Raw genomic sequence first — 42,354 nt, 5'->3', positions numbered from 1 at the left:
TACAGGTATGCCGCGCGCAGCGCCCGCCGCAGGCTCAGCGGCGCGCGGGCGGGCGGCATACCTGTAGTCGGTCGGGCCGCGGGCTGGTTCCCGGCGGCAGGTGAACACCGAGGTTCTGGCGCATCCGCGGAGTGTCGGTGGACAAGGACGACGTGAGGGTTCAGCCGGCGGCGCGGGCTGGTTGCCGGTCTCGCACAGCGGGGACATCGTGGGGACGGACTGGCATCGGTGCGCCCGAACGGGTTGCGAGCCAACTCTCCACAACCCAGCGCACCCAGTCCGGATGAAACATCACATCGACCCAGACGAAACGCACCAGGCTCCAGTTGTAGATCGCGAGTTCGCTATAGCGGCGGGCATCACGCACCAGCCCGCCCCGGGTCCCGTGGTGCTCAAAGCCTTCGGCTTCGATGGCCAAGCGAAGGATCGGATCCGCCAGGTCAACGATGGCGAATAGCCCAGGCTCCGCGATCACATGCTGCAGACGCAGGTCGAGCCCCGGAATGGTCAACAGGATGGCGCGCAGCACTGACTCGAAAGGGTTGGCAGCGCGAGCGTCGGCGTGAGCGGCCACCCACCGCAGCGTGCCCGCCCCTTGTCCACGAGCGCCGAGCGCAGCAGCACGCAGCTGCGCTCGGGTGATCGCGCGGGCTCGAAGCGCCGAGTCGGCAACGGCCAGCGCTTCGTCGCGCGGCAGCACCCGGCAGCAGTCGATCACCGTTCGCAGCGGAGCGGTGACGCCGGCCGCGCGCTCGGCGGGCGAGGTCCCCGCCCAGCTGACGTGGGCGAATGTCTCCCGATTCGGCAGGGACCGGCCGGGTGAGACGACGATCCAGGCTCGCTCGGGCACATTCTTCACGGCCCACCCGTGCTCCAAAGCCGCGCTGACGTGGGAGAGGACGGCGCATGCGGAATACGCCTGCTGCCGGTGCGCGGCGACCTCTGCGACAACATAGCGACCGCGTGCCGGGTGCAGGATCTCCCCGCTCAGCACGGCGCCGCGGATCGCCCGCTTGGAGTGCCGCCGCCGCAACTGCCCGGCCGTAGCGCACCCACCGAGGTGACCCAGGGTGGCGGCAACGGACATGCCTCCAGCGTGCCGCGGCCGGCCCGATCGCGCTGGTCGCCCGTGGCAGACCTGTGGATAACCCGCTGTCCCATCCCGCGCTGGTGCGCGTGCTGCCCCTCACTCCGGCCCGCCGAGCTACAGGTATGCCGCCCGCCCGCGCGCCGCACGCTCACGAGTCGGCGGGCGGGCGGCATACCTGTAGCCCGCGGGGCCGGGCCGACGCCGCCGCCGCCGCGGGCGTGCGGCAGAAACCAGCGGCCAGCCCGGGAGGCGGGCGCCTAGACTGACGCGGTGACTGTGGAGGGGCGGCGACTCGACCTCCCGGACCTGAACTTCCCCGCCAATCTGCCGGTCGTCGAGCGCGTCGACGAGATCGCCGAGGCGATGCGGGAGCACCAGGTCGTCGTCATCGCCGGCGAGACGGGCTCGGGCAAGACGACCCAGATCCCGAAGATCGCCCTGCAGATCGGCCGCGGCACGGGTGGGCGGATTGCACTGACTCAGCCCCGCCGGATCGCCGCCCGCTCGGTGGCCGAGCGGATCAGCCACGAACTCGGGCTCGAACTTGGCGGCCTAATCGGCTACCAGGTGCGATTCACCGACACTTCATCGCCCGAGACGGTCGTCAAGGTGATGACCGACGGCATCCTGCTCAACGAATTGCAGCGCGATCGCGACCTGCGCGCCTACGACACGATCATCATCGACGAGGCCCACGAACGCAGCCTGAATATCGACTTCATCCTCGGCTACCTCAAACGGCTCCTCCCGCGCCGGCCGGACCTCAAAGTCGTCATCACCTCCGCCACCATCGACCCCCAGCGCTTCGCCGAGCACTTCGCCGCGCCGGGCCGGCCGGTCCCGGTCATCGAGGTGTCCGGGCGCACCTATCCCGTCGAGATCCGCTACCGCCCGCTCCTCGACGCCGACGGTGCCGCGGTCGATCAACTGACCGGAATCTGCGAGGCCGTCGAGGAACTGTGGACCGAGGCGACCGGCCACGAAGATGGCGACCACGACATCCTCATCTTCCTCTCGGGCGAGCGCGAAATCCGTGATGCCGCAGACGCATTGGCTGGTATGAAGTTGCCCGCCACTGAGATCGTCCCCCTCTTCTCGCGGCTCTCCGCCGCCGAGCAGCACCGGGTCTTCGCCCGGCATACGGGGCGGCGGATCGTCCTCGCGACGAATATCGCCGAGACCTCGCTGACGGTCCCGGGCATCCGGTATGTCGTGGACACCGGCACCGCGCGCATCTCGCGGTATTCGCAGCGGCTGAAGGTCCAGCGGCTGCCGATCGAGCCGATCAGCCAGGCCAGCGCCAAGCAGCGCGCGGGCCGGTGTGGCCGGCTCGCCGACGGCATCTGCATCCGCCTGTATGCCGAGGAAGACCACGACGCCCGCCCCGAGTTCACCGAGCCGGAGATCCTGCGTACCTCGCTCGCCGCCGTCATCTTGCAGATGACCAGCCTGCGGCTCGGCGAGGTGGCGCGCTTTCCCTTCATCGACCCGCCGGATCACCGCAATATCGCCGACGGCGTGCGCCTGCTCAAAGAACTCCACGCCCTGCAAGACGAGGAGCCGCGGGGGAGCGGACGCGGCCGGATGTCGAGAAGCGGCGAGCGCCTCACGCGCATCGGCCGCACCCTCGCCCGGCTGCCCGTCGACCCGCGGATGGGACGGATGCTCATCGCCGCCGACGAGCTCGGCTGCACCCGCGAAGTGCTCGTCATCATCGCTGCCCTGTCCATCCAAGACCCACGCGAACGGCCCACGGAGCAGCAGGCGCAGGCCGATCAAGCGCATGCCCGATTCAAAGTCCCAGGCAGCGATTTCGGCAGCTACCTCACCCTGTGGAACTACCTCAAGACGCAGCAAAAAGACTTGTCCAGCAGCGCTTTTCGCCGGATGTGCCAGCGCGAGTTCCTGCACTACTTGCGCGTGCGCGAATGGCAGGACCTGCACCAGCAACTGCGCTCGGCCGCCAAGAGTCAAGGCATCGACCCCGACCGGGCCACGGCCGCTCGCGACGCCGAACCCGCCTGGGATGTCATTCATCAGGCCCTGCTCACCGGACTGCTCTCACACCTCGGCCTGCGCGATGAGTCCACCCGCGACTATCTCGGCGCCCGCGGCGCACGCTTCGCGATCAGCCCGGGGTCGGCGCTCTTCCGCAAGCAACCGGCATATGTCATGGCCGCGGAGCTGGTCGAAACCTCGCGCCTCTGGGCGCGCGTCAATGCCGGCATCGACCCGCTCTGGGCCGAGCAGGCCGGGGCGCATCTGGTCAAGCGCGACTATTCCGAGCCGCGCTGGTCGCGCAAGCAAGGCAGTGTTGTCGCCACCGAGCGGGTCACGTTGTATGGCGTCCCCCTTGTCGTCGACCGAAGCGTCCAGTTCGGCCGCATAGACCCTGAACTGTCCCGTGATCTGTTCATCCGGCACGCCCTCGTCGAGGACGATTGGGAGAGCCAGCACGCCTTCGTCAAGGCGAATCGTGCTCTGCGGCAGCGGATTGAGGCGCTGGAGGACAAGGCTCGCCGGCGCGATATCGTGGCCGACGACCGGCAACTCGCGGCCTTCTTCGACGAGCGCATCCCGCCCGGCATCGTCTCGGCGCAGCACTTCGACCGCTGGTGGAAGGGCGAGCAACGGCATCGACCCAAACTCCTGACGTTCACCGAGGCCGACCTCACCCGCGAGGACGGTTCGGGCGTCGCCGGCGCGGACTACCCCGGCACCTGGACCGTCGATGGCCTCGACTTGCGCCTGAGCTACCAGTTCGATCCCGGCAGCCCACAGGACGGGGTGAGTGTCCGCATACCCCTGACCGTCCTGAACCGGGTGCCGGACGAGGGCTTTGACTGGCTGGTCCCCGGGATGCGTGAGGACCTAGTGACCGCCCTGATCCGGTCGCTGCCCAAGGGCGTGCGGACCAACTTCGTGCCGGCCCCGAACCACGCGGGGTATGTCGTGCGCGAGATCCGGCAGGACGGTGGCGCGATCACGGAGGAGATCGCGCGCGTCCTGCGCGAGCACACGCGAATCGCCATCGCGCCCACCGACTGGGACTGGTCCAAGGTCGCCCCACACCTGCGGATGACCTTCGTCGTCATCGGCGACCGCGGCGAGGAGCTCGGCACCGGCAAGGACCTAAATGCCCTGCGGGACAAGCTTTCTGGGCAGGTGAAGCGTCGAGTCGCGAAGGCCGGCGCGGCCATCGAGCGCGCAGGCCTGACGACTTTTCCGGAGACGCCGGTGCCTGACACTTATGTCCGACGCATCGGTGCGCATGACGTCATCGGCTATCCCGCGCTCGTTGATGAGGGCAGTTCCGTGGCGCTGCGCGTGCTCGCCAGTCAGCCCGCCGCGGCCGCCGCGAACCGCCTCGGGGTCCGGCGGCTGCTGCTGCTCGCCACCAATCCGCCATGGAAGCGCGTCCTCGCGGGGCTCAGCACCGGGGACAAACTTCAACTGCAACTCGCCCCCCACGGCTCGGTCCCGGCACTGCTCGACGACGCCCTCGCGGCGGCCGTCGATCACCTCGTCGCCGACGGACCGACGCAGCAGATCCGGACGCGCGAGCAATTCGAGATCGCGCTCGCGGCGGTGCGCACGCACGCGGCCAGCCGGGTCCTGTCCATGGTGCACATCGTCGGGCCGCTCGTGGAGCAGGCGCACGCCTTGCGCGGCCGGCTCGCCGCGATGACCCGGCCGGATCTCGCAGCGACGGTGGCCGACATCGGAGCGCAACTCGACGGTCTCGTCGGGCCAGGCTTCGTCGCGCGCGTCGGCGCCGCGCACCTGCCCGACCTGCCCCGCTACCTGCGCGCCATCGACCAGCGCCTCACCAAGGCGGCCGCCGACCCAGCCCGCGACCGCCGGCTCCTCGACCAGCTCGATCCCGTCGAGGCGGCGTATGCCGATCTGCTCGCGTCCCTGCCGCCCGTTGAGCGCGGTAGTGATCCCGTCACGCAGATCAATTGGATGATCGAGGAACTGCGGGTCGGGCTGTTCGCGCAGGGTCTCGGCACGGCATACCCCGTGAGCGCGAAGCGCGTGCAGAAGGCGATCGCCGACGTGCGCTCGACGGCGGGACAGGGTGGAATCAACTCGGCCCGCTAGGCGTTCAGACCCCAGAACCATGAACTCTTGACCCGGAAGGCCGCCGTGCAGGACCCCACCCAGCTCTTCTCCTTCGAGCCCGGCGTCGACCCCGGCGCGCTGCCGCCCGGTGTGCTGATCGTCGGCCTCGGTGGCTTCATCGACGCCGGCAATGTTCAGTCACTGCTGGTTCGGCACCTGCTGGAGGCGTCCACGGCGCAAGTCGTCGCGAGCTTCGATCTCGACCAATTGCTCGACCTGCGCGGCCGGCGCCCGCTGATGATCTTTGAGAAGACCAAGTACATCGGGTATGACGACCCGGCCCTGCTGCTGCACCAGCTCAAGGACCGCGACGGGACGACCTATTACCTGCTGGCCGGCCCCGAGCCGGACTATCAGTGGGAGCGGATGATCGAGGCGATCCGCGTCATCCTGGCGCACCTGCGCAATCCGCTCGTGGTGACGGCGCACGGCATCCCCATGGCGGTGCCGCACACCCGGCCGGTCGGGCTGACCGCGCATGCGACCGACGAATCCCTGATCGGCGAACGCAATCCGATCTTCGGGCAGGTCACGATCCCCTCGAGCTTGGCCGCCCTCCTGGAACTGCGGCTGGGGGAGACCGGCGACTCCGCGCTCGGCTTCGCTGTTCACGTGCCGCACTACCTCGCGCAGGCCGACTTCCACGACGGCGCGCTCACCGCGCTCAACGCCATCGTCGATGCGACCGGGCTCAACTTGCCCAATGACGCGCTGGTGCAGGCGGCGGCGGAGGGTCGGGCTCAGATCGAAGCGGAGATTGCTCAGAACCCGGAGATCGCCGCAGCGGTTGAGGGCTTGGAGCGGCAGTACGACAACTTCCTCGAGGCCAGTGAGAAGCCGAATCTGCTGACGCCGCAAGCGAATCCGATCCCTTCGGCCGATGAGTTGGCGGCCGATGTCGAGCAATTCCTGCGATCGGTTTCCGACGAGCCAGACGCCGGCTGAAGAGGCTACTTTGCCTCTGACCAGCGCTCGATGATCGAGCTGTCGGTCACGAACCGCACCGGCGCACCGCCGCTCCACCGCCGGGCCGCATCGGTCAGGGCGGTTTCGACCCGCGAGGCGCACTCCTGCGCCGCGGCCTCCGGCACGTGGACGAGGAGTTCGTCGTGCAGGCATAAGACGACCTGCGCGCCGAGATCGGCCGTCGTCACGCGCACCGTCGCGGCCCACGCCTTGAAGAGTTCCGCCGCGGCGCCCTGGATCAGGGCGTTGCGGGCATACCTGCCCCGCGAACCCGGGTCGTAGGGGCCCGCCGTGCGGATCAGCCGGCCGCCGTGGGTGCGCAGGTCGGAGCCGGCGACGCCCGCGGCATACGCCTGATCCAGGAAGCCCATGGCGACCGGATAGGCCCGCTGCAGGCCGGCGAGCGCTTCGCCGGCTGTGCCGGAGCGCTGGCCATACATCGCGGCGAGCACGGCCACCTTGGCGCGCGAGCGCTCTACGCCGAGGCGTGCAGCGACCGGTGCATAGAGGTCGTCCGAGGCAGTGGCGGCGGCGAAGGCGTCGTCGCGGGCAACGCACGCAAGCACCCGCGGCTCGATCTGGCCGAGGTCGGCGCGGACGAATCGGTGGTCCGCTTCGGCACGCACCCCGGGCCGTAGGACGACCGGCAAATTGTGCAGCCCGTTCTCCGCCGTCATCCGGCCGGCCGCGCCATCGCAGACCGTCCAGTGCCCCCGCAGGCGGTCGTCGGGGCCGACGTGGGTGTCCAGCCAGTGGTAGCCATAGGTCGTCGCGATCCGTTCCTGCGCCCTCCACTCCAGGAGTGGGCTGATAAGTGGATGCGCGTCGCGAAAGGGCTCCAGCAACCACTTGCGCGTCGATGGCACATCGATTCCGATGGCCGCGAGGAGCGCCTTGACCGAGGCAGGATTGCGCAGGTCGACCCCGTCGTGCCCCGGCGCGTGCTGGAGCACCCGCGCGTCCCGCTCGACCCGAATCTGTATGCCGTGCAAGGCATCTCGCGGTCGCTCGCCCGCTGCATCCGCGATCAGGGCGGACATGCCGGCCCGGTCGATCGGGAGTCCATCGCGCTCCAGTTCGAGGCAGAGCAGCGCCGCGCTCGACTCGCTGATGGCCGTCGCCACCGCCCCCGGGCCGCGCGCCGCGAAGCCCTGCAGCAGGGTGCGCGCGCAGCCATATGCCGCCCGCGCCCACTGCCCGAGCCGCTCCGGCGTCCGCTGCCACGTGCCGGCGACGGCATCGGCGCGCAGATAGCCCGCCGGGGTCAGCAGGGCATCGTCGGGCAGGGGAGCGGCCAGGGCGGCGAAGAGATCGTCCGGGGCCTGCTCGGGTATGCCGTCCACCGCCAGCCCGTGCACCCCCGCCCAGATCCGCCCCGGGTCGGCGCGCCAACCGCCGTGTTCAAGTCGGTGGCATTCGGCGAGATCGAGCACGCGCGGCGGCAACTGGTCAGCCGCCGCCAGCCCTGCCAGGTCGGCCGCTTGCCAGACGACGACGCGCATCCCCGACGGGCCCAGGTCGGGCAGGTCCGGTGCGGTCCAGGTCCGCACCCGCTGCCCGTCGTAGCTCGCCCAGCCGGCCGGTCCGCATACCAGGGCGAGCAGCGGGGTGGGGGAGGACACCGATCGACCATACGTCCGGGGGCCGACAGCCCCATCCGTGCTGCACGACATACGACGACCGGCGGCGTCCAGACCGCCAATCGTCGTACCTAAGGCCGGGTGGGCTGCCGCAAGCGTGAAAGGATCGGCGCCACACTTCCGCTCCTCCACCGGCAAGGAAAGACGTCATGGGCCTGCTCGATCTGATCAAGAAGGACAACTCCGCGCTGCGCCGCGATGTCGAGACCACGGGCTCCGCGCTGCAGCGCGCCCGCGAGGGCGACGAGGGCGGCCTGACCGGCGCGGCGACGCGGCTGATGGAACGCCTCCTCGACACCGGCATCGACGGCCGCGGCCCGCTGGATTCCGCCGACAAGATCGCTCGCGAGGCACTGCGCAAGAGGGGATCGACCGACGAGGCCATCGACGAGATCGTCAAGGACCACACCATGCTCGCCGCCACCGGCGGCTTCCTGACCAGCCTCGGCGGCTTCATCACCATGCCGATCGCGCTGCCGGCCAACCTCGTGGAGTTCTATCTGCTTGCCACCCGCATGGTGGCCTCGATCGCCAAGACGCGCGGCTACGACATCAACAAGCCCGAGATCCGCTCGGCCATCTTGCTCACGCTCGTGGGCGCGGACGCCGACGATCTGCTGAAGAAGGCGGGCGTCGTCGCCACCGGGCGCCTGTCGAATCTCGCCGCACAGCGCCTCCCCGGCCCGATCCTCATGGTCGTCAACAAGGCCGTCGCCTTCCGGCTGCTCTCCACCGCCGGCCGCGGCGTGCTGACCCGTTTCGGCCGCGGCCTCCCGGTCGCGGGCGGATTCGTCGGAGCCGGCCTGGACACCTACCTCATTCGCCGCATCGCCGATGCCGCCCGGCACGAGTTCCCTGAGGTGAAGCCGGCATAGCGCCTCGGCGGCGCAAACCCGGTCTGATCGTGGACTAGGGTCGGGCGATGACTGCGGCCAGTAACGACGAACACCAAGAATCGTCAACTGGAACCGCAACTGGTTCACGAGACCTTATGGATGAAGGGCGAGCAAGGCTGGTCGACGCCCGAGGCCGCCAAGGCGGCCGCCGAGATCGGGTTCGCCACCGTCGCGGGCCGGATGGAATCGGCAGCCTATGACCTCCAGGTATCTGCAACGCCCTTCACGGCGGGCCGTCTGTATGCCGACTGTGAGGTCTTCACGGTGATGCGCTGCGAGTGCTTCGTGGAGGCCTATCGGACTCTCATGCTCGGCCCCATCCCGGTCGGGGCGGTCGTCCGCTCGCCGGCCTATCGAGTGGAGGATTTGCTGCCCACGGTCGGACAACGGTGGTACACCGCATGGAGCTGGATCGGCGCGTGGAATGAGCACACGGTGACAGTCGGTGACTGGGGATTTCGCTAGCGCTTTGTGTGACCGACAGCCCCATGGGCTGCGGCACCCGCAATACCCCACCCCAAGACAAGCGCCCGGCGCGGGGCGGGAATCGGGGCCGCTGCAAAGGCGTTGGACATCTCGACCCGGTCGCGCCCGATGCGACCGCTTCGAGAAGGACTTACCGTGGCTCGCTCCCGCCTGCTGCTCGCCCGCTCCCTGATGACCGCCGTCCGATCGGCGACCCGTCCCGGGGCTCCATCCCTGGCCGTGCGCGCGAGCGCCTTGCCCCGCCTGGTGCGCGCCGTGAGCCGCGGCGATTACCGGGGTATGACGATGGCTCGCCTCGGCATGCTCGGTCTCGCCGCGGCATACATCCTCTCCCCGGTCGACCTGATGCCCGAGGGCATCCTCGCGGTCTTCGGGCTCGCCGACGACGCCCTCGTGCTCTCCTGGCTCGCCGCCGCTCTCGTGACCGAGACGGAAAGCTTCCTGGACTGGGAGGCGGGGGCTGGCTCGGCGAGTGCGGGTGCTCCGGCGCCCGCCACCGTCGCTGGACAGGTGCTCCGCTGACCTGCTGAAAGATCCCTTTCGGCCCCGGACTATCCACAGGTCTGGGGGCCGAAAGTGCGTTATCCACGGCTTTTTCGGGGGTCTTCCGCCCGGATGGGTGGTGCGGGCAGCGTTGAGCCATGACCATCACCATCAGTTCACCAGAAGACCTCCTCGCCGCCCTGCCCTATCAGGTCGGCTTCCATCCCCGCGAGTCCCTCGTCGTCGTCGTGCTCCGCGAGCACACGATCTGCTTCTCGGCCCGCCTCGACATCCCGCGCGAGCCAGCCGACGCCCTTGATCTGATCGACGCGACGTGCGAACGCATCGCTTGGGCGACCAGCCAAGCAGGCGGCGATGGGGCCCTGCTTGTGTTGTATGACGACACACCCCTCGGCTGGGGCACCCTCCTCGCCGTCGGGGACCGGCTCTCCTCATGGGGGCTGCGTATGCCGCTCAGCGCCCTCGTCGCTGGCGGCTCCTGGCGGCAGTTGGGCAGCGACGAGCCGCTGCGCTGGGGCACCTGGCACCCCATGCCGCGGGCGGATGAGTCCGGTGCGGTGGCGGAGTTCGTCGGGCTTGGTCGCAGCGCCGCGCCGGATCGGGAGACCTCCTTGGATCTGCTGCGCCCCACGCCGGGCCCGGACGGCACGATCACCCGGGTCACCGGTCGGGAGGCCCGCATCCCCGTGCTGGCGACTGGGGCCTGGCGACGCTTCTTCACCCTCGGCGCCGTGGACGAGCCCGATTTCTGGTGGCCAGATGCCGCGACCGCGGTGGCCATGGGCCGCAGTTTGCTGGATCGGGAGTTTCGCGATGCCGTGATCGCCCTGCTGGTGCCGGAGTCGGTGCCTTTCGACGCCTTGGCGCCGGGCGCCTTGGCTCGCGCTCGCGACCTCCTTGGCCGGGCCTTGGAGCCGCCTCGATCTCGCCGCAGTGAGCCGTCCTGGCACCGGCACGCGTGGACCCATGCTGCGGTGGAACGCATCTTCTTCCGGTTCGCGACGCTGTCACGGACCTGCCCACCGCCCATCAGCGCGGGTGCCTATTGCGTGACGGCGCTCCTGGCCGGCCGGCTGGGACGCGGCCATCTCTGTTCGGCGGCCATCGACGAGGCACTGGCCGCAGATCCGCAGCACGTGCTCGCCGGCTTGCTGCACCGAGCGCTCGGTCGGGGGATGCTGCCCGGTCATGCCGTCGCGGGTCAGGCGCCGGGGGCCGGCGTGGCCTGAGGCGGCGACCCACCCAGCGCGCTAGCCGACGCCACGCCCAATCGCGATAGGGCCCGTCGCCAGACGAAGCGCACTTCTCAGGTAACTTGGAGCCACTGGGTACCACCCATTGCTCAAGGAGGAGAAACAGGTGGCGATCGTCGTCGGATATGTCCCCACGAAAGAGGGGCGCGCTGCGCTCACGCACGCGGTGCAGGAGGCGAAGCTTCGGACGACGTCCTTGGTCGTTATCAACTCCGCCCGGGGCGGACGGGATATGGCTGAGGCCGACCAGCAGACCGAGCTGGAGAATCTGGTCAGCCAGATGCGCGCCGATGGCGTCGACGTCGACCTACGCTCCCTGGTGCGTGGCCTCGAGCCAGCCGAGGACCTGATCGCGATCGCCGAAGACATCAACGCCGATCTGATCGTGATCGGCCTGCGACGCCGCACGCCCGTCGGGAAGCTCATCCTCGGCTCCAACGCCCAGCGCATCCTGCTCGACGCGCCGTGCCCCGTCCTCGCGGTCAAAGCGGACTGAATCTCGCGACGAACCGGGCGGAATACCACCCTCCGATCTCGGGTTTTATAATGGCGATGTCGATGTCGATCTGATCGCGTCCACCGGCAACTTCAACCTGAGACCGCCCGGCCCACGCATCGGACGAAACGGCACATCCCCGCGTACTCCACCGTCAACGGTCTGGTCCACCCTGCCCGCGCCGGTGACCACCGCCATACCGCCGCGAAAGGTGCCGTCAGTCCGTGCCGCGTTCGTCCCAGGCCGTCCCCGCCCTACCCCGTGAGTTCGGCCACCCAGCGCTGCAGGAGCTGGTTCGCAAGGGCGCCACAACCGGTCGCATCACCGGCGTGCAATTGGTTGAGGCGATGGTCGCCGCGACGGTCACCGAGACCCGTCGCAAGGCCGTCGTGCGGGCCATCGAAGAGCAAGGAATTGAGGTAGTCGTCGAGATGCCGATCAAAAAGGCTGCGCCCGCGAGCGCGGCCAAGACCACCACCGCCAAGTCAGCCACGGCCAAGCGCGCCACGAAGGCGCCGGCCAAGGCGGCCGACCCCGCACCCGCGGAGGCCACCACGCAGCCGGCCGCCAAGAAGGCCGCGGCCAAGGCTCCCGCCAAGACGACGGCCACGGCCACCGCAAAGGCGCCAACGAAGGCTGCTGCCAAGGCGCCCGCCAAGACGGCGGCCACGGCTGCTGCGAAGGCACCGGCCAAGAGCGCCGCCAAGGCGGCCACCCCAGCCAAGAAGTCGGCCGCCAAGAAGGCCGCGAGCGCCACCGATGGCACGCAGGACGAGACGACCGAGGACGAGGTCGACGAGGCCCCCGAGGACATCGAGGAGGAGGCGGTCGCCATTGAGCCGGAGGCCGCGGACACCCCCGATGACGCCAGCGAGACCGAGGACTCTGAGGACGGCGAGGACGAGGAGGGCAACGCCAAGCCCAAGGCGGAGGAGGAATCCGACGACAGTGCCGGCTTCGTCATCCGCGATGACGACGAGGACGATGCGCCGGCCCAGCAGGTCGTCACGGCAGGCGCCACGGCCGACCCGGTTAAGGACTACCTCAAGCAGATCGGCAAGGTCGCGCTGCTGAACGCCGAGCAGGAGGTCGAACTCGCCAAGCGCATCGAGGCCGGCCTGTTCGCGGAGGAAAAGCTCTCCGCGATGTCCAGCTCCGATAAGTTCACCAAGCTCGGCCGCGAATTGCATTGGATCGCCCAGGACGGCAAGAAGGCCAAGAACCACCTGCTCGAGGCCAACTTGCGCCTGGTGGTCAGCCTGGCCAAGCGCTACACCGGCCGCGGCATGCTCTTCCTCGACCTGATCCAGGAAGGCAACCTCGGTCTGATCCGCGCGGTCGAGAAGTTCGACTACACCAAGGGCTACAAGTTCTCGACCTATGCGACCTGGTGGATCCGTCAGGCCATCACCCGCGCCATGGCCGACCAGGCCCGCACCATCCGCATCCCCGTGCACATGGTGGAGGTCATCAACAAGCTGGCCCGCGTCCAGCGCCAGATGTTGCAGGACCTAGGCCGCGAACCCACCCCGGAAGAGCTGGCCCGCGAACTCGACATGACCCCCGAAAAGGTCGTCGAGGTGCAGAAGTATGGCCGTGAGCCCATCTCGCTGCATACCCCGCTCGGCGAGGACGGCGACTCCGAATTCGGTGACCTCATCGAGGACTCCGAGGCGGTCGTGCCCGCCGACGCGGTCAGCTTCACGCTGCTGCAGGAGCAATTGCACAGCGTCTTGGACACCCTCTCCGAGCGCGAGGCCGGCGTCGTCGCCATGCGATTCGGCCTGACCGACGGCCAGCCCAAGACGCTCGATGAGATCGGCAAGGTCTATGGCGTCACGCGCGAGCGGATCCGCCAGATCGAGTCCAAGACGATGAGCAAGCTGCGGCACCCCAGCCGCTCCCAGGTCTTGCGCGACTACCTCGACTGAGGTTGTCTTTGGCCCGTTGGCATTGATGCAGGTCAACCGCCTGTTTCAGCGCTGACGGGCCACACCATACCCGAGCACAGCGCTCCTAGTCCAGATATCGGTTACCCTCGGTGTCGTGCCCAAGTCACCACCCGCCCCCGATATCGCGGTGCTCCTGCCCTCCTGGGTGCTCTCCCTGCGGGCAGATCGCAAGTCCCCGCAGACGATCAAGTCCTACAGCGACGCGGCCCGGCTCTACATCTCCTGGTGCGAGGCCGAGGGCGCGACGCCGCTCGACCGGACCAGCCTTCGCCGGTGGACGACCAGCCTGCTCGACGGTGGGGCGGCGCCCGCGACCGTCCGCGCGCGCCAGCTCGGAATGCGCCGGTATGCCGCGTGGCTGCTCGATGAGGGAGAGATCACAGAAGACCCGTTCGTCGGAATCAAGCCGCCGCGCCTCGACTCGACGGTTACCGAGCCGCTGACCGAGGAAGAACTGCGAGCCCTACTGAAGGCGTGCGAGCCCGGACGGGACGCCGACCCCAACGACCTGTTCCGCGGGCGACGGGACGAGGCGATCCTGCGTCTGATGCTGGAGACGGGCGCGCGAGCCGGGGAGATTGTGGCGATCGAGTTGGCAGACCTCGACCTTGCCGGCGGCAACGTCATCATCCGCCGCGGCAAGGGCGGTAAGGGGCGCTCGGTCCCATTCGGCCCCCACACCGCCAAGGCAATCGACCGATATGCCCGCGTCAGGAACCGCCACCGGCTCGCCAGCAGCCCGGCGCTATGGCTGGGGGACCGCGGCAAGGGCTTCACCTACGACGCGCTGCACAAGACCCTCGGTGCCCGCGCCAGTGCTGCCGGCATCGCCCGGTTCCACCCGCACATCATGCGCCACACGGCCGCGCACAGGTGGCTCGCCGCTGGGGGGTCGGAAGGTGGTCTTATGGCCGTCGCCGGTTGGACCCGGCCCGACATGCTGATGCGCTACACCCGCGCCCGTGCCAGCGCTCGCGCCGCCGAGGAAGCGGCCCGGCTGAACCTGGGGGACCTGTGAACCTCGACGAACGCCGGGAATGGGAATCCCGCCAGGGTCAGGAGCGCCGACGCATATGGAAAGTCATGGGCGCATCCCCCGCGGTCCAACGCGCCGTGGTCGCTCGCGCCACCTTCGATCTGGCCTGCCCCTACGGACACCGACTGTTCACGGCCGTGCTGGACGACGGGATGGAGGGAGACGAGTTCTGGGTGCTCCCCTTTGATGACGGGGGTCGAAAGTCCCGAGTCACCGAGGACGGCACTTTCTTCAATCTCGGGGGAGTGTGCGGTCAGGATGGTTGCCCCCGGCGCACCGCAAGGGGTGTCGCCTACTGCGACGAGCATTCCCACGGCCGAGAGTCCATCGTCGTAGACCACTTGAAGACGCGGTTCATCTGCCCGCTGGCGTCGTGTGGCTGGAGCGACTCGGTACTGACCACCCACTTGCTGCAAGTGGTCACCGCCGCGCTGACGGCGGGCGTGGCCGATGGGATCTCGGTGACCGGGCGACGCGCTGACGGGAAGCACAAGAGCCGCAAGCGCTGACCTGATGTACGCTAGGCACACCGCCTACGGGCGGCGGCCCCGAGCGGATAGGCCGCATTTCACCGCTCGTATTGCGCTGAGCGCGGAGTCTTAGTCGGACTTCTTCCCTGGGAGAAGTCTGCCTTGAGTCCAAACGAACGATCCCTTATCGCGTCCATCGCGTCCCATGAGAGTTGGGCACGGACCGAAGACCGCGCCGCCCGAACCGCCCCCGCACGCCAGGCGCTGGAGCAGCGCTTTCTCAATGAGGCCGGAGGCGATCCCGTCAGGGCCGAGCACCTGCGGAAGGCCTATTACCAGCGTCTCGCCCTGAAGTCCGCCGCGGCGCGACGCCGCGCGAAATCGGCTATTGAGTCCGCCCGCGCCGCCGAGGCCGAACTGACCAGCCTGGGCGGCACCGCGTGAGTCCACAGCCAACACGAGAAAGCCGCCCGGCGGGCAACCAGGCGGCAATCACGAAGGTGAACACGGGCGGGCGTTCTGAGGCCGAGTCTATCGACCTCGGCTGTCGGTGTCGACGCTGCGGCGCGCACCTGGTGGCCGAGCGATCGGTAGCCCACGAGATCGGCCCGATCTGCCGCCGGCAGGAGATGCAGGAGCGCGCGGCCGGGGGTGCAGCATGACGGCCACGCCGACCCGAGCCGAGGACGTGCTCGACCTGGCGGCCCTCACTCCCGAGGCGTGGGACGTGTTTTGCACGGGATACGCCACTGGCCTGGCCCACGGCCGGGAGGCCGCCGAGCGCGCCCACGCCGAGGCTGAGGCCGCCGTGTGGGCCGAGGCGTGCCAGGCCGTGCGCAATGCCTTTACGTTGCCGCTGCGCGACCCGTCGCTCCTGACCGCGACCAGCGCCGAGCTGCGCCAGCGAGCCGAGGCGCGGGAACGGGCCGGCATCGAGCGGTTCCGTGCTGCCGTCGGGCGGGAGGTCGCCTGATGCAGCGCCGCTCGTCATACGTCTACGCGCCGCCGGGAGCCCGTCACGCCCTGGTGCGTGGCCCTCTCGGTATGCGCCTGCGAGACATGGGTTTTCGGTCCTTGTGGTGCAACGTGCAACGCGGCTGGCTGGTCCGCTCCGAGCGCGTCTCCGACCTGCTGACCGCGGCCGAGGTCGCTGGCGAGCCGGTGGAGTTGTCCGAGCGGCCGGCGCCGCCGCCCCGTCCCCGGACGGGGGTGGGCGCGTGATCAAGCACAGCACTGACTCCGCCGCCTACGACCTCCTCGGGCGCCCCGTCTCGACCGGAGGCGAGCAGCACTCCGGGCAGGTCCGCATGGCCTACCGGCTGGCCGCCGCCTACATCGACCGGCTGTTGCACGTCGCCGGGATCGGCTGGCACTACTACGACGGCACCCGCTGGTGTGAGGATGACCGCGGATACGCCCGCCGCGCGGTCCTCGACGTGCTCGCGCAGGCACTGGCCGAAAGTGTGGGCGATAAGCAACTGCGGGCCGACGTAGCCCGGTGCGAGTCCGACGCGGGGATCTCCGGGGTGCTCGGGGTGTCCGCCGCCCTGGTGGAGTTCGCCGCCACCGTGGACGACCTCGACGCCGACCCGCACCTGCTGAACACCGCGACCGGCACGCTCGATCTGCGGACGATGCGACTGCGGGAGCACGACCCGGCTGATCGGCTGAGCAAGGTTACGACGGCCGCCTATCGGCCCGACGCCGACCAGGCCGAGTGGCGGGCGTTCCTCGACGCCGTGCTGCCCGACGCCGACGAGCGCGACTATTTGCAGCGCGTGGTCGGGCAGTCCCTCTACGGGCGCGTGACCGAGCATCTGTTGCCCGTCCTCATCGGCACCGGCGCCAACGGCAAATCCACGTTCGCCGGCGCCGTCTCCGGCGCAATGGGCGACTACGCCGCGGTGATCGACCCGTCGCTGCTCATGGCCCACGACCGCGGCCGAGGCAGCGGAGGGCCGGAAATGATGCAACTGCTCGGCGCCCGCCTGGTGATCGGCTCGGAAACCGAAGAAGGCCGCAAACTCGATGAGCCGACCATGAAGCGGTTGACCGGGGGTGACGCGCTGACCGCGCGCCGCCTCTACCGGGAGCCCGTGACCTGGATGCCGTCTCACCAGCTGCTCTACCTCACCAACGCGCTGCCCGTCGTGCGCGGCAATGATCCGGCCGTGTGGCGCCGCGTGCGCGTGCTGCCCTTCGACGTGGTGGTCCCGCCCGCGCAGCGGGACCCCGGCCTGCCTGAGCGGCTGCTGCTGCACGCTGACGCGGTGCTGGCCTGGGCCGTGGCCGGATACGCCGATTACAAGGCCAACGGGATGCGGGAGCCGGCGACCGTGCTGGCCGCGACGGACGACTATCGCGCCGAGTCTGACGCGGTACGGCGGTTCATCACCGAGGGGTGCCACGTCTCCCCGGTGGCATCCGCGACCACGCGGGAACTGTTCACCGCCTGGCAGCGGTGGGCGATCCGGGACGGCGCCGAAACCCTGACCGAACGCGCCTTCGGCAAGGAACTGGACCGGCTCGGACACCCCGCCTCCCGGACCAAGAGGGGTGCCACCCGCCCGGGCCTGATGCCCTACGCCGAGGACGACAACGGCCGCGGTGGTGACGCATGGTGACGGCTTCCCGTAACTTTCCTACACGTAGGGATATAGGAAAAGTTGCGGGAAACCGTCACCTTCCGTCACCCGACGCTCTGACCTGCGGAAACACAAAAGCGAGTGATCCGCCGGCGGCCGCTCACGGGCGACTGGTCGACGCCATAAACGGACTGCTCGACGCCGACCGCCGGACGCCCTGCCTCGACCCCGACCGGCGGGACGACTGGACCGCCGAGCACCCCGACGACCGAGCCCGCGCCGCCCGCGCCTGCCGGCCCTGCACGCTCATCGAGCTATGCGCCGACGCCGGGGACGAGATCGCCCAGCAGCACGGGCGCCGCGGCACCTGGGGAGTGTGGGGCGGACAGGACCGCTCGCCCCAACCGGCCAAGGCGGCGACCCCATGAGCGTCGTGGTCAAGGCGTGGAGCCACCGCGACGCCCTCGCAATCGTGGACGGCACACGGGTCCGCATCCGCCGGCAGCGCCGCTCGATCCGATGGATCTGCGACGACCACGGCAACGACAACCACCCGCACTGTCCCCACCTGGCCGCCCTGGCCGCAACCCCCGCAGACCCCGACAAGAGAAGGGAACGACCGCATGGATAGGAACCAACCAACGCGCGGAACCGACGCAATCGCACGCCTGGCAGCCGCGCTCGACGCCGCCATTGAGGCCGACGCCGGCGACCAGGACCAGGCCACAACCGACCCGCCAACCGACCTAGCAGCAGCCCTCGACGCCGCGATGAAGGAGACCGACCGATGAGCACCACCGCCGAGCAGATCACCGAGCTATCCGCCAAGATCCACGCCGCCGAGCAGAAGGCCGCCAGCAGCACCGAGACCGACCGGGCCCGCCTGGCCGAACTGGAGCGCCAGGCGGGCGCCGAGGCCGAGGCCGAGCAGCACCGGCGCGCCACCCGCCGCCAGGCATGGGCGCGCCACTACCTCCAGTCCGGCGACCACCAGGCCGCCGAGGCACAAGCCCGCAAGGACGTTACCGCAGCCCGCCGCGCGTTCGAGCAGACCATCGCCGCCGAGCCCTGGGTAGCGGCTCTCATCGACTGGCAGGCCGCCGTCAACGCACAGCACGCCGTCACCCGCCGCGGGGAGTACGCCCGCGAGATCACCGGGCAGTCCGTCTCACCGAGCACCGGACCGGCGAGCGTGCTGCCGATGATCGACGGTCAAGTCTCGTTCGACCCGCTGGGCCAGATGCTGCACCGCCTGGCCGCATCCGCAGACGAGACTGACGTGCCTGCCGAGGTCGAGCAGTTGGCCGCCGTCAGCGACGGAACGCCGCGCGACCCCCTGGCCGAGGCGATCGCCAGCAGTCCCCTCGACAAGTCCAACCCGCTGGCCTGGCTCGCGCGCAACGGCATCCGCCTCGACGTGACCCGCCACACCACCGAGGACGGTGCCACGACCGTCATGCACCGCAACCCCCGCGCCGGCGAGTGGGTCAAGACCGACGACAAGGGCAACATCCTCGGGACCAGCTGGACGACCGCCGAGACCGAGGGGCGCCCGACCAACCCGATCGACGGGCGCCAGTTCGGCAGCGTGCTCGACACCGAGCGCAACGTCTTCACCAAGCAGCGGGTCAACTAGACCGGTCCACGAGCAGCGACGGCCGGGCGTGAAAGCCACCGAACTGGACAAGCCTGGGCAGGAGCCAAGGCGTCGAGCGCGTTCCCCTTTCTACCGCTATGACGCGCCTGCGCCCGGCCGTCGCACCCACCCGCGGGGTGGGGTTAACCACCCACGGATCGGAACCGCAGGTGAGACCCGCAGGACAAAAGCAGGGTTCAAAGTTTCCGGCACCCCCGGCCTCGCCGCCCGCTCGACCGACCCCGAAACAACGGAGGAACGCCCCAATGACTGAACCCATCTGCACCTGTCCCACAGACGTGGCCGCCCTGCTGCGCGCCCACATCGAGGACGCGCTGACCTGCCCGGCTCACCGGCCCGAGTCCGAGGCCGCCCGAGCAGAACCGCCCGCGCTCAACTCCGACGCGCTGACGCAATCCCTGGCCGCCGCCCTCGGTGGCTCGACAACCCCCACCCTCTGAGAAGGAGCACCCATGTATAACCCGATTCCCCGCAACGTCGCCCGATCCCTGCGTGACGCCGGCCTCACCCTGCCCAAGGAATCCCAGGCCGCCCTCGACGCGCTGACCGCGCTCGCCGCTGCCCGAGACGCTGACCCGGCTGCCGAGGCCGTGGCAGCCGCCGGCAGCATCACTGCCAGGAATGCCGCCGCTCGACTGTCCGAGCTCGCCACCGCCCTCACCGTCAAGGACCACGCTGCCACCGCGTTCACGACGTTGGAGCAGCCGCTGGCGCGCCGATTCTTCGACGGGCTGCGCGACGCGGGCGACGACCTCATCACCGCGATGCGCCCGCGGTTCGACACCGCTGCCGCCGTCGTCCACACGGCCGGGCGCTACTTCCCTCCCGGCGCCAGCAAGTCCGCCGTCCTCGACGCCGGAGACCAGGCCGTCACCGCCTACCGCGACCTCGACGCCGCACTGGACACGCTGGCCCGCATCCGCAACGCACGGGTCATCCTCGGAGACCTGAGCGGACAACCCGAGCAGCACGTCTCATGGTTTATCGCCAAGGCCGCCGACGCCGCCGCCCTCGACAACGCGGCCCGCCTGTTCACCGCGCCTGGCAATGCGTTCCACAACCTGGCCCACGGTGGCTACACCCTGCGCCTGAACACGCGGGCCGAGGCCGCCCAGGTCGCACGCGGCGCCCACGATGCCACCACCGCCCGAGAGGTCGCCGAGGCCGAGGCCCGCGGGAAGGAACTCCGGGAGTCGATGCCCTGGCTCATCGAGAAGGCACCGGCCTAGCCGGACCCCTGGGAGCCGGGGGCCGGGGTTAAACCCCTGCCATTCCGAACCGCAGGTGAGGTGCCTCGCAGTCCGGAGTGGCTAGGAATTGTTGGCAATGGGAGTTCCGGCATGACGCCGGGGAAGGAGCGCCCGCATGGGTGCCGTTGTTGACCCGCCCGCCGGCCTGAGCGCCGGCGGGCGCAGATTGTGGGCGGATATCACCGCCGCGCACGAACTGGACCCGATGCAACTGGTGCAGTTGACGGAGGCGTGCCGGGCGAAGGATCGCCTGGACAAGCTGGACGCCGTGCTGTGCGGGGACGCCGATACGTGGATGCGCCTGTCGCCGGACCCGGCGAGTGACGGTCAGGTCTACGAGATGCGGATCACCAACGCGCTCCAGCGGGCAAACGATACGGCCAACCTGATGAAGCAGTTGCTGGCCGCGCTGCGCCTGCCGGACGGGCAGGGCGTGCGTCCGCAGCGCCGCGGGGGTGGTCGGGGCGTACAACTCCCGAGCGTTCCGGGCGGCAAGGTGAGCAGTCTCGACCGCGCCCGCGCGCGCAGGCCTACGCCCTCCTGACCACAGCGGGCGTGCCATCATCGGCCTGTGGGCGAGACTCCAACGAACTCCCAGGTAAAGAAGGCAGGAAGCACCGTTCGAAGGTTCTTCCGAGGGGCGGACGGCGTGGACCTTGCGGCGTTCAATGAAGCCTTGAGGGTGATCGAGGCGTGGCGGGCCTCCCATGCCGGACCCCTGGTAAGTGCCAACAATGGCCTGCGCAGCATGCTGCGCACGGAGGGGTGCGAAATAAACGTCTCGCAGAGGCTCAAGCGCATGCAGACGATCCTCAACAAACTGACACGCGAGCCCACCCTCTCCCTCCCGACCATGCAGGACATTGGCGGGGTTCGAGCGGTTATTGGAACCATCCCCGAGCTTCGACGGGTCGAGCAGCGCCTGGTGCAGGCTCGGGGCGTCTCCGGTGGGTACAGCGACTACATTTCTGAGCCGAGAGAGTCCGGATACAGGGGTGTTCACGTGGTCGTGACGTACGGCGACCCGCCGCGACACATCGAGGTTCAGCTCAGGACCCCGATGATGCATGAGTGGGCTATCACTGTCGAGAGACTGAGTAACGTGTTCGGCGAGACGTTGAAGGCCGACCGGCTCACTCCAAGCGCCGGGCCGGCCGCGCGGCTAGCGCACCGCTTCATGGCGGAAGTCTCCCGAGCGCAGGCGATTGAAGAGGTGGGCGGCGTCACTCCTGGGCCTCTCCGCGATACCATCGCCCGATTGAGGCTCGATATCGAGGCCTACATAGGACAGGGAAGGTGAGCCAGATGACGAGTGCTATCAAGCATTTCTTGCTGGTGTTCGACCACGAGGCCTCGCGTCTGGTGAGGTTGGATAAGTTCGAAGACGACGTGAACGCGGCCCTTGAGGCGTACTCCGAGTGCGAACACGTCAATCGGGACAACCCTCACATCGACATCGTTCTCGTCGGCTCAGACTCTCTCCAGACCGTCCAGTTGACCCATGCCAATTATTTCGATGGCAGCGTCGCGACAGCCAAGTGGCATACCAGTGAGTACCTACTGGGCATCTAGGAGGCGACCCCCGCACGGCCACCGAGCCTGCGCCTGACCTCGCAAGACAGCAGCGGGAGACGCGACCTAACGGTCACCGTCTCCCGCTGCTGTCTTTGCGCCTGTCAGGCTGGCAGCAGCATCCACCTCACGACGCCACACCGCCCTCGATTCGAGCAGCGAACTCCGCCGCCTCGACCAGGACCGCCGCCAGCTCACGGGCCTGCTCCGGGGTCAGGTCGCCCTCCTCGCCCGTCGTTGCCCGAAAGATCGAGACGACCGGGCGGGCGCTGCTGCACGCGTGCTCTCCGCCGATCACCCACGACCCGTCCGGGCGCCGCTCGTAATCGACCTCGACGGCCACCACGCGGTTGCTGCCGGAGAGCGGGTAGGACTTTTGGGCGACCGCGCCCCACCTGTCCGACAGGGGCGGGCCGTAGGGGTGGACGCTGTCGGCCCACGGCGCGTCCGGCCGCGGCTGCGCGCGTGTCGCGGCTGTCTCCGCGAGCTTGACGAGTGCCGAGGCGGTGGTGCCCAGGACGCGGGCCGCGACCGCCAGGTCATCGACGGGTAGCCGCTCGGGGTCGGACAGGGCGCCCGGCGCGAGGCCGGCCCGCTGCTCGACCTCCCCGAGCGTCATACCCTTCTGGTCTGCCGCGCGCTGGATACCCACTTGGAGTGTGCCGAGCATGTGCTGAACGGCCGTGGTGGTGGTGCTGCTCATCGTGGAGCCTGCCGTCGCCTCGTGCTCGACGTGGTGGTTTGCTGGGGTCATGGTGCCTCGCCTTTCAGTCGGAGATATTGCACGCCACAGCGCTGCCGATCTGCTCGCTTGTAAACGGACCATGCACAACGCACAGGCGTTCCTAGTGCGCGACTATCTCGACTGATCGCACCAGCGCCGCGACGCGCCGGGACGGGCCTTTAGCCCTCCCGGCGCGTTCGCATTTCGGCCACCAGCCGGGCGGGCAACCCCACGACCCGGGAGTATGCGGACCGGGCAGCCCGGCGACCGGCATACGGCACCAGCCGCGCCCGCGCGCGGATCCTCCGCGACCGGCTTGAGTCAATGTGCCCGAAGACCCGCTCGACATCGGCCGCCGGATCGCCCACGGTGCCGCCCGGGGCGGCATATCGAGCGACCTCGACCGCGTCCACGACGCGGCTCAGGGCGGCGGAAGTGTCCCGATCAAGCACCGCGGTGTGCGTCAGATGCGAATGCACCTGGCGCGGGGTGAGCGTTTGCGGCGTCTCGATGCCCAGATCGGCGATGCGGGCAATCAGGTCTTGCCAACGCGCCTCGATCACCTCTGCATCGGAGTCGGCCTCCGCCAGTCGGCGCCGCCGGGCCAGCAGCGAACTGACGGGCAGGACGAGCAGCGCCAGCACCCCGGCCAGCAGGCCGAGGCCGACCCAGACCGTCGTCGGCAGGGCGGCGATCCGCTGCCCGAGGGAGCGGGTGCCCGTGCCGCCGAGGGTGGGGTCGAGCTGGTCCTGCGGGCGGGTCGGGCGAGTCGTCGGGGCCTTCGAGGTGCTGCTGGAGCTGCTTGTCGTGGCGGTCGTGTCCACCGGGACCCGCGCGTAGCCGGGCGCCGTCCCGGAACGCGTCCCGGGCGTGGGATCGAAGCGCACCCACCCGACATTGGCGAAATACAGTTCGGGCCAGGCGTGCGCGTCGCTGCGCTTGACCGTCCATTCGCCGCGCTCCTGACTGCCGGGCAGGAAGCCGATGGCCATCCGCGCCGGAATGCCGTTGTAGCGCGCCATGAGAATCATCGCCGAGGCGAATTGTTGGCAATATCCCTGCTTGGTGGTCAGGAAGTTGGTGATCGGGTCCAGGGGCACGCCTTCCACGCTCTGCACCGGCGCGAGGTCCAGGCTGTAGGTGAACTCATCGGAACGCAACCAATCCTGTATGGCGACAGCCATCTCCAGGTTGTTCCTCGCGTCCGTGCGGAGGCGCTCGCTGATCTCACTGATGATCGGCACCGACAGTGGGTCCACGCTCAGGGTGTCCGCCGTCACGCTGTCGCCGTCCACGCGTCCCGGCGAGTCCACATCGGGTGCCTCGTTGAGGATTTCCGGCGTCGGATTGAGCACAGTCAGGTCAACGGCATATGACGTCGCCCGATCGATGACCTCCACGGAACTATCCGCGAACTCCAGCGCCTCGATGTCATCGTCGATGCTCAGATAGCGCGCGCCATAAGGCATCGCGATCTGCGGGCTCGCCAGATCCGAGTCGTAGGCCTCGAAGGTGCCATCCTTGCGCGCACCGGCAGGAAGTTTCGACATCAGCGGCTGCCACCACGTGAGCGCCTCATTCATGCGCAACGGGATGGTCGGTTTGATCGTCTTGGCGGGATAGAGCGGCCGCGGTGTGAACTGCCCGTTGACATAGTTCGTGAGGATCGCCACCCGCAGCGGTCCCGGACTGGTCACGGAGGTGCGGTACTTCAACGCCGGGCTGGTCGACTGCGACTCCAGATTTGCCCGCAGATCCAGCGTCGTGCTCAGGCTGAAGGTGCCATTGCCCGCACCGGCCGAGCGGCCCAGGCCGTCGGTGAGGTAGCGCGTGTGGAAGTGCGGCACCACGATCGGCAGCACGACGGCCAGCGCGAGCACACCAACGCCCAACCGGCCCGCGCTGCGAGTGAAGGCGGTGCGCGGATCGCGGGGCGCCTCTTGCCCGTCGGGTGTTTTGGGCAGCAGCGTCGCCCAGCGCCGCAAGCCTTGTGTTCCGGTCCGGCCGAGCAGCACCAGCCAGGCGGCGGCCGGCAGCACGAAATAGGCGAAGGGCAGGGCCGAGCCACGGTTCGCCGCGGTGATGAGGAATGCCGTCAGCAGCGCCAGCCCAGCGGCCGCCGGGGCTTTGAGCGTCACCGCGAGCAGGTCGACGATGATCACGATGGCCACCGCGATGAAGGACATCGCGACGATCATCCCGCGATTGGTCGGAGCCGGGGCGGCATACCTCAGCACGGTCTCTCGGGCCTCGATGAGAATGTTGTTGAGGGCGAGCACGGTGTCCCAGGTGGGCATGCCATAGGTCGTGTGCCCTCGTCCATGCCAGAGCGCGATCGCCTCAAGGCCCGCGACGACCTGGGCCAGGGTCACGGCCAACCAATGACGCACCATGGTGCGAACGAAGATCCCGGTCGCGACCACGATCCCGGAGATGACCAGTGCCGGCACCACCCAGGAGGCATCGCTGAGCAGGGTGCGAACGGGCAGCAGCGCCAGCCACGCGGCGACGAAGGCGATCAGCGCTTCGATCGGTCGGCCCTGGCTCTTCATCGGCCCGCCCGCACTGCGCTGGCGCCGACCGAAGACCAGGCCTGTGCGACCGAGATACCCGAGGAGACCGCCACCGCGCTCCAGCCGCGCTCGCGCAGCCGGGCGGCAGTGGCCTCGGCCTCCGGTCCGTGACCGACCGCATCGGAGATCGGGGTGACGATGGCGAGACCGGCCGAACCGGGTGGCCGGACGCGCGCCAAGGCGTCGATCTCGTGGTCGGACATCGCGGAAAGCACCGCGATACACAAAGCGCCGGCGGCCGCGACCTCGCCGGCCTTCTCGATGCTCGTGGTGAACAACGCCGGTTCCTGAAGTTCCGCAACGGCCAATTCCGTCAGGGCCGCCTCTACCCGCAGGTGCTCGCCGCCGTGTCCGGCATACAACTCCCCCCCGGCGACGAGGAAACAGTTGGTGCCTTCCTGGATCACCACGGCGGCAATCGAGGCCATCGCCGTGATGGCCCACTCGAAGGATCCCGACGCGCGCGGGACCGCCCCGGCCGCGGCCCGGTCATCCAGCAGCAGCACGACCCGGCGAGTCGCCGGACGGTCCTCCTGGCGCACCATCAACTCGCCGGTCCGTGCAGTCGCCGGCCAGTGAATGCGCCGCAGGTCGTCGCCCTCGCGGTATTCACGGACCGAGACGTCATCTTCACCATGCAGCGCGATCATGTGGGGGATCGAGCCCTCATTGCCGAGCCCGCCGCTGACCTGCCCGGAGTTCAGATCAACGATCTTGGGCAGCACGATCAACTCTCCGGTGCCGCGCACCACGGCCAAGCGCAAGGTCAACTCGAAGGGATCCTTGATCCGCAGTCCGAGCGGTCCGAGCCGGTGCCGCCCCCGCACCGAGGAACGCACTCGATAGGACACCTCATGGGCCGCCCCGGGCGCCATCTTGGGTATGACGAAGCGCGGCCGGTCGCCTAAGGCATAGTCCAGCTGTTCTTCGGCCATCAGGATCGGCGTCCGCCCTGGGCCGGGATTGCGCACATGCAGGCTGACCGCGCTCCACTGATCCATCGGCACGATCGCCGGCGAGACGGTGCGATCGGTCGCAAAGCTCAACTGCTGGCGCCGGGCGATGAGCAGCACGAAGATCGGCAGCCCGGCCACGAGCACACCGATCCGGGTGATGTCGCGAAAGCCCATAAGGATGCCGCACGCCATCAAAGCCAGCCCGGCCGCGAGGAAGCACCGGCCCCGCACGGTGAGGGCGTCGGTCAGCCCGCGCCTGCGGGTCCGGCGGGCCATCAGAAGCCGGGCGCCGGCACCCGGACGCGGTCGGTGACCGAGCGCAGCACCTCGGCAGGGCCGCGCCGGGAGTGCAGGGCCTCGCCGGTGAGGATCAGGCGGTGGGCCCAGACGGGCACGACGAGGGCCTGGACGTCATCGGGCAGGACGTAATCGCGACCGGATAAGGCTGCCGCCGCTCGGGCCGCCCGCAGCAGGTGCAGGGTGGCTCGCGGCGAGACCCCGAGCCGGATGGCGGAGTTGTCGCGGGTCGCGCTGGCCAGGTCGACGATGTACTGACGGATCGAGTCGGAGGTGTGCACGCTGCGCACGCCAGCGATCAACCGGCTGACGGTCGCGGCATCGGTCACGGGCCGCAATTCGTGCAGCGGGTCGCGCTCGCCGTGGTGGGTGAGCATGTCCATCTCGCTGCGCGCCGAGGGATAGCCCAGTGACAGGCGCGCCATGAATCGGTCGCGTTGCGCCTCGGGCAGGGGATAGGTGCCCTCCATCTCCAGCGGGTTCTGGGTCGCCATGACGATGAAGGGGTGGGGCAGGGTGTAGGTCCGCCCGTCGACGGTGACTTGACCCTCCTCCATACATTCGAGCATCGCCGACTGGGTCTTGGGGGAGGCCCGGTTGATCTCGTCCCCGACGACCACATTGGCGAAGATCGCGCCGGGCCGGAACTCGAACGAGCGCAAGTCCTGGTTGAACATGCTCACGCCCGTGACATCGCTGGGCAGCAGGTCCGGGGTGAACTGAATCCGTCGCACCGAGCAGTCGACCGAGCGCGCGAGGGTCTTGGCGAGCATGGTTTTGCCGACGCCAGGCACATCCTCCAAGAGCAGATGGCCCTCGGCGAGCAAGGCGGTCAGGGCGGTCTGGATGACCTCGGGCTTACCCTCGATCACGGTGCGCATGGCGGCCGCGAGCGAGGTCGTGACCTCCAGGACTTCCTCGAGCGTCCGAGCCCGTTCGCTGCCGGTCAACTGACCCTGCTCGGTCACTGTCGCCATCCTTCCCGACGTGGATCGACCGCGTCGTGTTCTGGGGTCCTGCGAGCTTAGGACGATGCGCTGACAACCCGTCGTTCCCCGCACGGTCCCGGCCATCGTCCCCCACCCGGGCACTAGTTCGGGGCCGGTTCCGCCAACTTTATGGCCTGTTCGAGCAACCTCGGTCCGAACGGCGGCAAATCCGCAGGAATCTCCCCACTTTCCACCACCGCGTCTGACCGGCAAAGATGCTGAGTTCTAGGGGAAAACTGCCCGGAATCGTGCCCAAATCGGTACATAGGTGGGGTAGAGTGGGGGAAATCGGAGTGACCTGGTGAAAAGGGTCCTAGAGGGCAGCGCGGGAGGTGGCCAGTGACCGATGTCGAGTTCATGGGCCAGCACCAGCCGCGGCTGGACGACAAGGGTCGGATCGCCTTGCCAGCGCGCTTTCGCGACGGGCTCGGGGAGCAGGTCGTGGTGACCAAGGGGATGGATCGCTGCCTGACGATCTATCCCCACGAGGTCTTCAAGGAGCGCATCCTCGACCGGCTGAATATGGCCTCGACGGCCTCGCGCAATGTCCGTCAGCTGCGCCGCGCCCTGCTCGGCCATGCCTCCACCGAGACCCCCGACCGCCAGGGCCGCGTGACCATCCCCGCGGTGCTGCGCCAGTACGCCGGGCTCGACAAGGACTGCATCGTCATCGGCCAGGGTCACTACCTCGAGGTGTGGGACGCCGGCTCGTATGACGAGGACGGCTCCGATGCCGTCCTCGGCGATCTCGACGAGGAGGGGGTCGTCCTGCTCTAGCGCGGTGGTTCCTGGCCTCCAGCCGTCCTCCCGGCCCGACTTCCCCCGGATCGGGGCGGCGGATGGGGACCAGGAACCATCGCCCGCACCAGGTGCCCCATCCGCATACCCCAACCCCCGACCAGAACCGATCCGAAGGCACCCGATGAGCACAGGAGCAGTGGCGCCGCACCGTCACGTGCCTGTCCTCCTCGAGCGGATCCTCGACCTGCTCGCCCCGGCCCTGAGCGAGCCCGGAGCCGTGGTCGTCGATGCCACCCTCGGCCTCGGTGGCCACGCGCAGGCGCTGCTCGATCGCTGCCCCGCCGCCCGCCTGGTCGGCATCGATCGCGACGCCGACGCTCGCCGGATCGCGGGGGAGCGGCTCGCGTCATATGGCGATCGGGTCCAGATCGCTGCGGCGGTGTATGACGACCTGCCCGCCGTCCTCGCCGACCTCGGGATCGAGCGGGCCGACGCGATCCTGTTCGACCTCGGTGTCTCCTCGCTGCAACTCGATGCCCAAGAGCGCGGCTTCGCCTACCGCTTCGACGGCCCGCTCGATATGCGGATGGACCAGGGCAGCGGGCAGACGGCGGCCGATGTGCTGCGCGACTATGACGTGCCGGACCTGACCCGGGTGCTGCGGGTCTATGGCGAGGAGCGCTTCGCCCCCAAGATTGCGCGCGCCATCGTCGCCCGCCGCGCGCAGCGCCCGCTGACCACCTCCGCCGAACTCGTCGCCCTGCTCACCGAGGTCATCCCGGCGGCGTCGAAGCGCACCGGTGGCCACCCGGCCAAGCGCACCTTCCAGGCGCTGCGCATCGAGGTCAACGACGAACTTCGAGTGTGGGAGCGTGCCCTCCCCGCCGCGATCGAGGCTCTGGCCGTCGGCGGGCGGATCGCCGTCTTGTCCTATCACTCGCTCGAGGACCGGATCACCAAGAGCGTCCTGGCCGCGGGAGCCCGCAGCAGCGCACCCGTCGGTCTGCCCGTCGAGCTTCCCGAGCACCAGCCCTACCTGCGGCTGCTCACCCGCGGCGCCGAGGAAGCCTCCGCCGCCGAACAGGCCGCCAACTCCCGCTCTGCCTCGGTCCGCTTGCGGGCCGCCGAACGTCTGCGTCCCACCCCCACCCCCTCGAAGGGATCCCGATGAGCTCCCCAGCCGTCAAGCTGTCCGGCCTGCCCACCACCGGCGGCCGCCCGGCGCCGCGCGCGCCGCTGTCGGTCGTGCCCGCGACCGCGGTCGTGCGTCAGGGCTGGTTCATCCTCGCCCTCATCGCGACCATGGTCTTGAGCTTGCTCGCGACCTTGATGATCAACACCGCTCTCGCGCAGGGCAGCTACGAGCGCGGCCGGCTCGTCACGGAATCCACCGTGCTCGCCGACCGGCAGGAGTCGCTGACCACCGAGTTGAGCCAGTTGCGCGCGCCCGCCGCCCTCGCCCAGCGCGCCCTTGCCCTCGGGATGGTTCCGGCCCAGTCGCCGGCCTTCGTCTCGCTGTCCAAGGGGACCGTCCTCGGCGTGGCGGAAGCGGCCACTGGGACGACGCCCTTTACGGTGATTACCGAGCCCACGATGGGATCGACCAAGACCGCCAAGGCCACCAAGACCGCCCCGTCGAAGGCCACGCCCGCCACGTCCAGCACGCCGGCCGACAGCAAGGACTGACCCGCACCGTGACGCCCCGAAGCTCAGCGCCACCTGTCCGGCAGCCGGCCCGGCCCCGGCCCGGTGGGCCCGCGTCGGGCGCGCCCCGGGGCAGCGATCCGCGCCGGGCACATCCGCGAGACGCTGCACCCCGTGGCGCGGCCCCCCGTGGCGGCGGATCACGTCCGCCCCGCACCCCACGCCCGATGGCTCGACCGGGCGGCAATCCCCGGGTCCGCGCCCGGGCCATGTTTGTCGGTCTGCTCGTCGTGCTCAGCCTCTTCGCGACCCAACTCGTGCGCATCCAAGCGCTCGATGAGAACAGCGCCGCCGAACTCGGAATGCAGATGCGGGTGGTCACCGAGACCACGCCCGCCATGCGCGGAACGATCGTCGACGCCACCGGCACGGTCCTCGCGGCGAGCATCGAAAAGCGTGAGGTGAGCGCGGACCCGCAGTCCGTGGCGGCATACAAGAAGAAGATCGACGGCAAGCTCACGACCGTCGGCGCCGCCGGCGCGGCACTCGATCTGGCGCCCTTGCTCGGCCAGACCGTGCCCGATCTGGAGAAGTCGCTCACGACGCCAAAGACCCGCTATGTCCTGCTCGAGCGGGCCATTTCGCCGCTGACGTGGAACACGATCAGCAAGCTCGGCATCCCGGGGATCTACAGCAAGCGGACCTCGGTGCGCAGCTACCCGCAGTCCACGACCTCCGCGAGCCTGGTCGGCTTCGTCAGCGGCGACAACCAGGACGGCGGCGGGGGGATCGAGACCTACCTGAACTCGACGCTCAAGGGTGCCCCGGGCCAGCTCGCGTATGAAGTGGGTCAGGACGGCGTCCGCCTCCCGATGGGCTTTTCCAAGGAGAAGCCTGCGGTCCCCGGGCGCGAGGTCCAGCTGACGATCCGCAATGACCTGCAGTGGTACGCCCAGAACGCTTTGGCGCAGAAGATGCGCGAGGTGCGGGCCGCCTCCGGAACGGTCGTGGTCCAGAGCGTCAAGACCGGTGAACTGCTGGCGATTGCGTCCTATCCGACCTTCGATCCCAACAAGATCACCAGGGATGCCTCGTTCGTCAACACGGCCTTCACGGAGGTTTTTGAGCCCGGCTCGACGGCCAAGGTGATCACGGCGGCGGCCGCCCTGGAGGAGGGCACGGTCAAACCCGACACCGCGATGATCGTGCCCTACTCGGTGCGCCGCGCCGACCGCCAGTTCAGCGACAGCCACACCCACCCCACCGAATACCTCACCTTCGCCGGCGCGTTGGCGCAGTCGAGCAATACCGGTCTGATCATCGCGGGCGAAACCTTGCCGAAGGCGACCATGGAGTCCTACTTCCGCAAGTTTGGCTTCGGCTCCCGCTCGCCCGTGAAGTTCCCCGGCGAAAGCGCCGGGCTGCTCGCCAAGGCCGAGGACTGGAGCGGCTCGCAGCGCTACACCGTGCTTTTCGGCCAGGGTCTGTCGATCACCGCCATCCAGGCGACCGGGGTCTATCAGACGATCGCCAATGGCGGGGTGCACATTGCGCCCAAACTCATCGGCGCGGTCGCCGACAGCCAGGGCGCCTTGCAGAAGACGGCAGAGTCGCAGCGCACTCGCGTGATCTCCTCGAAGGTTGCCGGGCAAGTCAGCGAGATGCTCGAAGGTGTCGTCGGTGCCGAGGGCACCGCGCCTGCCGCCGTCATCGAGGGCTACCGCGTGGCCGGCAAGACCGGCACCGCCGACCGGTATGACGAGAAGGTCCGCGGCTATTCCGGCTACACCGCCAGCTTCATCGGCTATGCCCCCGCATCCGACCCGGAACTGGTCGTCTCGGTCATCATCCAAAAGCCGGTCAACGGCCACTATGGCGGTGTCGTGGCGGCCCCGGTCTTCCACGATGTGATGACCTATGCGCTGCAATCCCTGGACATCCCGCCGACCCCGGGCGACACGGACCCGCCCAAGCTCACGCTGAAGCTCGACAGCCCGCCCAATCCCGACGACCCCGCGGTGCTGCGTGATCGCGGCGCCCGCTAAGGCGCGCGGATGACCGGCTTCCGGCCCGACTCCACCCGTCCCGTCGCCCTGGCTGACCTGGCCACGGCCCTCGGCGCGCCCAATCCGGGCGTCGACGTCCTGATCACCGGAGTCACCCTCGACTCGCGCGCGGTCCAGCCCGGGGATCTGTATGCCGCCCTGCCCGGCGCCAATGTGCACGGCGGGCGCTTCATCGCCGGGGCCGCGGCGGCCGGTGCCGTCGCGGCACTCACAGATGCGGCGGGCGCCGACCTCGCCCACGCCGCAGACGTGCAACTGCCGCTTCTGATCGTCGAGGACCCACGCTCTCGACTGGGGGAGGCGGCCAGCCTGATCTACGCCAATCGCGATCCCGGCCTGAGCTTGATCGGGATCACCGGCACCAATGGCAAGACCACCACGGCATACCTCCTGGACTCCGCGCTGCGAGCGCTGGGCCAACGGACCGGCCTGGTCGGGACGGTCGAGACGCGGATCGGGGAGCGACGGATCAAGAGCGTCCGCACGACCCCGGAGGCCAGCGAGGTGCACGGCCTGATCGCGGCGATGCGCGAGGGCGGCGTCGACACCTGCGTCATGGAGGTTTCCAGCCATGCCCTGTCGCTGCACCGCGTCGACGGGCTGGTCTATGACGTCGCGGTCTTCACCAATCTCTCGCAAGACCATCTCGATCACCACCGCACGATGGACAACTACTTCCTCGCCAAGGCGGCCCTGTTCACGCCGCAGCGAGCCCGCCAGGGAGTGATCTGCGTCGATGATGCCTGGGGCCAACGGCTGGCCGCGGACGCCCCGATTCCGGTCACGACGCTGAGCAGCACTGGTCAGCCCGCCGATTGGCGTCTCGACGCGGGGGAGGGGAGCGAGTTCACGCTGACCGGTCCCGCGGGGCGGCTCGACCTGCGCTCGGCGCTGCCCGGCGACTTCAATCGGGTCAACACGGCGCTCGCGGCGCTCACCTTGCTGGCTGCGGGGCACGGCATCGACGCGGTCCGCGAGGCGGTTCTCGCGGACCCGCACGTGCCCGGCCGGATGGAAAAGGTCACGGCGAACACACCGCGCGAGCCCGCACCCCTCGCCGTCGTCGACTATGCGCATACCCCCGATGCGGTCGCTGCCGCGCTCGCCGCGCTGCGGCCTGAGGCCGCACCGGGTGGACTGATCGTCGTGCTCGGCGCCGGGGGCGATCGAGACCGCAGCAAGCGCGAGGCGATGGGGGCGGCCGCCGCACTCGGCGCCGATCAGGTCTTCGTCACCGACGACAATCCCCGCTCCGAAGATCCGGCGACGATCCGCGCTGCCGTGCTGTCCGGCGCCCGTGCCGCGGGTGCCGAGAGTCGCATCGAGGAAGTCCCCGACCGGGCTGAGGCAATCGCCGCAGCCGTCGAGGCGGCCTATGCCGCGGGCCCAGGATCGGTGATCGCCGTCGTCGGCAAGGGCCACGAGAGCGGCCAGGACATCGCCGGCGTCATCCATCCTTTCGACGACCGCACTGAACTGGCCGCCGCCCTCGACGCAGCGGGTGGGTCCGCATGATCGCCCGCAGCCTGGCGCGCCTCGCCGAGATCACCGGCGGCCACCTCGCCGGGATCGACGTCGCGGCCGCCGAGCACCTGCTCATCGACGGCCCGGTCGTCACCGATTCGCGGGAGGCCGGACCCGGCAGCCTGTATGTCGCCCGCATCGGCGCCGCGGCCGACGGCCACGACTTCATCGCTGGGGCGGCGCAGCGCGGCGCGGTCGCCGCCCTGGTCACCGCCGATACCGGTGATCTCCCGCGCATCGTCGTCGCGGACGAGCAGGCCGCCTTCGTCGCGATCGCCCGGGAGCTGATCGACTCCCGTCCGGATCTGGAGGTGGTCGGCATCACCGGCTCCTCCGGCAAGACCTCGACCAAGGATCTGCTCGGCCAGGTCCTCGCCGCCGACGCCGAGACGATTGCCCCGGTGGGCTCCTTCAACTCCGAGGTCGGTGTGCCACTGACCGTATGCCGGATCACCGACGCCACCCGCTATCTCGTGATCGAGATGGGTGCCCGGGGCATCGGGCATGTCGCCTACCTCACCAAGATCGCCCCGCCACGCATCGGGATCGTGCTCAATATCGGCTCGGCCCATGTCGGCGAGTTCGGCTCGCGGGCGGCGATCGCCACCGCCAAAGCCGAACTGGTGCAGGCCCTGCCGGCCGATGGGGTGGCCGTGCTCAATGCCGACGACCCGCTAGTGCGCGCGATGGCCGAGCAGACCACGGCGCGCGTCGTGCTCGTCGGAGAGGCCGCCGATGCCGACTATCGCGCCGAGGCCATCACGCTCGGATCGGACGGCTGCGCGGCCTTCGACCTGATCAGCCCCGCCGGGGCCGCGCATGTGCAGTTGGCTGTTGCCGGTCGTCACCAGGTCGGCAACGCCCTCGCAGTGATCGCGGCCGCCCACGAGTGCGGACTGGCGCTCTCGGACATCGTTGACAGCCTCGCCCACGCCGGGCCCGTCAGTCGCTATCGCATGGAAGTCAGCGAACGCGCCGATGGCGTCACGATCGTCAACGACGCCTATAACGCCAATCCCGAATCGATGGCCGCGGCCCTCGACGCGCTGGCGACGATGGGCGCCGGCCGGCGCACCATCGCCATCCTCGGCGCCATGCTCGAACTCGGCGACGAGAGCCAGGCCGCCCACGAGGCGGTGGGCGAACTCGCCGCGGCGCGGGGCGTGCATATCCTGCTCTGCGTTGGGGAGGCGGCTCGCGGGATCGGCGACGGGGCAGCGCGCGGGGGCGCGCCGATGACCATCCGATATGCGCCCGATGTGGACACCGCCTACGCTGAAGCTGTCGACATCCTCGCCCGTGGGGATGTCGTCTTGCTGAAATCCAGCAATGGCGCGGGTCTGCGTTTCCTGGGGGACCGGCTTCGGGATGCACCCGTGTCCCGTGAGGAGGCATAACTCGTGCTGGCCGTGCTCTTGGCAGCCGTCGTCGCGCTGGTGATCGGACTTCTCGGCACCCCCGCATACATCAAATTCCTGGTCCGGCGAGGCTACGGACAGTTCATTCGGGACGACGGTCCCACCTCGCACCACACCAAGCGCGGCACCCCGACCATGGGCGGCACCGTCATCATCGCGGCGACGGTCATCGGCTATCTCGCCGCCCACGCCGCGACCGGATCCAGCCCCACCGTCTCCGGACTCCTGGTGCTCTTCCTGATGGCCGGGCTCGGGCTGGTCGGCTTCCTCGACGACTTCATCAAGATCAGCCGGCAGCGCTCACTCGGGCTGCGCAGCAAGCAAAAGTTGGCGGGTCAAGCGCTTGTCGCCATCATTTTCGCGGTCCTCGCCCTGCGTTTCCCCGACGACTTCGGCAACACCCCGGCCTCGACGGCCGTCTCGTTCGTGCGGGACACGCCGCTCGACCTCTCGTTCGGGGTCCCAGCCGTGGGCGTGGCGCTCTTCGTCATCTGGGCCAACATCATGATCTCCGGCACCTCCAATGGCGTGAACCTCACCGACGGTCTCGACGGCCTCGCGACCGGCGCCTCCACGATGGTCTTCGCGGCCTACGTCCTGATCGGCATCTGGGAGTCGAACCAGAACTGCACCAACGCCTTGAACCTGAAGTGCTATGACGTGCGCGATCCCCTCGATCTGGCCGTCGTGGCGGCTGGCGGGATGGGCGCCTGCTTCGGCTTCCTGTGGTGGAATGCCGCCCCGGCCAAGATCTTCATGGGCGACACCGGCTCCCTGGCCCTCGGCGGAGCGCTGGCTGGCCTGGCGATCGTCTCGCGCACCGAACTGCTCATCGTCATCCTCGGTGGCCTCTTCGTCACCATCACCCTCTCGGTGATCATCCAGGTCGCGTCCTTCAAATCGACCGGCAAACGCGTCTTCCGGATGGCCCCGCTGCAACATCACTTCGAGCTCAAGGGCTGGCAAGAGGTCACGATCGTCATCCGCTTCTGGATCATCGCTGGCCTGTTCGTCGCCCTCGGACTCGGCATCTTCTATGCCGAATGGGTCGTGGGGACGCTGTGAGTCGGCGCACCGATCTCGGCGCGCTCACGCACGGCGGCGCCGACTGGGCCGGCCTGCGCGTGCTGGTCACCGGACTCGGGATCAGTGGCTTCGCCGCGGCCGACGCCCTGGCCGAGCGCGGCGCGCAGGTCGTGCTGGTGGATGCCGCCGAGCCGGCCGAGGGCAGCGAGCTAGCGCAACGGGCGACCATTTTGCGCGTCCTGGATGTCGACGTCCGACTCGGCCCGGAGGCGAGCACCGCCCTGCCCCCCGACCAGATCGACCTCGTGGTCACCTCGCCGGGCTGGCGCCCCGACCAGCCGCTGCTCGCGGCGGCGGCCTCGGCCGGCATACCCATCTGGGGCGAGGTCGAACTGGCCTGGCGGATGCGGCCCGCCGAAGGCGCGGCCCCGTGGCTGACACTGACCGGCACCAATGGCAAGACGACGACCGTCCAAATGCTCACAAGCATCTTGCGGGCGGCGGGGCTGCGCGCGACCAGCGCCGGCAATGTGGGCACGCCCATCCTCGAGGCGGTGCTGCACCCGCAGCCCTATGACGTCATCGCCGTCGAACTCTCCAGCTTCCAGTTGCACTGGTCGGATTCGATCTCCCCGCTCGCCTCCGCCTGCCTGAATATCGCGCCGGACCACCTCGACTGGCACGGCACCTTCGAGGACTACTGGCAGGCCAAGGCCAAGGTGTATTCCCGCACCCAGGTCGCGTGCATCTACAACGTCGCCGATGAGCAGACGCGCCGAATGGTCGAAGAGGCCGAGGTGGTCGAGGGAGCCCGAGCGGTCGGCTTCACGCTCGACACCCCCGCCGTCTCGATGGTCGGGCTGGTCGAGGACATCCTCGCGGACCGGGCCTTCGTCGCCGAGCGCGCGACGAGCGCCGCCGAAATGGGCACCCTCGCCGATCTGAGCCGCACCGATGCGCCCCCGCCGCCGCATGTCGTCGCCAATGCGCTCGCCGCCGCGGCGCTGGCCCGCGCGTATGGCGTCCCAACCGGCGCGGTCCGCGACGGCCTACGCGCCTTCGTCCCCGAACCGCACCGGGTCGCCGAGGTCGGCACGGTCGCCGGGGTGCGCTTTGTCGATGACTCCAAGGCCACCAACCCGCACGCGGCGGCGGCCTCCCTCTCGGCATACGACGGGATCGTCTGGCTCGCCGGCGGACTGCTCAAGGGCGCTGACATCGATCCCCTGGTTGAGCGCTTCGGGCCCGGCCTGCGGGGTGTGGTGCTGATCGGGGCCGATCGCGCCCAGATCGCCGAATCCCTCGCCCGACACGCGCCGAAGGTCCCGGTCGTCGACCTGCCGGACACGGACACTGGAGCGATGGATCGCGCCGTGGCGGCTGCCGCCGCCCTTGCCCAGCCGGGTGATGTCGTGCTGCTCGCCCCCGCGGCTGCGTCCATGGACATGTTCGCCAACTATGGCGCTCGCGGCGATGCCTTTGCGGCCGCGGTCGAGCGTCTGCAGGTCGACGGGGAGTAGATCCGTGAGCAGCACCACCGCGTCATCGCTCGCCGGTGGCGAGGGGGCCCGTGGGCGCCTCGCGCGCCTGCGCACCCTCCTCGACAGCCCCGTCGCGACCTACTACCTCTTGCTGTCGGTCACCGTGCTGCTCACGCTCATCGGCCTGGTCATGGTGCTTTCGGCGTCGATGATCGTCTCGATCAAGAATGATGGTTCGCCCTATGGCGAGTTCACCGGCCAGGCCATCTTCGCCGCCATCGGGTTTGCAGCCATGCTCGTCGCGATGCGGATGCCCCTGGGCTTTTGGAAGCGCATCGGTGGGGTGGCCCTGGTCGCGGCGGTCGCGCTGCAGATGCTCGTCTTTTCCCCGCTGGGGGTGGCCGTCCAGGGCAACCGGAACCAGATCCGCCTACCGGGCTTCGCCGTCCAGCCGAGCGAGATCGCCAAGATCGCCCTGATCCTGTTCGGGGCGCGGGTCCTGACGCAGAAACGGCGCTTCCTCGGCTCGATCACGGAAGCGATCGTGCCGTTCGTCGCCCCTGCGGCCATCGTCGTGCTCCTGCTCGTCATGCTCGGTCATGACCTCGGAACCGCCATCGTGATCTCCGCCATCGTCGCGGGCATGCTTTTCGCGGGCGGGGTGCGGATGAAGTGGTTCGGCATCGGCGGCGTCCTCGGCATGATCGCCCTCGCCGGCGCGACGATGACCAGCGACAACCGGATGCAGCGGATCAGCATCTGGCTGGATCCGAGCAAGTGCAAGATCACCGACGAGACCCTCTACTTCGGCATCTGCCGCCAACCCATGCACGCCCGCTTCGCGCTCGCCGAGGGCGGCCTGACCGGCATCGGCCTCGGCGCGTCCAAGGAAAAGTGGCAGTGGCTGCCCGAGCCGCACAATGACTTCATCTTCGCCATCATCGGCGAGGAACTCGGCCTGGTCGGGGCGCTCATCGTGCTCGGACTTTTCGCCGTCTTTGGGTATGCCGCCTACCGCCTCGTGGTGCGCACCGACGACTTCTTCGTTCGAATCGCCGCCTCGGGTGTGATGGTGTGGATCCTCGTGCAGGCCATCGTCAATATCGGTGCCGTCATCGGCGCCCTGCCGATCATCGGCGTCCCGCTCCCATTCGTCTCCTCCGGCGGCTCCTCGCTGATCACCACCATGCTCGGAGCCGGAGTGCTGCTGGCCTTCGCGCGCGCCGAACCGGGCTGCGCCGAGGCCCTGTCGCTGCGGCCGAAGTCCGTGCGCGGCGGAGCGGCCGTGCTGAGCCGCTCGCGGGGGAAGCGGTCATGACCGAGTTGTCGTTGCCGTCTTCGGTCCTGCTGGCCGGCGGCGGCTCGGCGGGGCACGTCTCGCCGCTGCTCGCCCTGGCCGACCGGCTGCGCGCCCTGCGTCCGGAGATGTCGATCACTGCCCTCGGCACTGAAACCGGGCTCGAAGCGCGCCTGGTGCCCGCGCGCGGCTACCCCCTCGTGACCATCCCCAAGGTTCCGCTGCCCCGCAAGCCCGGTCCCGACCTGCTGCGCGTGCCCGGCCGGTTGCGCTCGGCGGTCGCGGCGGTTGAGTCGGCCATTGACCAGACGAGCGCTGAGGTGGTCGTCGGCTTCGGCGGCTATGTCTCCACCCCGGCATACCTCGCCGCCCGCCGCCGCGGGGTGCCGATCGTCATCCACGAGCAGAACGCCCGCCCCGGCCTCGCCAACCGGCTCGGCGCGCGGCTGACCCCCTTCGTCGGGACGACTTTTGCCAGCACCAAGCTGCCGCATGCGCGGCGGGTGGGTATGCCGCTGCGTCCCGAAATCTCCACCTTGGACCGCGCCGCCCGCCGGGCCGAGGCGCTGGAGCATTTCGGGCTGGCTGATGCGCGCCCGACCGTGCTCGTCACCGGGGGTTCGCTCGGCGCCAAGCGCCTCAACGACGCCTTCAGCGCCCGTGTTTTGGAGTTGTCGGAGGCCGGCATCCAGGTGCTGCACGCGACCGGGGCCGGCAAACTCTTCGCGGCACCCGACACCGGGGCTGGCGCCCGCTATGTCGTGACCGAGTATGTCGACGCCATGGAGCTCGCGTATGCCGCCGCCGACCTCGTCGTCGCGCGCTCCGGCGCCAATACGGTCTGCGAGCTGACCGCGGTGGGGCTACCGGCGGTCTATGTCCCGCTGCCGATCGGCAATGGGGAGCAGGAACTCAACGCCGCCGACACCGTCGCGGCGGGCGGAGGGTTGTTGGTCAAGGACGCGGACCTGACCCCGACCTGGGTCACGCAGCAGTTGATCCCGCTGGCCCGCGACGAGCAGCGGGTCGCTGCGATGGCGGCGGCAGCCGCCCGTGTGGGGGAGCGTGGCGGCGATCAGTTGCTCGCCGATCTGGTGGGGGCGGCATACGCCTCGCGCACCACGAGGCGCTGATATGGCCTTCGGGGTCAACGAACGCTTCGACTTCTCGGCGCCCATCCCGGCGCCGCACGCACTCGGCGCCGTGCACTTCATCGCCATCGGCGGCAGCGGTATGTCGGGCATCGCCTCCTTCCTGCACGATCTCGGAGTTCCTGTCAGCGGCTGCGATGGCGCCGACTCGGCGAGCGTTGAGCGGCTGCGCGCGGAGGGCATCGCGGTCTCGATCGGGCATAGCCCCGAGCACCTGACGGGCATCGACACCGTCGTCGTCTCCTCAGCCATCCCGGAGTCGAATCCCGAACTGCAGCAAGCGCGTTCGCGCGGGCTGCGGATCCTGCACCGGGCTCAGGCGCTGGCTTCGGCGATGGGGGAGGACACGCGGATCGCGGTGGCTGGCGCGAATGGCAAGACGACGACCTCGGCCATGCTCGCCTCGGCCCTGCGATCCGCCGGCCTCGATCCTTCCTTCGCCATCGGCTCCGAGCTGGTCGGGATCGAGCGCAATGCGCTGCGCGGCGACGGGCCGGTCTTCGTCGCGGAGGCCGACGAGTCGGATGGCTCGTTCGCGAGCTATCACCCCCACATCGCCATTGTGACCAATGTCCAGCCGGACCACCTCGACTTCTATGGCGACTTCGCCCACGTGCAGGCCGCGTATGCCGCCTTCGCCGCCTCGATCCCCCAGGGTGGCTTGCTCGTCGCCTGCGCGGACGATCCCGGCGCCGCGCACTTGGCGGCGGCGCACCGGGCGGCCGGTGGGCACGTGGTGACCTATGGCGAGTCGCCGGCGGCTGAAGTCCGGCTCACCGAGGTCAAGATGGCCGGGCTGCGCGGTCATGGCATCGTCGAAAGCGCCGGGCGACAGGTGCGCCTGGAGGTGGCGGCTCCTGGCCGGCACAACCTGCTCAATGCGACGGCGGCCCTGGCGGCCGGCTGGCTCGGTCTCGATGCCGACCCTGAGGCGCTCGTCGACGGCTTGGTCGCCTTCCCCGGCACCCGGCGGCGCTTTGAGTTCAAGGGTGATGAGCGCGGCGTCACGGTCGTTGACGACTATGCCCACAATGCGCCGAAGGTGGCGGCGCTCGTCGGCGCGGCACGCGCCGTTTTGCCGGCGGGGGCGGCGCTGCGCGTCGTTTTTCAGCCGCACCTGTATAGCCGCACGCGTGACTTCGCGGAGGGCTTCGCGGCTGGTCTCGCGCCCGCCGACCAGATCGTGTTACTGCCCGTGTATGGCGCCCGCGAGCAGCCGATGGACGGCATCGACAGCCATCTGATCACCGAGCACTTGAGCGCTCTGGGGCGGGAGAGCTATCTCGCCGCCTCGCCGGAGGCGGCGATCGACGAACTCGTGTCGTCAGCGCAGCCCGGTGATCTGATCGTCACCGTCGGCGCCGGCGATATCACGCGACTTGGCCCGCGCATCCTCGCGGCGCTGCGGGAGGACTGAGAGGGACCATGGCGACCCCACGACGACCGGCCGGGGCCGGTCGCGGCCCCGGACGTCCCGCCGCGCGGACGACGGGCGCGGCACGGCCCGCTGCTTCCTCCGCGGGCGGCCGGTTGTCAGCGCGAGCGGCCGAGATCGCCCGGGCCGCTGACCCTGCCAAGCGGTCACCGCAGAGCGCCGCGAAGCCGAGCCAAAAGACCCCGGCGGGTTCGCGGGCCGCCGATGACAGCTTCTTCGACGAGCCCGGCACCGCCGGCGCGAAGACACCTGGGAGGGGTCGGGCGGGCCGCGGTGTCCTGTCGTTCGCCGATGGATGGGCCCGCCGTGCGGGGGCCGCGCAGCGCCGCCGGTCGATTCAGGTGTGGTGGGTTGTCGGCGGCCTCGGTGCGCTGCTGGCTCTGGCATGGGTCCTGTTGTGGTCACCGCTGCTCGCCGTTTCCACGATCGAGGTGAGTGGCGGGTCGGCGGCCGTCCGGACCGTTGCCGAGCGGGTCGGAGCCGAGCAAAAGGGCCGCTCGATGGTCCTGCTCGACACCTCCGCCGTCGAGGCGCAGATCGAGGCCGATTCACGGGTCGCGGATGCCACTGTGCGCCGGGGTATGCCGCGCTCCCTCGTCATCGAGGTCATCGCGCGGGTGCCCGTTCTCGGCCTCGAGAAGTCTCAAGGTCAAGTAGACCTTCTGGATATTGAGGGCGTTCGCACCCAGACAGTAAAGGCTGCGCCGAGCGGGGTTCCGGTCGTCAAGGGCGGCTCGGGAGTCGGCGATGAGGAGAGCGTGCGCGCCGCTCTTGCCGTCATGGCGGCGCTGCCGGAGGCGACGCGCGCGAAGGTCACCAATCTGCAGTTTGATGCGGCGGATTCGGTCTCCTTCCGCCTGGGGTCGACGGCTGTCGTCTGGGGGTCCTCCGAGCGCTCCGAGCTGAAGGCTCAACTCGTGGGGATCTTGTTGTCACAGAAGCCCAAGACCATCGATGTGAGCGCTCCGGACAATCCCGTCACCCGCTAAGGAACCGCTGATCAACGGGCGATTCGTGGTCGGGCGGGCGAGGGATGTCGTGGGGGCGTCGGAAT

The 42,354-nt window shown here is 69.4% G+C and carries 40 protein-coding genes; 34 read left to right on the top strand and 6 right to left on the bottom strand.

All coding sequences use genetic code 11. The features are described 5' to 3' along the window. Positions 1 to 160: 160 nt before the first annotated feature. Positions 161 to 1,087 carry a hypothetical protein gene (locus ABD225_RS03220; protein ID WP_344081192.1) on the bottom strand — a complete coding sequence of 309 codons (927 nt, stop codon included), beginning with the start codon at positions 1,085 to 1,087 and terminating at the stop codon, positions 161 to 163. A 273-nt stretch (positions 1,088 to 1,360) separates the two neighbouring features. Here ABD225_RS03220 and hrpA point away from each other — a divergent pair, with 273 nt between their 5' ends. Beyond that, complete coding sequence (hrpA, locus tag ABD225_RS03215; RefSeq protein WP_344081189.1) at positions 1,361 to 5,194, top strand: ATP-dependent RNA helicase HrpA; 3,834 nt, start codon at positions 1,361 to 1,363, stop codon at positions 5,192 to 5,194. Between the two features lie 27 nt (positions 5,195 to 5,221). Beyond that, positions 5,222 to 6,160, top strand: a complete 939-nt coding sequence (locus ABD225_RS03210; RefSeq protein WP_344081186.1) for a proteasome assembly chaperone family protein — start codon at positions 5,222 to 5,224, stop codon at positions 6,158 to 6,160. A 5-nt stretch (positions 6,161 to 6,165) separates the two neighbouring features. Here ABD225_RS03210 and ABD225_RS03205 read toward each other — a convergent pair whose 3' ends face one another. Continuing rightward, positions 6,166 to 7,803: a DNA polymerase gene (locus tag ABD225_RS03205; protein ID WP_344081183.1), complete on the bottom strand. Its 1,638-nt coding sequence runs from the start codon at positions 7,801 to 7,803 to the stop codon at positions 6,166 to 6,168. A gap of 167 nt (positions 7,804 to 7,970) precedes the next feature. On the opposite strand from ABD225_RS03205, the gene ABD225_RS03200 reads away from it, so the two are divergent. The 20 genes from ABD225_RS03200 to ABD225_RS03105 all read left to right on the top strand — a co-directional run bounded on the left by ABD225_RS03200 (position 7,971) and on the right by ABD225_RS03105 (position 21,978). After that, positions 7,971 to 8,696, top strand: a complete 726-nt coding sequence (locus ABD225_RS03200) for an EcsC family protein (protein ID WP_344081180.1) — start codon at positions 7,971 to 7,973, stop codon at positions 8,694 to 8,696. Between the two features lie 120 nt (positions 8,697 to 8,816). Further along, positions 8,817 to 9,182 (top strand): hypothetical protein, encoded by a 366-nt coding sequence (locus ABD225_RS03195; RefSeq protein WP_344081177.1) that lies wholly within the window; start codon positions 8,817 to 8,819, stop codon positions 9,180 to 9,182. A gap of 156 nt (positions 9,183 to 9,338) precedes the next feature. Further along, positions 9,339 to 9,725 carry a YkvA family protein gene (locus tag ABD225_RS03190; protein ID WP_344081173.1) on the top strand — a complete coding sequence of 129 codons (387 nt, stop codon included), beginning with the start codon at positions 9,339 to 9,341 and terminating at the stop codon, positions 9,723 to 9,725. 119 nt (positions 9,726 to 9,844) lie between these two features. Further along, positions 9,845 to 10,936, top strand: a complete 1,092-nt coding sequence (locus tag ABD225_RS03185; RefSeq protein ID WP_344081171.1) for a DUF4192 domain-containing protein — start codon at positions 9,845 to 9,847, stop codon at positions 10,934 to 10,936. Between the two features lie 130 nt (positions 10,937 to 11,066). Continuing rightward, entirely contained in the window at positions 11,067 to 11,456 is a 390-nt protein-coding gene (locus ABD225_RS03180; protein ID WP_344081169.1) for a universal stress protein, read from the top strand. Positions 11,457 to 11,680: 224 nt separating this feature from the next. Continuing rightward, the gene (locus ABD225_RS03175) at positions 11,681 to 13,387 is read left to right on the top strand and encodes an RNA polymerase sigma factor (protein WP_344081166.1); all 1,707 of its coding nucleotides are present in this window, start codon (positions 11,681 to 11,683) and stop codon (positions 13,385 to 13,387) included. Between the two features lie 115 nt (positions 13,388 to 13,502). Continuing rightward, entirely contained in the window at positions 13,503 to 14,426 is a 924-nt protein-coding gene (locus ABD225_RS03170) for a tyrosine-type recombinase/integrase (protein ID WP_344081163.1), read from the top strand. A gap of 65 nt (positions 14,427 to 14,491) precedes the next feature. Continuing rightward, complete coding sequence (locus ABD225_RS03165; RefSeq protein ID WP_344081160.1) at positions 14,492 to 14,953, top strand: hypothetical protein; 462 nt, start codon at positions 14,492 to 14,494, stop codon at positions 14,951 to 14,953. A gap of 123 nt (positions 14,954 to 15,076) precedes the next feature. Continuing rightward, a complete protein-coding gene (locus ABD225_RS03160) occupies positions 15,077 to 15,358 on the top strand; it encodes a hypothetical protein (RefSeq protein WP_344081157.1) in 282 nt (93 codons plus the stop codon). Between the two features lie 214 nt (positions 15,359 to 15,572). Then, on the top strand, positions 15,573 to 15,887 hold the full coding sequence (locus ABD225_RS03155) for a hypothetical protein (protein ID WP_344081154.1): 315 nt from the start codon (positions 15,573 to 15,575) through the stop codon (positions 15,885 to 15,887). Beyond that, positions 15,887 to 16,135, top strand: coding sequence for a hypothetical protein (locus ABD225_RS03150; protein WP_344081151.1), 249 nt, complete (start codon positions 15,887 to 15,889; stop codon positions 16,133 to 16,135). Before ABD225_RS03155 ends, ABD225_RS03150 begins: the two co-directional genes overlap by 1 nt. Before the next feature lie 86 nt (positions 16,136 to 16,221). Next, entirely contained in the window at positions 16,222 to 17,538 is a 1,317-nt protein-coding gene (locus tag ABD225_RS03145; protein WP_344081147.1) for a DNA primase family protein, read from the top strand. A gap of 385 nt (positions 17,539 to 17,923) precedes the next feature. Continuing rightward, on the top strand, positions 17,924 to 18,130 hold the full coding sequence (locus tag ABD225_RS03140) for a hypothetical protein (RefSeq protein WP_344081144.1): 207 nt from the start codon (positions 17,924 to 17,926) through the stop codon (positions 18,128 to 18,130). Then, positions 18,123 to 18,290 (top strand): hypothetical protein, encoded by a 168-nt coding sequence (locus tag ABD225_RS03135; protein ID WP_344081141.1) that lies wholly within the window; start codon positions 18,123 to 18,125, stop codon positions 18,288 to 18,290. The genes ABD225_RS03140 and ABD225_RS03135 overlap by 8 nt, the downstream gene beginning before the upstream one ends. Next, positions 18,287 to 19,135 carry a hypothetical protein gene (locus ABD225_RS03130; RefSeq protein WP_344081138.1) on the top strand — a complete coding sequence of 283 codons (849 nt, stop codon included), beginning with the start codon at positions 18,287 to 18,289 and terminating at the stop codon, positions 19,133 to 19,135. The genes ABD225_RS03135 and ABD225_RS03130 overlap by 4 nt, the downstream gene beginning before the upstream one ends. Before the next feature lie 266 nt (positions 19,136 to 19,401). Next, positions 19,402 to 19,596 (top strand): hypothetical protein, encoded by a 195-nt coding sequence (locus ABD225_RS03125; RefSeq protein ID WP_344081135.1) that lies wholly within the window; start codon positions 19,402 to 19,404, stop codon positions 19,594 to 19,596. A gap of 12 nt (positions 19,597 to 19,608) precedes the next feature. Beyond that, a complete protein-coding gene (locus ABD225_RS03120; RefSeq protein WP_344081132.1) occupies positions 19,609 to 20,385 on the top strand; it encodes a hypothetical protein in 777 nt (258 codons plus the stop codon). Positions 20,386 to 20,521: 136 nt separating this feature from the next. Next, positions 20,522 to 20,950, top strand: a complete 429-nt coding sequence (locus ABD225_RS03115; protein ID WP_344081129.1) for a hypothetical protein — start codon at positions 20,522 to 20,524, stop codon at positions 20,948 to 20,950. Positions 20,951 to 20,977: 27 nt separating this feature from the next. Further along, a complete protein-coding gene (locus ABD225_RS03110; RefSeq protein ID WP_344081126.1) occupies positions 20,978 to 21,706 on the top strand; it encodes a RelA/SpoT domain-containing protein in 729 nt (242 codons plus the stop codon). Then, positions 21,703 to 21,978, top strand: a complete 276-nt coding sequence (locus ABD225_RS03105) for a hypothetical protein (protein WP_425564323.1) — start codon at positions 21,703 to 21,705, stop codon at positions 21,976 to 21,978. Before ABD225_RS03110 ends, ABD225_RS03105 begins: the two co-directional genes overlap by 4 nt. Positions 21,979 to 22,105: 127 nt before the next feature. On the opposite strand, the gene ABD225_RS03100 is transcribed toward ABD225_RS03105, so the two are convergent. The 4 genes from ABD225_RS03100 to ABD225_RS03085 all read right to left on the bottom strand — a co-directional run bounded on the left by ABD225_RS03100 (position 22,106) and on the right by ABD225_RS03085 (position 27,505). Next, the gene (locus ABD225_RS03100) at positions 22,106 to 22,732 is read right to left on the bottom strand and encodes a helix-turn-helix transcriptional regulator (protein WP_344081123.1); all 627 of its coding nucleotides are present in this window, start codon (positions 22,730 to 22,732) and stop codon (positions 22,106 to 22,108) included. A gap of 149 nt (positions 22,733 to 22,881) precedes the next feature. After that, a complete protein-coding gene (locus tag ABD225_RS03095; RefSeq protein ID WP_344081120.1) occupies positions 22,882 to 25,254 on the bottom strand; it encodes a transglutaminase TgpA family protein in 2,373 nt (790 codons plus the stop codon). Continuing rightward, the gene (locus ABD225_RS03090) at positions 25,251 to 26,507 is read right to left on the bottom strand and encodes a DUF58 domain-containing protein (protein WP_344081117.1); all 1,257 of its coding nucleotides are present in this window, start codon (positions 26,505 to 26,507) and stop codon (positions 25,251 to 25,253) included. Before ABD225_RS03090 ends, ABD225_RS03095 begins: the two co-directional genes overlap by 4 nt. Beyond that, a complete protein-coding gene (locus ABD225_RS03085) occupies positions 26,507 to 27,505 on the bottom strand; it encodes an AAA family ATPase (RefSeq protein ID WP_425564322.1) in 999 nt (332 codons plus the stop codon). Before ABD225_RS03085 ends, ABD225_RS03090 begins: the two co-directional genes overlap by 1 nt. A gap of 351 nt (positions 27,506 to 27,856) precedes the next feature. Here ABD225_RS03085 and mraZ point away from each other — a divergent pair, with 351 nt between their 5' ends. From mraZ to ABD225_RS03025, 12 genes are all read left to right on the top strand, one after another. Continuing rightward, positions 27,857 to 28,294, top strand: coding sequence for a division/cell wall cluster transcriptional repressor MraZ (mraZ, locus tag ABD225_RS03080; RefSeq protein ID WP_344081114.1), 438 nt, complete (start codon positions 27,857 to 27,859; stop codon positions 28,292 to 28,294). Between the two features lie 145 nt (positions 28,295 to 28,439). Further along, on the top strand, positions 28,440 to 29,429 hold the full coding sequence (gene rsmH, locus ABD225_RS03075; RefSeq protein ID WP_344081111.1) for a 16S rRNA (cytosine(1402)-N(4))-methyltransferase RsmH: 990 nt from the start codon (positions 28,440 to 28,442) through the stop codon (positions 29,427 to 29,429). Continuing rightward, entirely contained in the window at positions 29,426 to 29,944 is a 519-nt protein-coding gene (gene ftsL / locus ABD225_RS03070; protein ID WP_344081108.1) for a cell division protein FtsL, read from the top strand. Before rsmH ends, ftsL begins: the two co-directional genes overlap by 4 nt. Before the next feature lie 185 nt (positions 29,945 to 30,129). After that, positions 30,130 to 31,947 carry a peptidoglycan D,D-transpeptidase FtsI family protein gene (locus ABD225_RS03065; RefSeq protein WP_344081105.1) on the top strand — a complete coding sequence of 606 codons (1,818 nt, stop codon included), beginning with the start codon at positions 30,130 to 30,132 and terminating at the stop codon, positions 31,945 to 31,947. Positions 31,948 to 31,956: 9 nt separating this feature from the next. Then, positions 31,957 to 33,483, top strand: coding sequence for a UDP-N-acetylmuramoyl-L-alanyl-D-glutamate--2,6-diaminopimelate ligase (locus tag ABD225_RS03060; protein WP_344081102.1), 1,527 nt, complete (start codon positions 31,957 to 31,959; stop codon positions 33,481 to 33,483). Then, the gene (locus ABD225_RS03055) at positions 33,480 to 34,889 is read left to right on the top strand and encodes a UDP-N-acetylmuramoyl-tripeptide--D-alanyl-D-alanine ligase (protein ID WP_344081099.1); all 1,410 of its coding nucleotides are present in this window, start codon (positions 33,480 to 33,482) and stop codon (positions 34,887 to 34,889) included. The genes ABD225_RS03060 and ABD225_RS03055 overlap by 4 nt, the downstream gene beginning before the upstream one ends. 3 nt (positions 34,890 to 34,892) lie before the next feature. After that, positions 34,893 to 35,975, top strand: a complete 1,083-nt coding sequence (gene mraY, locus ABD225_RS03050; protein WP_344081096.1) for a phospho-N-acetylmuramoyl-pentapeptide-transferase — start codon at positions 34,893 to 34,895, stop codon at positions 35,973 to 35,975. Continuing rightward, positions 35,954 to 37,456, top strand: coding sequence for a UDP-N-acetylmuramoyl-L-alanine--D-glutamate ligase (gene murD, locus ABD225_RS03045; RefSeq protein ID WP_344081093.1), 1,503 nt, complete (start codon positions 35,954 to 35,956; stop codon positions 37,454 to 37,456). The genes mraY and murD overlap by 22 nt, the downstream gene beginning before the upstream one ends. Before the next feature lie 4 nt (positions 37,457 to 37,460). Next, a complete protein-coding gene (gene ftsW, locus ABD225_RS03040) occupies positions 37,461 to 38,735 on the top strand; it encodes a putative lipid II flippase FtsW (RefSeq protein ID WP_344081090.1) in 1,275 nt (424 codons plus the stop codon). Beyond that, a complete protein-coding gene (murG, locus tag ABD225_RS03035) occupies positions 38,732 to 39,847 on the top strand; it encodes an undecaprenyldiphospho-muramoylpentapeptide beta-N-acetylglucosaminyltransferase (RefSeq protein WP_344081087.1) in 1,116 nt (371 codons plus the stop codon). Before ftsW ends, murG begins: the two co-directional genes overlap by 4 nt. 1 nt (position 39,848) lies before the next feature. Then, positions 39,849 to 41,282, top strand: a complete 1,434-nt coding sequence (gene murC / locus ABD225_RS03030; RefSeq protein WP_344081084.1) for a UDP-N-acetylmuramate--L-alanine ligase — start codon at positions 39,849 to 39,851, stop codon at positions 41,280 to 41,282. A gap of 113 nt (positions 41,283 to 41,395) precedes the next feature. Continuing rightward, positions 41,396 to 42,289, top strand: a complete 894-nt coding sequence (locus ABD225_RS03025; protein ID WP_344081081.1) for a cell division protein FtsQ/DivIB — start codon at positions 41,396 to 41,398, stop codon at positions 42,287 to 42,289. Positions 42,290 to 42,354 lie beyond the last annotated feature (65 nt).

Origin of the sequence: Nostocoides veronense, assembly GCF_039531185.1 — a bacterium.
Classification (GTDB): Bacteria; Actinomycetota; Actinomycetes; order Actinomycetales; family Dermatophilaceae; genus Nostocoides_A; species Nostocoides_A veronense.
This window is presented reverse-complemented; position numbering and strand designations above follow the sequence as displayed.

What these genes read in the sequence shown, in the direction of transcription:
- ABD225_RS03200 (WP_344081180.1), top strand. Translation starts at nt 7,971, where the DNA reads ATGGGCCTGCTCGATCTGATCAAGAAGGACAACTCCGCGCTGCGCCGC.
- ABD225_RS03085 (WP_425564322.1), bottom strand. Translation starts at nt 27,505, where the DNA reads ATGGCGACAGTGACCGAGCAGGGTCAGTTGACCGGCAGCGAACGGGCT.
- ABD225_RS03155 (WP_344081154.1), top strand. Translation starts at nt 15,573, where the DNA reads ATGACGGCCACGCCGACCCGAGCCGAGGACGTGCTCGACCTGGCGGCC.
- ABD225_RS03100 (WP_344081123.1), bottom strand. Translation starts at nt 22,732, where the DNA reads ATGACCCCAGCAAACCACCACGTCGAGCACGAGGCGACGGCAGGCTCC.
- ABD225_RS03195 (WP_344081177.1), top strand. Translation starts at nt 8,817, where the DNA reads ATGAAGGGCGAGCAAGGCTGGTCGACGCCCGAGGCCGCCAAGGCGGCC.
- ABD225_RS03090 (WP_344081117.1), bottom strand. Translation starts at nt 26,507, where the DNA reads ATGGCCCGCCGGACCCGCAGGCGCGGGCTGACCGACGCCCTCACCGTG.
- ABD225_RS03185 (WP_344081171.1), top strand. Translation starts at nt 9,845, where the DNA reads ATGACCATCACCATCAGTTCACCAGAAGACCTCCTCGCCGCCCTGCCC.
- ABD225_RS03130 (WP_344081138.1), top strand. Translation starts at nt 18,287, where the DNA reads ATGAGCACCACCGCCGAGCAGATCACCGAGCTATCCGCCAAGATCCAC.
- ABD225_RS03145 (WP_344081147.1), top strand. Translation starts at nt 16,222, where the DNA reads ATGGCCTACCGGCTGGCCGCCGCCTACATCGACCGGCTGTTGCACGTC.
- ABD225_RS03140 (WP_344081144.1), top strand. Translation starts at nt 17,924, where the DNA reads ATGAGCGTCGTGGTCAAGGCGTGGAGCCACCGCGACGCCCTCGCAATC.
- rsmH (WP_344081111.1), top strand. Translation starts at nt 28,440, where the DNA reads ATGAGCACAGGAGCAGTGGCGCCGCACCGTCACGTGCCTGTCCTCCTC.
- ABD225_RS03125 (WP_344081135.1), top strand. Translation starts at nt 19,402, where the DNA reads ATGACTGAACCCATCTGCACCTGTCCCACAGACGTGGCCGCCCTGCTG.
- ABD225_RS03060 (WP_344081102.1), top strand. Translation starts at nt 31,957, where the DNA reads ATGACCGGCTTCCGGCCCGACTCCACCCGTCCCGTCGCCCTGGCTGAC.
- ABD225_RS03135 (WP_344081141.1), top strand. Translation starts at nt 18,123, where the DNA reads ATGGATAGGAACCAACCAACGCGCGGAACCGACGCAATCGCACGCCTG.
- ftsL (WP_344081108.1), top strand. Translation starts at nt 29,426, where the DNA reads ATGAGCTCCCCAGCCGTCAAGCTGTCCGGCCTGCCCACCACCGGCGGC.
- ABD225_RS03065 (WP_344081105.1), top strand. Translation starts at nt 30,130, where the DNA reads ATGGCTCGACCGGGCGGCAATCCCCGGGTCCGCGCCCGGGCCATGTTT.
- ABD225_RS03055 (WP_344081099.1), top strand. Translation starts at nt 33,480, where the DNA reads ATGATCGCCCGCAGCCTGGCGCGCCTCGCCGAGATCACCGGCGGCCAC.
- murG (WP_344081087.1), top strand. Translation starts at nt 38,732, where the DNA reads ATGACCGAGTTGTCGTTGCCGTCTTCGGTCCTGCTGGCCGGCGGCGGC.
- murD (WP_344081093.1), top strand. Translation starts at nt 35,954, where the DNA reads ATGGGTCGTGGGGACGCTGTGAGTCGGCGCACCGATCTCGGCGCGCTC.
- ABD225_RS03120 (WP_344081132.1), top strand. Translation starts at nt 19,609, where the DNA reads ATGTATAACCCGATTCCCCGCAACGTCGCCCGATCCCTGCGTGACGCC.
- ABD225_RS03165 (WP_344081160.1), top strand. Translation starts at nt 14,492, where the DNA reads ATGGGCGCATCCCCCGCGGTCCAACGCGCCGTGGTCGCTCGCGCCACC.
- ABD225_RS03150 (WP_344081151.1), top strand. Translation starts at nt 15,887, where the DNA reads ATGCAGCGCCGCTCGTCATACGTCTACGCGCCGCCGGGAGCCCGTCAC.
- murC (WP_344081084.1), top strand. Translation starts at nt 39,849, where the DNA reads ATGGCCTTCGGGGTCAACGAACGCTTCGACTTCTCGGCGCCCATCCCG.
- ABD225_RS03095 (WP_344081120.1), bottom strand. Translation starts at nt 25,254, where the DNA reads ATGAAGAGCCAGGGCCGACCGATCGAAGCGCTGATCGCCTTCGTCGCC.
- ABD225_RS03220 (WP_344081192.1), bottom strand. Translation starts at nt 1,087, where the DNA reads ATGTCCGTTGCCGCCACCCTGGGTCACCTCGGTGGGTGCGCTACGGCC.
- ABD225_RS03115 (WP_344081129.1), top strand. Translation starts at nt 20,522, where the DNA reads ATGGGTGCCGTTGTTGACCCGCCCGCCGGCCTGAGCGCCGGCGGGCGC.